At 70.4% G+C, this 57671-nt stretch carries 49 protein-coding genes and 1 pseudogene (2 of these 50 only partly in view); 21 read left to right on the top strand and 29 right to left on the bottom strand.

Features of this window, described 5'->3' with window-relative positions; all coding sequences use genetic code 11:
* Position 1, top strand: partial view of a 2-C-methyl-D-erythritol 4-phosphate cytidylyltransferase gene (ispD, locus tag E1285_RS06135; protein WP_132148949.1) — a 1-nt sliver only. Its footprint begins 701 nt before the window's first position; only 1 of the gene's 702 nt is visible here; the start codon falls outside the window, past its left edge; its stop codon straddles the left edge of the window (only 1 of its three bases is visible, at position 1).
* Positions 1–747: the 3' portion of a glycerophosphodiester phosphodiesterase gene (locus E1285_RS06130; protein WP_132148947.1), read on the top strand. It extends 3 nt beyond the left edge of the window; only the last 747 of its 750 coding nucleotides appear in the window; its start codon lies beyond the left edge, outside the window; it ends in the stop codon at positions 745–747. Before ispD ends, E1285_RS06130 begins: the two co-directional genes overlap by 4 nt.
* 32 nt (positions 748–779) lie before the next feature.
* Here the strand turns inward: E1285_RS06130 and E1285_RS06125 are convergent, their stop codons facing one another.
* Together E1285_RS06125 and E1285_RS06120 are read right to left on the bottom strand one after the other, a co-directional pair.
* On the bottom strand, positions 780–1553 hold the full coding sequence (locus E1285_RS06125; RefSeq protein ID WP_132148945.1) for a hypothetical protein: 774 nt from the start codon (positions 1551–1553) through the stop codon (positions 780–782).
* 104 nt (positions 1554–1657) lie between these two features.
* On the bottom strand, positions 1658–2710 hold the full coding sequence (locus E1285_RS06120) for a glycosyltransferase family 2 protein (protein ID WP_279509702.1): 1053 nt from the start codon (positions 2708–2710) through the stop codon (positions 1658–1660).
* Between the two features lie 268 nt (positions 2711–2978).
* On the opposite strand from E1285_RS06120, the gene E1285_RS06115 reads away from it, so the two are divergent.
* The 5 genes from E1285_RS06115 (at position 2979) to E1285_RS06095 (ending at position 8213) form a co-directional block, all read left to right on the top strand.
* On the top strand, positions 2979–4643 hold the full coding sequence (locus E1285_RS06115) for an LCP family protein (RefSeq protein ID WP_132148941.1): 1665 nt from the start codon (positions 2979–2981) through the stop codon (positions 4641–4643).
* A gap of 90 nt (positions 4644–4733) precedes the next feature.
* Complete coding sequence (locus E1285_RS06110; RefSeq protein WP_132148939.1) at positions 4734–5540, top strand: thioesterase family protein; 807 nt, start codon at positions 4734–4736, stop codon at positions 5538–5540.
* Positions 5541–5614: 74 nt separating this feature from the next.
* Positions 5615–6118 (top strand): hypothetical protein, encoded by a 504-nt coding sequence (locus E1285_RS06105; protein ID WP_132148937.1) that lies wholly within the window; start codon positions 5615–5617, stop codon positions 6116–6118.
* Positions 6119–6387: 269 nt separating this feature from the next.
* Positions 6388–7722: a UDP-glucose/GDP-mannose dehydrogenase family protein gene (locus E1285_RS06100; protein ID WP_132148935.1), complete on the top strand. Its 1335-nt coding sequence runs from the start codon at positions 6388–6390 to the stop codon at positions 7720–7722.
* Positions 7723–7787: 65 nt separating this feature from the next.
* On the top strand, positions 7788–8213 hold the full coding sequence (locus E1285_RS06095; RefSeq protein WP_132148933.1) for a CoA-binding protein: 426 nt from the start codon (positions 7788–7790) through the stop codon (positions 8211–8213).
* A 53-nt stretch (positions 8214–8266) separates the two neighbouring features.
* Here E1285_RS06095 and purE read toward each other — a convergent pair whose 3' ends face one another.
* On the bottom strand, positions 8267–8761 hold the full coding sequence (gene purE / locus E1285_RS06090; protein ID WP_132148931.1) for a 5-(carboxyamino)imidazole ribonucleotide mutase: 495 nt from the start codon (positions 8759–8761) through the stop codon (positions 8267–8269).
* 49 nt (positions 8762–8810) lie between these two features.
* Complete coding sequence (locus E1285_RS06085; protein ID WP_279509696.1) at positions 8811–10004, bottom strand: 5-(carboxyamino)imidazole ribonucleotide synthase; 1194 nt, start codon at positions 10002–10004, stop codon at positions 8811–8813.
* 224 nt (positions 10005–10228) lie between these two features.
* Here E1285_RS06085 and E1285_RS06080 point away from each other — a divergent pair, with 224 nt between their 5' ends.
* Positions 10229–10855, top strand: coding sequence for a GtrA family protein (locus tag E1285_RS06080; protein ID WP_243722594.1), 627 nt, complete (start codon positions 10229–10231; stop codon positions 10853–10855).
* A 58-nt stretch (positions 10856–10913) separates the two neighbouring features.
* On the opposite strand, the gene E1285_RS06075 is transcribed toward E1285_RS06080, so the two are convergent.
* From E1285_RS06075 to glgX, 5 genes are all read right to left on the bottom strand, one after another.
* On the bottom strand, positions 10914–12185 hold the full coding sequence (locus tag E1285_RS06075; RefSeq protein ID WP_132148927.1) for an ATP-binding protein: 1272 nt from the start codon (positions 12183–12185) through the stop codon (positions 10914–10916).
* Between the two features lie 99 nt (positions 12186–12284).
* Complete coding sequence (locus tag E1285_RS06070) at positions 12285–12956, bottom strand: response regulator transcription factor (RefSeq protein WP_131875529.1); 672 nt, start codon at positions 12954–12956, stop codon at positions 12285–12287.
* Between the two features lie 151 nt (positions 12957–13107).
* A complete protein-coding gene (treZ, locus tag E1285_RS06065) occupies positions 13108–14904 on the bottom strand; it encodes a malto-oligosyltrehalose trehalohydrolase (RefSeq protein ID WP_132148925.1) in 1797 nt (598 codons plus the stop codon).
* Complete coding sequence (treY, locus tag E1285_RS06060; RefSeq protein ID WP_243722593.1) at positions 14901–17228, bottom strand: malto-oligosyltrehalose synthase; 2328 nt, start codon at positions 17226–17228, stop codon at positions 14901–14903. The genes treZ and treY overlap by 4 nt, the downstream gene beginning before the upstream one ends.
* 73 nt (positions 17229–17301) lie before the next feature.
* A complete protein-coding gene (gene glgX, locus E1285_RS06055) occupies positions 17302–19575 on the bottom strand; it encodes a glycogen debranching protein GlgX (protein ID WP_132148923.1) in 2274 nt (757 codons plus the stop codon).
* A 248-nt stretch (positions 19576–19823) separates the two neighbouring features.
* Between glgX and E1285_RS46475 the strand changes: the two genes are divergently transcribed.
* Positions 19824–20222 (top strand): (2Fe-2S)-binding protein, encoded by a 399-nt coding sequence (locus tag E1285_RS46475; RefSeq protein WP_207946434.1) that lies wholly within the window; start codon positions 19824–19826, stop codon positions 20220–20222.
* 100 nt (positions 20223–20322) lie between these two features.
* Complete coding sequence (bfr, locus tag E1285_RS06045; RefSeq protein ID WP_132148921.1) at positions 20323–20820, top strand: bacterioferritin; 498 nt, start codon at positions 20323–20325, stop codon at positions 20818–20820.
* 77 nt (positions 20821–20897) lie between these two features.
* Here the strand turns inward: bfr and E1285_RS06040 are convergent, their stop codons facing one another.
* Both E1285_RS06040 and E1285_RS06035 read right to left on the bottom strand, forming a co-directional pair.
* Positions 20898–21923, bottom strand: coding sequence for an adenylate/guanylate cyclase domain-containing protein (locus E1285_RS06040; RefSeq protein WP_132148919.1), 1026 nt, complete (start codon positions 21921–21923; stop codon positions 20898–20900).
* 124 nt (positions 21924–22047) lie between these two features.
* Entirely contained in the window at positions 22048–22908 is an 861-nt protein-coding gene (locus tag E1285_RS06035; RefSeq protein WP_207946433.1) for a biotin--[acetyl-CoA-carboxylase] ligase, read from the bottom strand.
* An 82-nt stretch (positions 22909–22990) separates the two neighbouring features.
* Here E1285_RS06035 and E1285_RS06030 point away from each other — a divergent pair, with 82 nt between their 5' ends.
* Positions 22991–23764, top strand: coding sequence for an enoyl-CoA hydratase-related protein (locus E1285_RS06030; RefSeq protein WP_132148915.1), 774 nt, complete (start codon positions 22991–22993; stop codon positions 23762–23764).
* A 16-nt stretch (positions 23765–23780) separates the two neighbouring features.
* On the opposite strand, the gene E1285_RS06025 is transcribed toward E1285_RS06030, so the two are convergent.
* From E1285_RS06025 to E1285_RS06015, 3 genes are all read right to left on the bottom strand, one after another.
* Positions 23781–24518, bottom strand: coding sequence for a DUF899 family protein (locus E1285_RS06025; RefSeq protein ID WP_132148913.1), 738 nt, complete (start codon positions 24516–24518; stop codon positions 23781–23783).
* An 88-nt stretch (positions 24519–24606) separates the two neighbouring features.
* Positions 24607–25824: a sigma-70 family RNA polymerase sigma factor gene (locus tag E1285_RS06020; protein ID WP_132148911.1), complete on the bottom strand. Its 1218-nt coding sequence runs from the start codon at positions 25822–25824 to the stop codon at positions 24607–24609.
* Positions 25821–26156 carry a YciI family protein gene (locus tag E1285_RS06015; RefSeq protein WP_132148909.1) on the bottom strand — a complete coding sequence of 112 codons (336 nt, stop codon included), beginning with the start codon at positions 26154–26156 and terminating at the stop codon, positions 25821–25823. Before E1285_RS06015 ends, E1285_RS06020 begins: the two co-directional genes overlap by 4 nt.
* A gap of 321 nt (positions 26157–26477) precedes the next feature.
* Here E1285_RS06015 and E1285_RS06010 point away from each other — a divergent pair, with 321 nt between their 5' ends.
* Genes E1285_RS06010 through E1285_RS05990 form a run of 5 tightly spaced genes read left to right on the top strand, consistent with a single transcriptional unit; the run spans position 26478 to position 35057 of the window.
* The gene (locus E1285_RS06010; RefSeq protein WP_207946432.1) at positions 26478–30026 is read left to right on the top strand and encodes a DEAD/DEAH box helicase family protein; all 3549 of its coding nucleotides are present in this window, start codon (positions 26478–26480) and stop codon (positions 30024–30026) included.
* Positions 30023–31417: a restriction endonuclease subunit S gene (locus E1285_RS06005; protein WP_132148907.1), complete on the top strand. Its 1395-nt coding sequence runs from the start codon at positions 30023–30025 to the stop codon at positions 31415–31417. Before E1285_RS06010 ends, E1285_RS06005 begins: the two co-directional genes overlap by 4 nt.
* Positions 31414–32901 (top strand): class I SAM-dependent DNA methyltransferase, encoded by a 1488-nt coding sequence (locus tag E1285_RS06000; RefSeq protein WP_132148905.1) that lies wholly within the window; start codon positions 31414–31416, stop codon positions 32899–32901. The genes E1285_RS06005 and E1285_RS06000 overlap by 4 nt, the downstream gene beginning before the upstream one ends.
* Before the next feature lie 54 nt (positions 32902–32955).
* Positions 32956–34410: an N-6 DNA methylase gene (locus tag E1285_RS05995; protein WP_132148903.1), complete on the top strand. Its 1455-nt coding sequence runs from the start codon at positions 32956–32958 to the stop codon at positions 34408–34410.
* Entirely contained in the window at positions 34407–35057 is a 651-nt protein-coding gene (locus E1285_RS05990; RefSeq protein WP_132148901.1) for a hypothetical protein, read from the top strand. The genes E1285_RS05995 and E1285_RS05990 overlap by 4 nt, the downstream gene beginning before the upstream one ends.
* A 52-nt stretch (positions 35058–35109) precedes the next feature.
* Here E1285_RS05990 and E1285_RS05985 read toward each other — a convergent pair whose 3' ends face one another.
* The 3 genes from E1285_RS05985 to serS are packed head-to-tail and all read right to left on the bottom strand — an operon-like array spanning position 35110 to position 38374.
* On the bottom strand, positions 35110–36150 hold the full coding sequence (locus E1285_RS05985) for a hypothetical protein (RefSeq protein WP_132148899.1): 1041 nt from the start codon (positions 36148–36150) through the stop codon (positions 35110–35112).
* Positions 36078–37121 carry a glycosyltransferase gene (locus tag E1285_RS05980; protein ID WP_132148896.1) on the bottom strand — a complete coding sequence of 348 codons (1044 nt, stop codon included), beginning with the start codon at positions 37119–37121 and terminating at the stop codon, positions 36078–36080. Before E1285_RS05980 ends, E1285_RS05985 begins: the two co-directional genes overlap by 73 nt.
* On the bottom strand, positions 37121–38374 hold the full coding sequence (serS, locus tag E1285_RS05975; protein ID WP_207946430.1) for a serine--tRNA ligase: 1254 nt from the start codon (positions 38372–38374) through the stop codon (positions 37121–37123). The genes E1285_RS05980 and serS overlap by 1 nt, the downstream gene beginning before the upstream one ends.
* Positions 38375–39187: 813 nt before the next feature.
* Between serS and E1285_RS05965 the strand changes: the two genes are divergently transcribed.
* Positions 39188–39568, top strand: a complete 381-nt coding sequence (locus E1285_RS05965; protein ID WP_132148890.1) for a hypothetical protein — start codon at positions 39188–39190, stop codon at positions 39566–39568.
* Between the two features lie 343 nt (positions 39569–39911).
* Here the strand turns inward: E1285_RS05965 and E1285_RS05960 are convergent, their stop codons facing one another.
* Together E1285_RS05960 and E1285_RS05955 are read right to left on the bottom strand one after the other, a co-directional pair.
* Entirely contained in the window at positions 39912–40094 is a 183-nt protein-coding gene (locus tag E1285_RS05960; protein WP_132148888.1) for a hypothetical protein, read from the bottom strand.
* Positions 40095–40096: 2 nt separating this feature from the next.
* Entirely contained in the window at positions 40097–42712 is a 2616-nt protein-coding gene (locus E1285_RS05955) for a phosphoenolpyruvate carboxylase (RefSeq protein ID WP_132148886.1), read from the bottom strand.
* A 100-nt stretch (positions 42713–42812) separates the two neighbouring features.
* Between E1285_RS05955 and E1285_RS05950 the strand changes: the two genes are divergently transcribed.
* The 3 genes from E1285_RS05950 to E1285_RS05940 all read left to right on the top strand — a co-directional run bounded on the left by E1285_RS05950 (position 42813) and on the right by E1285_RS05940 (position 45823).
* Complete coding sequence (locus E1285_RS05950) at positions 42813–44405, top strand: acyl-CoA carboxylase subunit beta (protein WP_132148884.1); 1593 nt, start codon at positions 42813–42815, stop codon at positions 44403–44405.
* 30 nt (positions 44406–44435) lie between these two features.
* Positions 44436–44678: an acyl-CoA carboxylase subunit epsilon gene (locus tag E1285_RS05945; RefSeq protein ID WP_132148882.1), complete on the top strand. Its 243-nt coding sequence runs from the start codon at positions 44436–44438 to the stop codon at positions 44676–44678.
* Positions 44679–44770: 92 nt separating this feature from the next.
* Positions 44771–45823, top strand: coding sequence for an NYN domain-containing protein (locus E1285_RS05940; RefSeq protein ID WP_132148880.1), 1053 nt, complete (start codon positions 44771–44773; stop codon positions 45821–45823).
* Between the two features lie 119 nt (positions 45824–45942).
* On the opposite strand, the gene abc-f is transcribed toward E1285_RS05940, so the two are convergent.
* The gene (abc-f, locus tag E1285_RS05935; protein ID WP_132148878.1) at positions 45943–47607 is read right to left on the bottom strand and encodes a ribosomal protection-like ABC-F family protein; all 1665 of its coding nucleotides are present in this window, start codon (positions 47605–47607) and stop codon (positions 45943–45945) included.
* A 280-nt stretch (positions 47608–47887) separates the two neighbouring features.
* Here abc-f and E1285_RS05930 point away from each other — a divergent pair, with 280 nt between their 5' ends.
* Positions 47888–49111, top strand: coding sequence for a YncE family protein (locus tag E1285_RS05930; RefSeq protein ID WP_132148876.1), 1224 nt, complete (start codon positions 47888–47890; stop codon positions 49109–49111).
* Between the two features lie 97 nt (positions 49112–49208).
* Here E1285_RS05930 and E1285_RS05925 read toward each other — a convergent pair whose 3' ends face one another.
* The 9 genes and pseudogenes from E1285_RS05925 to E1285_RS46470 all read right to left on the bottom strand — a co-directional run.
* Positions 49209–52286: a BTAD domain-containing putative transcriptional regulator gene (locus tag E1285_RS05925; RefSeq protein ID WP_243722592.1), complete on the bottom strand. Its 3078-nt coding sequence runs from the start codon at positions 52284–52286 to the stop codon at positions 49209–49211.
* A gap of 100 nt (positions 52287–52386) precedes the next feature.
* Entirely contained in the window at positions 52387–52827 is a 441-nt protein-coding gene (locus E1285_RS05920; protein ID WP_243722591.1) for a TadE family protein, read from the bottom strand.
* Positions 52824–53273 carry a TadE family protein gene (locus E1285_RS05915; protein ID WP_243722590.1) on the bottom strand — a complete coding sequence of 150 codons (450 nt, stop codon included), beginning with the start codon at positions 53271–53273 and terminating at the stop codon, positions 52824–52826. The genes E1285_RS05920 and E1285_RS05915 overlap by 4 nt, the downstream gene beginning before the upstream one ends.
* Positions 53273–53662, bottom strand: a complete 390-nt coding sequence (locus E1285_RS05910; RefSeq protein WP_243722588.1) for a TadE/TadG family type IV pilus assembly protein — start codon at positions 53660–53662, stop codon at positions 53273–53275. The genes E1285_RS05915 and E1285_RS05910 overlap by 1 nt, the downstream gene beginning before the upstream one ends.
* A gap of 41 nt (positions 53663–53703) precedes the next feature.
* Positions 53704–53925: a hypothetical protein gene (locus E1285_RS05905; protein ID WP_132148870.1), complete on the bottom strand. Its 222-nt coding sequence runs from the start codon at positions 53923–53925 to the stop codon at positions 53704–53706.
* Between the two features lie 72 nt (positions 53926–53997).
* Positions 53998–54915: a type II secretion system F family protein gene (locus E1285_RS05900; protein ID WP_207946429.1), complete on the bottom strand. Its 918-nt coding sequence runs from the start codon at positions 54913–54915 to the stop codon at positions 53998–54000.
* Positions 54916–55005: 90 nt separating this feature from the next.
* Positions 55006–55998, bottom strand: a complete 993-nt coding sequence (locus tag E1285_RS05895) for a type II secretion system F family protein (protein WP_132148868.1) — start codon at positions 55996–55998, stop codon at positions 55006–55008.
* 46 nt (positions 55999–56044) lie between these two features.
* The gene (locus E1285_RS05890; RefSeq protein ID WP_132148866.1) at positions 56045–57343 is read right to left on the bottom strand and encodes an ATPase, T2SS/T4P/T4SS family; all 1299 of its coding nucleotides are present in this window, start codon (positions 57341–57343) and stop codon (positions 56045–56047) included.
* Positions 57344–57671 (bottom strand): annotated as a pseudogene (locus E1285_RS46470) (hypothetical protein); the annotation flags it as partial.

Genomic DNA, 57671 nt, shown 5'->3' with positions numbered 1-57671 from the left:
ATCTTCGAACGCACTCCCGCGGTCATCGGGCACCGCGGCTACGGCTCGGGCGACCCGACGCCGCCCGGCTCCGGCGGGCCCGTCGCCGAGAACACGCTGCCGTCGATGCTCGCGGCCGTCGACGCGGGCCTCTCGTGGGTCGAGATCGACGTGACGCGCACCGCCGACGACGACCTCGTCCTGCGGCACGACCCGACCGTCCCCGATGGCGGCTACGTGGTGGACCTCCCCGCCACGGCCGGGGGCCTGCCCCGGCTCACGGAGATCTTCGACGCGCTGCCACCGGACGTCGCCGTGGACGTGGACGTCAAGACCGTCCTGGAGGACGCGGCGGATGCCCCGTCCCGCCGCACCGGGGCGCTGCTCCTGCCGGTGCTGAGGCGCGAGGCCGAGCGGCGCCGCCTCCTGGTCACCTCGTTCGACCCGGCGCTGCTGCTCTTCCTGCGCGGCGAGCTGCCCGGCGTCCCGCTGGGCCTTCTGACGTGGCTCCGGTTCCCGCTGTGGCACGCCGTCCCCGCCGCGGCGGGGCTCGGCCTGGACGCGGTCGCCGTGCACACCGGCTCCTGCGGCCTCGACCACCCCGACACGCGGCTGCGCCCCTTGGAGCACTCCGTGGACGTCGCGCACAAGGCGGGCCTGGAGGTCATCGTCTGGTGCCCCACGGCGGAGACGGCTCCGGCCTATGCGGCCGCGGGCTTCGACGCGATGGTCGTCAACGACGTCCCCGGCGTCCTCGCGGCCCTCTAGAGCCTCACGTCCAGCGCCTCACGTCCAGGGCCTCACTGGGGGCGGTTGCCGCCGTACATCTGGGTCCATTCGCCCGGGTTGTCCTCGTCCGGCCCGCGCCGGGGGGAGGACTCGGGCCTGTCGTCGGCGGGCTGCGCCGGAGCGGGCGCCGCCGGAGCGGCGGGAGCCGCGGGAGGGCCGGAGGGCAGCGGAGGCGGGTTGGCGGCACCCGGCTGAGCGGGCGGCTGCCCGTACTGGGGCGCGCCCTGCCACGGCGGGCTCTGCCCCGGCCCGGGAGGCGCCTGCGGCGGCTGGTGCGCCCCCATGGGCTGCTGGGCGCCGTGCATGGGAGGCGGGCCCATCGGAGCGGGCGGCGGCCCCCCGAAGCGCGGCGCGGCCCCCGCGCCCCTGAGCGACCTCCACCGTGACGGCGCCAAGGACGCCAGGAGGAGCGCCACTCCGATCACCAGGAAGACGCCGTAGGGGCCGATGACCATGTAGCCCCGCGAGAGTTCCGAAGGGAGTTCGGACGCCGTGTTCTGGAAGGACCAGCGCGGCGACACGACCCAGAGGGCACCGCTGAGCGAATAGACGGCACCGGGGATGAGCGAGGCGAGCGGCGAGATCCGCGATCCCGCCACCAGGCCGATGAGAACCGCCGCGGCCAGCAGCGCCGCGGCGCCGAGCCAGCGGTCGGCCCCCTCGAACCGCAGGGTCGTCACACTCCTGCCGAGCCTGTACGTCCCGTACATCAGGCACGCGGCGATGATCGGCGTCACGACCACACCGATCAGCGCGCCGATGCCGTGGCGTGCTCCGCTGGACATGGCCACCTCCAAACCCGGGCTAGGGCGGCTCGGAATGCGCCCGCCCCAACCCTGACACATCATCCGGCGTCAGGGGTTCGCAGGTCGTTTCCCCGTTCCGCCCGTTAGTGGACGGATTCTCCGGGTTTGACCGGAGTGGGCTGGCCGAGCCGCGGGGGGCTGGTGAGGAAACCGACGCCCCAGGTCAGGTGCATGGTGGCGAACACGAGCGGGAGCCGCGCCCAGGCGGACAGGGGCAGCCCGCGTCCCTCCACCGCCGCGCCCGCGACCATCGCGGCCGCGTAGCCGCCGGGCAGCAGCCAGCCGGGCCAGAACCCGAACAGCCCCGCGACCGTACCCGCGGTGATCGCGACGACGGCGATCGGCGGCGCGAGATAGCGCAGGTTCAGGGTGCCCTGGTGCTCGCGGCCGACGACGCGCCGCCAGCGGCCGGTGTGGAAGTACTGCTTGGCGAGGGCGCGCAGGTTGGGGCGCGGGCGGTAGGTGACCCGCATCCGCGGGGTGAAGAAGACCCGGCCGCCGGTCTCGCGGATGCGGTGGTTCATCTCCCAGTCCTGCGCGCGGACGAACGTCTCGTCGTAGCCGCCGACGCGGTCGAGCGCGCTGCGCCGGAACGTCCCGAGGTAGACGGTCTCGACCTCGCCCGCCTGGCCGCCGGTGTGGAAGCGGGCGTTGCCGACGCCGAGCTTGGACGTCATCGCCCGCGCCACGGCCTTCTCGAACGGGGTGACGCCCTCGGCCGCCATGATCCCGCCGACGTTGTCGGCGCCGGTCTCCTCCATCGTCTCGACGGCGGCGCGGACGTAGTCCGCCGGCAGCAGCGAGTGCCCGTCCACCCGGACAATGATCGAGTACTGCGACGCCTTGATCGCGATGTTGAGGCCCTGCGGGGTGCGTCCCGTGGGGTTGGCGACCACCAGGACGCGCGGGTCCTCGGTGGTGAGCCGCTGGGCGATCTCCTCGGTGCGGTCACGGCACGGACCGACGGCGAGCACGAGTTCGAGTTCGCCCGGATAGTCCTGGGTCAGGATGCCGCGCACGGCCTCGGTCAGATGGCGCTGTTCGTTGAGGACCGGCATCACCACCGAGACGGCGGGCCAGGTGCGTTCACCGGAGTCGGAGCGGGGCTTCACGGCGTACTGGGTTTCCTGGTTCATGGCGCGCTGGACATGGGGAGACGGATTCATGTGGGCTCGTGGGCGCCCCCGGGCCGGAGACCGGAGTGAGCGCCCCATTCCTCTCTTGCTCGCTCGTCTGACGCAGCCCATGCCACCCAGTTCGCGTGCGGGCCGCCGGGGTGTGGTCGAGACCGGCGCCACGTTACTCCAAGGACACGAGGTCCAGGTAGCCGACGGACGGGTCTTCCCCACTTTAGAGTGGTGTGGACTCGCGTCAGAACGAGGTCTTCGGGAGGCGGCGGCCGGAATGGCAGACGGGCACGACTCAGGTCGCGGTGACGCCGGCTCACCGGGGGACGATCCGCTGGAGCGCTACTTCCGGCCCCGGCCGGGCTCCCACGCGGTCGGCGACGGCGGCGACGGCGACATCGAGGGCGTGACCATCGACGGGATGCCCGCGCCGCGGGTGCCGGTGGAGGGCCCGCGCGGCCCGCGCCGCCCCGGCCGGGGGCTCAGCCCGCGGGCGGCGGTGAGCGCGCGGCGGCAGAAGCGGTTCCTGACGCTGACCGCGACGATGTCGGCGTTCGTGCTGCTCACCTCCGGCGGCGCGTGGGCGTTCCAGAACTACGTGACCGGCATGATCGACAAGGTGTCGGTCGGCGGCCTCGGCGACGGCCCCTCGAAGGGCGAGATGACGATCCTGGTCGCGGGCGTCGACCGCCGCGACGGGCTGACGAAGGCGCAGCAGAAGGCGGCCAAGCTCGGGCACCACGAGGGCGAGCGGTCCGACACCATGCTGCTGCTGCACGTGTCCCGCGACCGTGAGCGCGTGTCGATCGTGAACCTGCCCCGCGACTCCCTCGTCACGATCCCGTCGCACGAGTCGAACGGCTCGGAGGGCGCGAAGGGGGCCAACGTCCCGTCCCGTCCGGGAAAGCTGACCTGGGCGTACCAGTTCGGCGGGCCCGACCTCGCGGTCAGCACCGTCAAGAAGGCGACGGGCGTGTCGATCGACCACTACGTCGAGGTGAACTTCTACGGGTTCGTGCACATGGTGGACGCGCTCGGCGGCGTGGACGTGTGCACCGAGGAGCCGGTCAACGACGTCAAGAGCGGGCTGAAGCTCCCCGCGGGCACGTCGCATGTGGACGGGATGAAGGCACTGGCGTTCGCCCGCGCCCGCTACACGCTGACGGGCGGCAGCGACCTCGGGCGCATCGACCGGCAGCAGCAGTTCATGTCGGCGATGCTGAAGCAGGCGCTGTCGACCAAGACGCTCGGCGACCCGGTCAAGTCGACGAAGTTCCTGAACGCGGCACTGAAGTCGGTGCGCGTCGACGACGAGCTCGCCGACGACCTGCCGGATCTCGCCGACCAGATGAAGGACCTGTCGACCGACGACCTGACGTTCGCGAAGATCCCCCTGGCCAACCCCGACCACCAGTCCGTCCTGTGGAACGCCGCGGCGCCGCAGTCGACCGTCCAGTGGGACCGGGGCAAGGCGCAGGACCTGTTCACCAAGATCCGGCGGGACGAGCCGCTGGCCGAGCCGGCCAAGACGCCGAGCGCGACGCCGACCCAGAAGCCCGAGAACGAGCTGACGGTGCCGCCGGAGGACATCTCCGTCCGCGTCCTGAACGCGATCGGCACGCCGGGCCTCGCGACGAAGGCGGGCGGGCAGCTGGAGGACGTCGGCTTCGACGTCACCGTTCCGCCGGGCGTGGCGCGCCGCGGCCTCCAGAAGACGCAGGTCCAGTACGGACCCGACCGCGAGGACTCCGCCAAGACCCTGGCCGCCGCGATCCCGGGCGCCAAGCTGAAGAAGGTCGGCTCCCTCGGGACGGGCGTGCAGGTCATGGTCGGCGCGAACTGGGACGGCGTGAAGAAGGTCAAGGTCGCGAGCCCCTCGCCGAGCGCGTCGCCGTCCGCCGGCCTGGAGACCGACAGCGCCACCCAGAAGCTCTGCGGTTGAGGAAGTCCCCTGGTCGGCTTCCCGTGGTCGCCCTTCCCGTGGTTGACTTCGCGGCTAGAATAATGTTCTAGAAACGAGGGGGAGAGCCGCATGACCGAGGACGCGCCCGCCGAGGCGTTCTACGAGCCGCTCGGCGGCGGACGCTTCGCCAGCACCCCCGCCACCGCCGGGCCCTGGGCGCCCGGCTTCCAGCACGGCGGTCCCGTCTCGGGCCTGATCGGGCGGGCCTTCGAACGGCACGAGCCCGTCCCCGGGACACGGATCGCGCGGGTCACGGTCGAACTCCTCGGCCCCGTCCCGGTGGGGGTGCTGGACATCGCCGTCCGCGTCGTCCGCCCCGGCAAGCGGATCACGCTCCTCGAAGCGGAGATGACCCACGAGGGCCGCACGATCGTCCGCGCCACCGCATGGCGGATCATGGAGGCCCCGTCCCACCTGGAGCCCGTCGTCCACGCGCCGGCTCCACCGCCCCTCCCCGCCACGACCGCCCCGTTCCCGGAGTGGCCGGGCGTCCACACCGGCGGCTACCTCTCCGCGATGGAGTGGCGCATCGTCCACGGCACCTTCGGTGAGCCGGGCCCCGGGACGGCCTGGGCGCGGCCCAGGATCCCGCTGATCCCCGGCGAATCCCCCACACCGCTGGTGCGCGCCCTGACGCTGGCCGACAGCGCCTCCGGCATCGGAAGCCAGCTCGACCTGTCCAAATGGCTGATCATCAACACGGACGTGACCGTCGCACTGCACCGCGACCCGGCCGGCGAATGGTTGTGCCTGGCCGCGTCGCTGGACGCGAGCCCTGGCGGCAGCGCCCTGTGCGAGGCGACGCTCGCCGACACGTCCGGCACGTTCGGCCGGGCATGGCAGACCCTCCTGGTGGACGAGCGCCCTTCCGCGTGACACCACGTTCTTGATCGAATGCTGTGGGTAACAACGAAGTGACCGAGAGTAGTCACTCGTCAGGAGTTCACAGGATGTCGACAAGGATCCTCGCCCTGCTCACCACGGCCGCCGCCGCGCTGGCCCTCGCCGGCGGCATCACCGCCGCGAACGCGTCGCCCGCCGCACCACCGCCGGAGCCGTCCGCCGGCGCGCCCGCCCCTGCCCCGGCCGCACCCGCACCGGCGGCACCGGCTCCGGACGCCTCACCGTCGGCGTCCCCGTCCAGCACGGAATCGCCCGAGAAGGAGGACGCCGGGAAGGAGGACGCCGCGCTGGAGGACTGCCGCGACGCCGACTGCGAGATCGAGATCAAGGACGGCCAGGAGATCAAGCTCGACGACGGGCTCGGGGCGGAATCGATCAAGGTCGAGGTCAAGGGCACCCGCGTGACCTTCACCGTCCGCAACAAGCACTCGCGAGCCGTCACCAGCATGGAGGCGCAAGGCCCCGGCACGACCGCGAACTTCAACGGCCTCACGCTCCGCCCGCACCGGGGCGAGGACGGCAAGCTGATGCTCGAACTCTCCCACGTCTGATCCGGGCCCACCGGGGACGGGCGGCACCGCCCGTCCCCGGGCCGGGTCACGGGAAGGGCTCTTCCTCGACCACGATCACCGTCGGCGGCCCATCCGCACCCGCCTCCCCGTACGATTCGGGCACGTGCACCACGTGCCCCAGACGCTACCGGCCAGTACAGTCGGGCGGCGTACGGAGCGGCCCGTAGCGGGCACCTTGGAGAAGCGGGCACCTTGTGAAGCGGGCACCTTGGGAAAGGGGCCGCGAGTCGGCGAGAGAGGAGCGGGCCTTGTCCAACCGGCTGACGGTCATCGGAACGGGTTATCTCGGCGCGACCCACGCGGCCTGCATGGCCGATCTCGGCTTCGAGGTGCTCGGTCTCGACGTCGACGAGGAGCGGATCGCCCGGCTCTCCGCCGGTGACCTGCCGTTCTTCGAGCCGGGCCTGGAGACGGTGCTGCGCCGCGGGCTGGAGAGCGGGCGGCTGCGGTTCACCTCGTCCTACAAGGAGGCCGCTGAGTTCGGCGAGGTGCACTTCCTGTGCGTCGGCACCCCGCAGAAGTCCGGGGAGTACGCCGCCGACCTCACCTACGTGGACGACGCGATCGCCACGCTGGCGCCGCTGCTGCACCGGCCGTGCCTGGTCGTCGGCAAGTCCACCGTGCCGGTCGGGACGGCCGCACGGCTGGCCGAGACGATGGCGCGGCTGGCGCCTGTGGGCGGCGACGCGCTGCTGGCGTGGAACCCCGAGTTCCTGCGCGAGGGCTTCGCCGTCCAGGACACCCTGCACCCCGACCGGATCGTGGCCGGGCTGCCCGCCGACCAGGGCGCGGCCGGGCACGCGGAGAAGGTGCTGCGGGAGATCTACCGGACGATGATCGCGGACGGCACCCCGTTCATCACCAGCGACTACGCGACCGCCGAGCTGGTCAAGGTGTCGGCGAACGCGTTCCTCGCCACCAAGATCTCCTTCATCAACGCGATGGCGGAGGTCTGCGAGGCGGCGCACGCCGACGTGACCAAGCTCTCGGAGGCGCTGTCCTACGACGACCGGATCGGCGGCAAGTTCCTCGGTCCGGGCCTCGGCTTCGGCGGCGGCTGCCTCCCGAAGGACATCCGCGCGTTCATGGCCCGCGCCGGGGAGCTGGGCGCCGACCAGGCGCTGACGTTCCTGCGCGAGGTCGACGAGATCAACATCCGGCGGCGGATCCGGATGGTCGACCTCGCCAGGCAGATGCTCGGCGGCTCGTTCGCCGGGCGCACGGTCGGGGTGCTCGGCGCGGCGTTCAAGCCGAACTCCGACGACGTCCGCGACTCCCCCGCGCTGGACGTGGCCGCGTCCATCCGCGCGCAGGGCGCCGCGGTGACGGTGTACGACCCGCAGGCCATGCGCAACGCCCGCCGCGCCCAGCCTTCCCTGGAGTACGGCGAGTCGGCGATGTCGGCCGCGCGCGGCGCCCACGTCGTGCTGCTGCTGACCGAGTGGGCGGAGTTCCGGGACATGGACCCGCTCGCGCTCGCCGAGGCCGTCGCCGAACCCAACATCGTGGACGGGCGCAACGCCCTGGACCCGGAGCAGTGGCGGGCGGCCGGCTGGACCTACCGGGCCCTCGGACGCCCCTGAACGGGGAACCCTCGGACGCCCCTGAACGGGGAACTAAAGGGGCTACGCGCGCTGTTGTCGTTGACATGTCTGATGTGTTCGCCGATCAGGGCGTGATCCGCCGGCTGCTGAACGAGTCCAGGACGTGGGTGTTCGTCGGGCTCGGCGACAACCCCGACCGCGAGGTCTACAGCCAGGCGAGGCTGATGCAGGAGCGCGGTAAGCGGATCGTCCCCGTCCATCCGGCGGCGCGGGAGGTCCTCGGCGAGAAGGCGTACGCGTCACTGGCCGACGTGCCGGACGCCTCCGCCGTGGACGTCGTGGGCGTCTACCGGCGCGCCGAGCACGCGGGGCAGGTGGTGGACGAGGCGATCGCGGCGGGCGCGAAGGCGGTCTGGCTGCCGCTCCAGGTGATCGACGAGGCGGCGGCCGGGCGCGCACGGGACGCCGGGCTCGACGTCGTCATGGACCGCTGCCCGGCGGTCGAATGCCGAGCGAAGCTCGTCCCTTGAATGGTGGCGGGTGGGGGCTGGAGGACGGCGGGCCCTGCGCCGCTGAGGGGCCGTCAGCGGCGCTCCCGGAGCCGCGCGCCCTTGGCCTTGGCCTGGCCGTAGAGGTCCTGCTGGAAGACCTTCATCTTGGCCCGCAGGTCGTCGTCGGACGCGGCCAGGATGCGGACGGCCAGCAGCCCGGCGTTGCGGGCGGCCCCGACCGCGACCGTGGCGACGGGGACCCCGGCGGGCATCTGCACGATCGACAGCAGCGAGTCCATCCCGTCCAGGTACTTCAGCGGGACGGGCACGCCGATCACCGGCAGCGGCGTCACCGAGGCCAGCATGCCGGGCAGGTGCGCGGCCCCGCCCGCACCCGCGATGATCACGCGGAGCCCGCGGGCCGCCGCGTCCTCGCCGTAGGCGATCATGTCGTGCGGCATCCGGTGCGCGGAGACGACGTCGGCCTCGTGGGGGACGCCGAACTCGGCGAGCGCCTGCGCTGCGCCCTCCATCACCGGCCAGTCCGAGTCGCTGCCCATCACCACGCCGACCACCGGCTCGCTCATGCGCGCCTCCGTGGGGGGACGACCCCCCACACCCCCCGGTTCGCTTCGCTCATGCTTTGTTCTCCTTCATCTCGGTTCCCCACCGCAGGTAGTCGGCGGCGTGGCGGGCGCGTTCGCGGGTCTCCGCGACGTCGTCGCCGAGCGCGGTCACATGGCCGATCTTGCGGCCCGGACGCGATTCCTTGCCGTACATGTGCACCTTGACGCCGGGGTCATGGGCCATCACGTGGAAGTAGCGGGAGTAGACGTCCGGGTCGTCGCCGCCGAGCACGTTGGCCATGACCGTGCACGGGGCGGTGGGCTCGGTGGAGCCGAGGGGCAGGTCGAGGACGGCGCGCAGGTGCTGCTCGAACTGCGACGTCCGGGCGCCCTCGATCGTCCAGTGCCCGGAGTTGTGCGGGCGCATGGCCAGCTCGTTCACCAGGAGGCCCTCGCCGGTCTCGAACAGCTCGACCGCGAGGAGGCCCACGACGCCGAGCTCGTCCGCGATGGTCAGGGCGAGGCGCTGCGCCTCGGCGGCCACGTCCCCCGGCAGGCCGGGCGCCGGTGAGATCACCTCCGTGCAGATGCCGCCCTCCTGGACGGTCTCCACGATCGGGTACGCGGCCCCCTGCCCGTACGGGGAGCGCGCGACGAGCGCCGCCAGCTCCCGCCTGAACGGGACGTGCCGCTCGGCCATCAGGTCGACGCCCTCCGACAGCAGCCGCTGGACGAGCGCGTAGGCCTCGCGGTCGAGGTTCTCGACGATCCAGACGCCCTTGCCGTCGTAGCCGCCGCGGGTCGCCTTGAGGACCACCGGCCAGCCGTGTTCCCGGGCGAACGCCTCCACGAACGCCAGCGGCGCCGACGGCGGCACGTGCGAGTAGGCCGGGCACGGGACGTCCAGCGCGCTGAGCCGGTCGCGCATGACGAGCTTGTCCTGCGCGTGCGCCAGCGCGGCCGAACCGGGACGGCACGGCACGCCCGAAGCCTCAAGCTCCTCGATGTGCGGCCCGGGGACGTGCTCGTGGTCGAACGTCACCACGTCACAGCCCTTGGCGAACGCCACGAGATCGCCGCGGGACCGGTCGTCGCCCACCCGGACGTCGGAGACGACCTTGGCCGCCGATTCGTCCGGCGCGCCGGCGAGCACGCGGAGCGACACGCCGAGCGCGATCGCGGCCTGCTGCGTCATGCGGGCCAGCTGTCCCCCGCCCGCCATCCCGACGACGGGGGCGCCCCGGCGCTGAGCTGGTTCTGTCACGTCAGAAGGCTATCGGGCGTTCCGGGCGAACGATTCACCCGTCCGCCGCGTCTGACCCGGGTGTGGGGCTTGCGACAATGGGCAGGGAACGCACGGACGAAACGAAACGTTCATGTTCCGACGTCCCTGCGGCCACGGGCGTCTATTCTCGTGATACCCCCGCCACAGCCGCCACGCCTCGCGTCGTGGCGAACAGCCGAAGTCCGGAAGGACGGTTCCCCTTCGTGAGCCTGGTCGCCAATCTCCACCGGCGGTTCGAGCATCTCGTGCGCGAGCTCGCCAAGTTCGGCAGCGTGGGCGCTATCGCGTTCGTCATCACCATCGTGATCGGCAACGCGCTCCACAGCGGCATGGGGGTGGGGCCGCTGACGTCCAACGGCGTCGCCACGCTGATCGCGACGACGTTCTCCTACCTGGCGAACCGCTACTGGACGTTCCGGCACCGCGACCGCACCGGCCTGGGCCGCGAGTACGTGCTGTTCTTCGCGCTGAACGGCGTCGGGCTCGTCATCACCGAGCTGTTCATCGGCTTCACCCACTACGTGCTGGGCCTCTCCGGTCCGCTGGCCTACAACGCCTCGCTGATCATCGGCACCGGCGTGGCGTCCCTGTTCCGCTTCTGGTCGTACAAGAAGTGGGTGTTCCTGCCGGCGAGCGCGCCGCGCGTCGACCCCGCGTCCGGGCTGCCGGAGGCGCCGGGCACGCCCGTCCCCGGGGGGACCGGCATCCACCAGGCGAACGGCCACGAGCCCCAGCCGAACAGCGAGCACCGGCCCGACCGCGAGGCCCCGTCCCCGCGCCTCGGCCACCCCCTCGACTCCCGCGCCGCCGGGGACTACGCCGAGATCTAGGGCGGGATGTAGGACCGGGATGCAGGGCGGGGTTCGCGCCCGGACCCGGGCGCGAACCTCAGGCGGGCCCCATCACGACCGGTTCCGCCGCGAGGCGCACCTCGGCGGCCTGCCGGAGCGTGACGCCGAACACCGCCGGACGCGACTGGAACAGCTCCAGCCGGCCTCCGTCCACCGTGGCCAGGGAACGGGCCAGGTACAGCCCGAGGCCGGTGCCGCGGCCGCCGCTGACGCTCCGCTCGAAGATCCGCGGGACGAGTTCGGGAGGTATCCCGGCGCCCTCGTCGCCGATCTCCACCACCACGTGGCTCACGGTCGGCTTGGTGCGGATCGTCACGGTTCCGGCCCCGTGCATCAGCGAGTTGTCCAGCAAGGTCGCGACGATCTGGGAGAGGCCCTCGGGGTTGGTCATGCCGACGAGGCCCCGCTCCCCGATGATCCGCACGTCCCGGCCGTCCCGCCGGAAGATGGGCCGCCACTCCTCGACCTGCTGGGCGATGATCTCGTCGATCGGCGAGGCGGCCGCGGTGCCCGTCCGGTCGTGCTTGGCGCGCGACAGCAGTTGCTCGACGACCGCGACGAGCCGTTCGGCCTGCGCGACGGCGGCGGCGCCCTCCTCCCGGACGACGTCCGGGTAGTCGGCCGCCTCGATCATCTCCTCCAGCCGCATGGACAGCGCGGTCAGCGGCGTGCGGAGCTGGTGGCTGGCGTCGGAGGCGAACTCGCGGCTGTTGGCCAGCAGGTCGGCGATGCGGACGGCGCTGCGGTCCAGGACCTCGGCGACCTGGTCGGCCTCCGGGATGCCGTAGCGGCGGCGGCGCGGCCTGGCGTTGCCGCTGCCGAGCCGGTCGGCGGTCTCGGCGAGGTCGATCAGCGGCACCGTCAGCTTGCGGGCCTGGACCATCGCCAGGCCGACGGTGACGGCGACGCCGAGCAGCGCGAGGCTGGCGATGAGCAGCAGCAGCCGCAGCGCGTCGGCGCGGACCGCCGCGCCGGGGCGCGATATCCGCACCCGTACCCCGTCTTGGGTCGCGGTGGCGGTGAGCGATCGTTCGGCTCGGGCGGGACCGGCGGTGAGCGTCCGGCCGTCCGGCATGGTGATGGAGATGTGCCGGTCCGGATACTCGCGCGCGATCACGTCGCCGGTGACCGGCCGGTGCCTCTCCAGGTCGAGGCCGACACCGCCGGCGATGGAGGACGCCTCACGGTCCAGGGACCGGGCGGCGCCGTCGTAGACGAGCTTGTGCGCGGTGTAGGCGAGGGGTATGCCGAGCAACAGGATCGCGACCACCGCCACCGCGAGCGTCGACAGGAGGAGTCGGCGCCTCATCAGGGCTCCTTCGAGGGTTGGGTCACGGGCCGTGCGGCACCGCGCCCGGGGCCCCTCGGGAAGGCCCCGGGTCGTGTCGCGCGGCCGTGGCGGCCGGAGCTAGTCGCCGCGTTCGAACCGGAAGCCGACGCCCCGCACGGTCGTGATGTAGCGGGGACTGCCGGCGTCGTCGCCGAGCTTGCGGCGCAGCCAGGAAATGTGCATGTCGAGCGTCTTTGTGGAACCCCACCAGTTGGTGTCCCACACCTCGCGCATGATCTGTTCGCGGGTCACGACCTTGCCCGCGTCCCTGACGAGGACGCGGAGCAGGTCGAACTCCTTGGTGGTCAGCTGGAGCTCGTGTTCGCCCATCCAGGCGCGGCGCGACTCGGCGTCGATCCGCACCCCCTGGACGATCGGCGTCTCGGTGCTGCCCCGGCGCAGCAGCGCCCGCACCCGGGCGAGCAGTTCGGCCAGCCGGAACGGCTTGGTCACGTAGTCGTCGGCGCCCGCGTCGAGCCCGACGACGGTGTCGACCTCGTCGGCCCTGGCGGTGAGGATCAGGATGGGAACGCCGTGCCCTTCGGCGCGTACCCGGCGGGCCACCTCAAGGCCGTCCAGTTCCGGAAGGCCGAGATCTAGGACGATCAGGTCAACCCCGCCGCCGAGCGCCCGTTCCAGGGCCTGCGGGCCGTCCAGGCTGACTTCGACGGTGTACCCCTCGCGACGCAGCGCGCGGGCGAGAGGCTCGGAGATGGACGTGTCGTCCTCGGCGAGCAGTACTGAGGTCATGAACCGATCGTATGACCATTCTTGAACATTACCCGGCATGCGCCGCGCTCTTGACCTGCGGTTTGCCACTCGTAGTACATCCGCGAATACGTCTAATCAATTTAAATCGGGATGCACCTCTCATTGCACCCAGCCGGCGGGGCGTGCGAGATCACGCGAACACGGCCACGGAGGCCGCCGGCAACCCCAGGGAACCCGATCCGGAATCGCCCATGATGTCTGCGTCCAGGCGTATTGCCGGGTCCGAGGCGAGCAGCAGCCGGGGGCGGGGCCTCCCGGGCGCGGCCACGGCCGGGAGCACCACCGGCAGCGCACCGAAATTCGCCGCGACGCACACCCCGCCGCGCCACATCATCAGCCAGCGCATCCTGCCCTCGTCCACCTCGACGGCCGTCTCGGTCAGGCGCGGGTCGTTCAACTCCGGCCGGGCTCGGCGCAACGCGATGAGGGCACGGTGCCATTCGAGCAGATCACGATGGTGCGGCCGGTCGGGCTCCGACCAGTCGAGGACCGAACGCCGGAAAGTGTCCACAGCCTGTGGATCGGGAATCGCGCCGCTCCAGCCGTGCCGTGCGAACTCCCGCCGGCGTCCCTCGCTGACCGCACGCGCCAGCTCGGGGTCCTGGTGGTCGGTGAAGTAGCACCACGGGGTGGACGCGCCCCATTCCTCGCCCATGAACAGCATGGGCGTGAAGGGCGCGAGCAGGAGCAGCGCCGCGCCGACCTTGAGCATCGACGGGGAGATCTCCGAGGACGCCAGGACTGTGCCGATCCTGTCACCCGCGGCGCGGTTGCCGACCTGGTCATGGTTCTGCAGGAAGCCGAGGAACCGGTGTGCGGGGGTCTCCTGCGTGTTGACCGGGCGTCCGTGGTGCCGTCCCCGGTAGGCGGACATGGTGCCGTTGTGCACGAAGACGTCCGTGAGTGCCTTCTTGAGCGTCCCCAGAGAGCCGAAGTCGCAGTAGTAGCCCTGGCGCTCGCCGGTGAGCGCGGCATGCAGAGCGTGGTGGAAGTCGTCGCTCCACTGCGCGTCCAGCCCGTATCCGCCCGCCTCCCTGGACGTCACCAGGCGCGGGTCGTTCAGGTCGGATTCCGCGATGAGGAACAGGTCCCGTCCAAGGTGCGCCGAGAGGCCCGCCACCGATCGCGCCAGCTCTTCGAGTACGTGCACGGCGCTGTGGTCGGTGATGGCGTGGACGGCGTCGATGCGGAGCCCGTCGAAGTGGTAGTCGCGCAGCCACATCAGCGCGTTCTGGACCACGAAAGCCCGGACCTCGTCCGCCCCCTCCTGGTCGAAGTTCACCGCGTCGCCCCATGGCGTGGTGTGGGCCCCGGTGAAGTACGGCCCGTAGTCGGCCAGGCGGTTCCCGTCCGGCCCGAGGTGGTTGTAGACGACGTCCAGGACGACGGCCAGACCGCGCTCATGGGCGGCGTCCACGAAGCGCTTCAGCCCGTCTGGACCGCCGTACGGCTCATGCGGCGCCCACAGGTGAACACCGTCATACCCCCAGCCGTGATGGCCGGGGAAGGCGGCGACGGGCAGAAGCTCCACCGCGTCGATGCCGAGCGCCACCAGATGGTCGAGATGCCCGGCCGCCGCGTCGAACGTCCCTTCGGGTGTGAACGTGCCCACGTGCATCTCATACAGGACGCTTCCGGGGAGCGGACGTCCGTGCCAGTGCTGGTCCGTCCATGCGAACCGGTCGTGGTCGTAGACGCGGCTCAAGCCGTGGACGCCGTTCGGCTGCCACGGGGAGCGCGGGTCGGGCAGGACCTCGTCCGCGCCGTCCAGGGCGAAGCCGTAGTCGGTCCCGTGCGCGGCGCCCGGTACTTCGGCCCCCCACCAGCCTGAACGTCCGTCCAGCCGCTCCATGGGGTGCCGGGCGCCTCCCACCACGACGTCCGCGCGGCGGGTGGCGGGTGCCCAGACCTCGAACCCGATGGTCACCGATCGATTTCCCTTGGGACGAGCAACGCGACGGGCAGATGCTCGAAGAGGCGTGCGGCGTCCAGGATGGGACCCATGTGCGTGCAGCCGGTCAGCACGTCCCGCCAGCCCTGGTGGACGACGTCGACCCTGGTCCGCTCCCAGCCGCCGCGGCGTTCCAGCCCCACCGGCAGCCGGGTGGCCAGCGCCACCGCGTCGCCGCGGGCGAACCCGATCACGTGCTCGGCGGCCGGACCGCGGGCGGCGACCGGCTCGTGCCGGGACCCCGGGCCGAACCACTCCGGATGCGCCCGGCGCAGCCGCAGCGCCCGCGAGGTGACCAGCAGCTTCTCGTCGTCGGCCTCCTTCGGCAGCCGGCCGGTGTCCAGCCGCTGGAGATGCTCCCGGCGGCGCCCGTAGTCGACCGGCCGCCGGTTGTCGGGGTCGACCAGCGTCAGGCCGGTCATCTCGCAGCCCTGGTAGACGTCCGGGACGCCCGGCATGGCCAGCTGGACGAGCTTCTGCCCGAGCGAGTTCACGCGCGCGTACGGAGCCAGCTTCGACACGAACGCGGCCAGGTCGGTGACGAGGTCCGGGTCCGCCAGGACGCCGCGCGCGTACGCGAGGACCGCCTCCTCGTAGGCGGGGTCCTGGTCGGTCCACGAGGTGCGGGTCTTGGCCTCGCGCATCGCCTTGGTGAGGAACTCCTCCAGGCGGCCGGTGGTGATCGGCCACGCGCCGACGAGCGTCTGCCACAGCAGGTATTCGAGGTCCGGTTCCAGGGGCGACTCGCCCGGGCTCCCCTGTTCACCGGGACCACCCTGTTCACCGGGACCCCAGTGCCGCCAGCGGTCCACGGCCTCCGCCCACTCGCCCGGCAGCTCCGACAGGACGGACAGCCAGGCGCGCACGTCCTCCTCGCGCTTGGTGTCGTGCGTGGACAGCGTCGTCATCGTGGACGGCCAGTCGCGGGCGAGCCTGATGCAGTGCGAGTGGAAGTCCTGGGGGCTCACCGAGAACCGGCTGGGATCGCCGCCGACCTCGTTCAGGACGGCCATGCGGTTCCACCTGTAGAAGGCCGTGTCCTCCACGCCCTTGGCCGCGAGCGGAGCCGACGTCTGCTGGAACCGCACGATGAACTCGGCGGCGGTCTGCTCCCCGCGTCCGAGGGCCAGTTCCACGACGGTCTCCAGGTCGCCGTGGAGTTCCTCTGGCAGATGCGCTCGTGCACGGCGAGCGGCCTCCTCCAGGACGTCCACGGCCGTCTGAGGCGGGTCCTCCCCTGGCACGACGTAAGCGCGGTAGACGGGCATGGCGACGAGCAACTCCACCAAAGCCCGTTCCAAGCCGGGGCGGCGTTCGCCCACGACCCGGTGGAGGACGCGCAGAAGGCGGTCGATCTCGGGCTTCAGGCTGTGGGTCGCCGCGTGGAGGCGGGCCTCGCGCTCCACCTCCCCGAAGTCGCGCGGGCCGCCGGTGACCGCCACGTAAAGGTCGGTGAGCGGCTTCTCCCCGGCCGGGTCGATGAACAGCCCGCCGACCATGCCGAGCGAGTCGTAGCCGGTGGTGCCCGCGCACGGCCAGTCCGGCGGGAGCCGCTCCTCCCCCTCGGTGATCTTCTCGACCGGCAGCCAGGCGTCCGGGGCCGCGTCCGACAGCCGCCGCAGGTACCCGCGCGGGTCGGCGAGCCCGTCCGGATGGTCGACGCGCAGGCCGTGCACCATGCCCTCCTCGACCAGGCCCAGCAGCAGGGCGTGCGTGCGCTCGAAGACCTCGGGGTCCTCCTGCCGCACCCCGGCCAGGCCGGAGATGTCGAAGAAGCGGCGGTAGTTGGGCTCGCCCTTGCCGGGCAGGACGACGCGGCCGCCGCCCGCCTCCCAGTCGATGTCGAACCACTTCGCGTACGGCGATCCCCGCCCCTCCGCGACGACGGAGGCGAACGGCATGTTCGCCTCCACCGGCTCCGGGATCGCCATGTGGTTCGGGACGACGTCGACCAGCAGCCGCAGCCCGTGCGCGCGGAACCGGGCAGCCATGGCCCCGAACGCCTCGGCGCCGCCCAGCTCGTCCGCCAGGCGGGAGTGGTCGACCACGTCGTAGCCGTGCGTGGACCCGGGTGCGGCTTGCAGGATCGGCGACAGGTAGACGTGGGACACGCCCAGGGACGCCAGGTAGGGGGCCAGCGCGGCCGCCTCGGCGAACCCGAAGTGCTCGTCCGGCGTTCCGCGGAGCTGGAGCCGGTAGGTGCCGGTCGGGGGCGCGCCGAAGCCGTCCCCGGCGGGGAGGGGCTGTTCGGACGGGTTCTCTTCGGCCACGTTCTCTTCGGACAGGTGATCCTCGGACACGGTCTCCTCATCAGGGGGGTGGTCGGGGAGCGGTTCCTCAGACACGGCGCAGGACTCCAACACGGCGCAGGACTCAGACACGGCGCAGGACCTGGATCGAGCGGTCGGCGACCTGGACGGTCTCGCGCGCCTTCACGACGGGCGACTCCTCCTCCGCCAGCAGCGGGTCCGCGGTGTCGAGCATCTTTATCCACATTTGCCCGTATGCGGCGGGCGGAAGCGTGAACGCCAGATCCCCGTCGTGCCCGTTGATCAGCAGGAGGAACGAGTCGTCCCTGACCTGCCTTCCCCTGGAGTCGGGCTCACCGATCGCGTCGCCGTTCAGGAACACGTTCAGCGACTTGCTGAAGCCGGCGGACCAGTCGCGGTCGCCCATGTCCGTGCCGTCGGGCGTGAACCAGACGAGGTCGGGCAGATCCTCGGGTCGCGCCCTCCCCCCGGGCTTGGCGTTCGCCGAGCGGCGGGCCTTCTTCGTCCGCTGGTCGCCGAGGAAGAAGCGCCGCCTCCGGAACACCGGATGCTCCGTGCGCAGCGTCGACAGGTGCCGGACGAAATCGAGCATGAAGCCGCGCTCGTCATAGCCGCGCTCGTCATAGCCGCGCTCGTCACGGCCGCGCTCAGCGAGGCCGCGGTCCGAGCGGTCCGAGCGGTCGGACGGCCGGGGCGAGCGCAGGTCCTCGCTCAAGCCCGTCCAGTCGACCCAGGAGAGTTCGTTGTCCTGGCAGTAGGCGTTGTTGTTGCCGTCCTGCGTCCGGCCGATCTCGTCGCCGTGCAGCAGCATCGGCACCCCCTGCGACAGGAACAGCGTGGTCAGGAAGTTGCGTTTCTGCCGCTCGCGTAGGGAGACGACGTCCAGGTCATCGGTCGGCCCCTCGGTACCGCAGTTCCACGACCGGTTGTCGTCGGTGCCGTCCCGGTTGCCCTCCCCGTTGGCCTCGTTGTGCTTCCTGTCGTAGGAGACCAGGTCGTTCAGCGTGAACCCGTCATGGCACGTCACGAAGTTGATCGAGGCGATCGGGCGGCGGCCGTCGTCGGCGTACAGGTCTGACGAGCCCGTCAGCCGGGACGCGAAGTCGGGCAGCGCGCCCGGCTCCCCGCGCCAGAAGTCCCGGATCGTGTCGCGGTACTGCCCGTTCCACTCCGTCCACAGCGGCGGGAAGTTGCCGACCTGGTAGCCGCCCTCGCCGACGTCCCACGGCTCGGCGATCAGCTTCACCTGCGAGACGACCGGGTCCTGCTGCACGAGGTCGAAGAACGCCGACAGCCGGTCGACCGCGTGCAGCTCGCGGGCCAGCGTCGCCGCGAGGTCGAAGCGGAACCCGTCCACGTGCATCTCGGTCACCCAGAACCGCAGCGAGTCCATGATCAGCTGCAGGACGTGCGGGCTGCGCATCAGCAGGCTGTTCCCGGTGCCCGTCGTGTCCATGTAGTAACGGGGGTCGTCCTCGGTGAGCCGGTAGTACGAGGGGTTGTCGATGCCGCGGAAGGACAGCGTCGGCCCCAGGTGGTTGCCCTCGGCGGTGTGGTTGTAGACGACGTCGAGGATCACCTCGATGCCCGCCGCGTGCAGCGCCTTCACCATCGCCTTGAACTCCAGGACCTGCTCGCCCCGCCGCCCCGACGAGGAGTACTCGTTGTGCGGCGCGAAGAAGCCGATGGTGTTGTAGCCCCAGTAATTGCGCAGTCCGCGGCTCGTCAGCGCGTCGTCGTGGACGAACTGGTGGACGGGCATCAGCTCCACCGCCGTCACCCCGATCGAGCGCAGATGATCGATGATCACCGGGTGGGCGAGGCCGGCGTACGTGCCGCGCAGCGCCGCCGGGATGTCCGGATGCCTCGCGGTGAGGCCCTTGACGTGCGCCTCGTAGATCACGGTCTCGTGGTAGGGGATGCGCGGCGGCCGGTCGTCCCCCCAGTCGAAGTACGGGCTGACGACCACCGACCGCATCGTGTGCCCCGCCGAGTCGGCGTCGTTCATCGAGCAGGGGTCGCCGAAGTTGTAGCCGAAGCAGGACTCGTCCCAGTCGACGGCCCCCTCGACCGCCTGCGCGTACGGGTCGAGGAGCAGCTTCGCGGGGTTGCACCGCAGGCCCCGGCGCGGCTCGTAGGGCCCGTGCACCCGGAACCCGTACCGCCGGCCCGGCATGACGCCCGGCAGGTATCCGTGCCACACGAAGGCGTCCACCTCCGGGAGCGCGAGCCGTGTCTCCTCGCCGTCGCCCGCCGGCCCGTCGAACAGGCACAGCTCGACCCGCTCGGCCACCTCGGAGAACACGGCGAAGTTCGTTCCCGCGCCGTCGAACCGGGCCCCGAGGGGGTAGGCGTCGCCCGGCCAGATCTGAGCCACTGTCCCGACCCTCCCGTCCGCGGCGCCGCCGTCTCCGGCACACGCGATCCGGTGTGCGGGCGCGGCGACGCACGGGACATGCCTTCCCCGTGAGGTTTAGATCACACCGGCACCGATTGGGAGGCCTCTGGCCAGATCGGACATTCCTGAGCTACTTTAGGGGAGCCTAACCTTAATGAGGGTGCCCTAAGCTCCCCTGGTCAGGTGCGTGGAGCCCGGCAAGCCGCACGGAAGGTCTACCCAGCCGCATGTACGTGTGCATCTGCAACGCCGTCACCGAAGGCGACGTCAACGGCTGCATGGCGGACGGTTGCACGACCGCCAAAGAGGTCAAGGCCGCCTGCGGCTTCAAGCCGGGATGCGGCATGTGCACCAAGCGCATCCACACGATGGTCAGCGAGTACCGCACGGCGAGCGAACTCGCGGACGCCCTCACCGGCGGCCCGGCGACGCTGACCCCCGTCCCCGAGGCTCCCCGTGCTCCGCGCGTCCCCGGACCCGGCGTCCACGTGCCCGGACCGGCCGTTCCCGAACAGCCCTTCACCGAACAGGCCGTTCCCGAACGACCCGGCCCCGCACCGGACGTCCTCGCACAGACCGCCGCAGAGAACACCGAAGGGGGAGCCGCTCCGCAGACCGCCGCCTGATCCGATCCCGGATACCCGCATGGTCCCGCCCACCAGGGCGGAAGCGCCATAGCGGGGGTTAGTGCTGTCCTAAACAGGACGGCCGTGCAAGCATGGGACCATGGAAGGCGACAAGGACATCATCGCGCTGCTGAACGACCAGCTCACCGCGGAGCTCACTGCGATCAACCAGTACTTCCTGCACTCGAAGATGCAGCAGAACTGGGGTTTCACCCGCATCGCCAAGCACACCCGCGACGAGTCGTTCGACGAGATGCGGCACGCGGAGCGGCTGACCGACCGGATCCTGTTCCTGGAGGGACTGCCGAACTACCAGAAGCTCGGCACCCTGCGGATCGGGCAGACCATCGTCGAGCAACTCGAGGCGGACCTCGCCATCGAGCATGAGGCGGTCGCCAGGCTGCGCCCCGGCATCGACCTGATGCGCTCGCGCGGGGACGTCACCTCCGCCCGGATCTTCGAGGACATCCTCGCCGACGAGGAAGAGCACATCGACTACCTGGAGACCGAGCTGAGCCTCGTCCAGGAACTCGGCGAGCAGAACTACAAGCAGCGGCTCACCAGCGCACCCGGCGAAGACGTCATCGAACCCGTCTGAGCCGCTACGGCGAACCCGTCTGAGCCGCGCTACGGCCTCTCTCGGTCCGCGGGCCTCGGCCTCGTGTTGCGGCGACGCTACGGCCTCTCCTGGTCCGCGGGCCTCGGCCTCGGGTAACGGCGCAGCACATAAGGCTGGATGATGCCGAGGCCCCGGACCGGACGCCGCACGATACGCGTCACCTCGTAGTCCGGCCGTCCCTCCAGCCGCGCCGCCAGCTCACTGTCGATCACGACCGCGCCGGGCCGCGCCAGCGACGTCAGCCGGGCGGCGAGGTTGACGGTCGTGCCGAACACGTCCCCCATCAGCGGCAGCACCGGCCCGTAGGCGGCGCCGACCCGCACGTCCGGGAACTCGGTCTCGTCCTGGATGGCCGACGCCACCGTCAGCGCGATCTCCGCCCCGATCTCCGGCGTCTCCGCGCTGAACAGCACCTCGTCGCCGAGCGTCTTCACCAGCCGCCCGCCGAGCGAGGCGACGATGTCGGCGGCGGTCTCCTCGAACCACTCCACCACCCGGGCCAGCTCGATCTCCTCGAGCTCCCGGCTGACCTGCGTGAACGACACCATGTCCGCGAACCCGACCGTGGTCATCGGGCGCCCGGCCGGGTCGCCGTTCTCCCGCGTCGCCGCCGCGCCCAGCGCCCGCGTCCCCGCCGCCGCCAGCTGCCGCCGCCAGGCGTGCACGACCAGCGGCTCGAACTCGCCGATGTGCTTCTGGGCGATGTCCACGATCGTCTCCACCGCCTCCGCGGACGGCGCATCGTTCATGTCCTGCGGCAGCATGCTCCGCAGCAGGCTGACCTGCCACTCGGCGAGCCGCGTCATCGTCTGCCCGAACGCCCGGACCAGGCGGATCACGCCGTCCTCGTCGAGGATCCCGTCGTCCACCAGCCGCCGGAGACGGTCCAGGGCCGCGACGTCCCCCTCGGTGTAGGCGACGGTCTCGTCCGGCATCGACGGGTAGCCGAACGCCCGCCAGATCCTGCCGGAGAACTCCCGCGACACCCCCGACAGCCGGACCGCGTCGACACGGGTGTAGCGCAGCTCGCCTCCGAGCAGGAGCTCTTCGATCTCCTTCGGATCCGGCAATCCGGCCGCCATCATCCGCCCCTCAGTCCGCCGCCGTCCCCGGCCAGGGATGCCGGCGCCATGGATCGGTATCGGGACATATCGTTGCAGATCAGCAACACGATCAACGTCCGGACCACAGGTCCACGTTCCCCGTTCACCGGACGTGCACCACGTCTCCCGCGCTGACCACGCGGTCCCCGTCCGTCCCGGTGACCACCAGGCGCCCCGACCCGTCCACGTCCCGCGCCGTACCGGTCAGCCTCTCCTCCCCGGGCAGTTCGACCCTCACCTGGCGGCCGAGCGTGGCGCACAGGTCCTTGTACGCGGTACGCAGGCCGCTGCTCTCCGGATCACCGCCGAGCTCCGTCCATTCCCGGTACCAGGTCGCGAACTCGCGCAGGATCGCGCGCAGCAGCGGCGCCCGGTCGCTCAGCGGCGCGCCCTCGATGGCCAGCGAGGTCGCGGTGTCCACCGGCAGCTCCGGCTCGCGCAGCCCGACGTTCAGCCCCACCCCCACGACGAGCCCGCCGTCGATCTTCTCCGCGAGGATTCCCGCCAGTTTCCGCTGCCCGACCAGCAGGTCGTTCGGCCACTTGAGCCGCACGTCCACGGCCACGTCGCCGCCGTCGCCGAGGAACCGCTCCCCCTCCTGCGACCAGGCGGTCATACGCCGGACGGCGGTGGCGACGGCCACGCCCGTCAGCAACGGCGCCCACCCCAGCATCGGCACCGGCACCTGGGGCCGCAGCAGCATCGAGAACATCAGCCCCGACCGCGGCGGCGCCGTCCAGGTCCGCCCCAGCCGCCCGCGCCCGGCCGTCTGCAGCTCGGTGACCAGTACGGTGCCCTCCGGGGCGCCCTCCCCGGCCAGCACCGCGAGGTCGGCGTTGGTGGACCCCGTCTCCCCCACGACACGGACGTTCCGCCAGAACCCGCCCTCCCGGACGAGCGCCCGACGCAGCGCCGTCTCGTGCAACGGCGGCCGATCAAGATCTCCGTACGGTGACTCACTCACCCGACCATCAAACCTCAGAAGGACTCGATCTTGGGGGGGCACCCGCCCGTCAACCCGTCGCGCGGTCGTTAGGGTGCCGTCCATGGATGGTGTGACGCTGCGGCGTGATGGGCATGTTGCGGAGATCGTGCTGGACCGGGCAGAGGCTCTGAACGCCCTGTCGACGGCCATGGCGCGGCGCCTCACGAGCGTCTGCGCCGAGGTGGCGGCGGACGCGTCCGTCCGCTCGGTGGTGCTCAGCGCGGCCGGGGAGAAGGCCTTCTGCGTCGGCGCCGACCTCAAGGAACGCAACTCGATGTCCGACGAGGACTTCATGGCGCAGCGCCCGATCTTCCGGGCCGCGTTCGGCGGCATCCTGAACATGCCGCAACCGGTCGTCGCCGCCGTGCACGGCTACGCGCTCGGCGGCGGCTGCGAGTTCGCCCTGTCCGCCGACCTGATCGTCGCGGACGAGACCGCGGTGTTCGGCCTGCCCGAGGTGAGCGTCGGCCTCGTCCCCGGCAGCGGCGGCACCCAGCTCGCCCTGCGCCGCCTCGGCGCCGGCAAGGCCGCCGACCTGGTCCTCACCGGCCGCCGCGTCGGGATCGAGGAGGCCCTCGAACTCGGCCTCGCCGACCGCGGGGTCCCCGCCGGCGCCGCCCGCGACGAGGCCCTGACCCTCGCCGGCGTGATCGCGCAGAACTCTCCGGTCGCCGTCCGCGCCGCCAAGCGCGCCCTCCGCCAGGGCGACGGCGTGGGCCTGCAGGCCGGCCTCGACCTGGAGGAGAACGCCTGGCGCACCGCGGCCTTCTCCCCCGACCGCCGCGAGGGCATCGCCGCGTTCAACGAGAAGCGCAAGCCCGACTGGCCGTCCTGAGCGAACGGCCGGCCGGTCAGCCGGCGTTGCCGAGGTCGTCCGAGCAGCCCGCCTCCAGGCGGGACCACTGGGCCGTGGGACGTCCGCCGGTGCGGAAGACCCAGCTGGCCTCCCCTTCCCGGGGCCATCCGGCGGGCGAGTCCTCCCAGTCCTCCTGGCGGCCGTACACGGTCAGGTCCATCAGCGCGTAGGCGATGTCGAGCGCCTCGTCGCCGCGGCCGCTCGTCCAGTAGGTCTCGAACACCCGGTCGCCGACCCGCAGGTAGCACACGATGTGGAACATGCCGACCGTGCGCCCGGTCAGCAGCGTCTCGACGGAATCCTGGGCGGAGTACCAGGGCATGTCCCAGCCCATGAAGTCGCGGTACCGGACGCTCTCCTCGTACGGGCCCTGGCAGAGCGTCGCGTAGGTGATGTCCGCGGCGTGCAGGGCGGACAGCTCGCGGACCTGCCCGTTGAAGTACGTGCAGCCCTCGCACTGCTCGGCGGCGGGACGGCCGGTGTACCACATCATGTAGTAGGCGACCAGCCGGCGGCGGCCCTCGAACGCCTCCAGCAGCGTCACCGGCCCGTCCGGGCCGATCAGCGGCGTGGCGGCGTCCACCTCGACCATCGGCAGCCGCCGGCGGGCCGCGGCGATCGCGTCGCCTTCGCGCGTGTGCGCCTTCTCCCGGACCCGCAGCTCGTCCAGCCGGGCCTGGAAGGCGGCCCGGTCGACCACGTCGGGCATCGGCTGAGTCGTGTCGGTGTTCATGGGATCTTCCCTTCCTCCTGATGGACTTTCACCCCACCGACGAAGGGCACCCTCCCGGGATCGACATCACCGCGTAAATTTCGCTGGATCAGAGTTCGTCCAGGCGTCCGGCCAGGTAGCGGCGGTCAGCCTCGGTCGGCGCCAGCTTCAACGCCTCCTCGTACGCGGCTCTGGCCTCGGCGGCGCGGCCGTCGCGGCGGAGCAGGTCGGCGCGGGTCGCGGGCAGGAGGTGATACCCGTCGAGCCGCCCGGACGCCGTGATCTCGTCCACCAGCGCCAGACCGGCCGGGACTCCGTCCGCCATCGCCACCGCCACGGCGCGGTTGAGCTCCACGACCGGGGACGGCGCGAGCCGTCCCAGCTCGGCGTACAGGACGGCGATCTGCGGCCAGTCCGTGCTCGCGGCGTCGGCCGCGGTGGCGTGGCAGGCGGCGATGGCGGCCTGCACCTGGTAGGGCCCGGCGCGCCGCAGGGCCAGCGCCTCGTCAAGGGTCGCCACCCCCTCGGCGATCAGCTCCCGGTCCCACCGTGACCGGTCCTGGTTCTCCAGCGTGACCAGCACGCCGTCTGCCGTGCGCGTCGCGCGCCGGGCCTCGTGCAGCAGCATCAGCGCGAGCAGCCCGCGCGGCTCGGGCTCGCCGGGCATCAGCCGGACGAGGACCCGGCTCAGGCGGATGGCCTCGGCCGTCAGGGCCCGGTCCGGGTCCTCCTCGCCGTAGCCCTGGTTGAAGATCAGGTAGAGCACCGCGAGGACGGCGGCGAGCCGCCGCGGTAGCAGTTCGGCGGGCGGGACCCGGTACGGGATACCGGCCTCGTGGATCTTGCGCTTCGCGCGGACCAGCCGTTGCGCCATGGCGGGCTCGGCGGTCAGGAACGCCCTGGCGATCTCGGCGGTGCTCATGCCCGCCAGCGTGCGCAGGGTGAGCGCGACCCGGGCCGGGAACGGCAGCGCCGGATGGCAGCAGGTGAAGATCAGACGCAGCCGCTCGTCCGGAATGTCCGCCACCGGCGGCTCGCCGGGGTCGCGGGCCAGCACGGCGACCTGCCGCAGCTTGGCCGCCCCCGCCGCGTCCCGGCGCAGCCGGTCGATCGCGCGGTTGCGGGCGGCCGTCGTCAGCCAGGCGCCCGGACGCCGCGGAACGCCGTCACGCGGCCATTTCTCCAGCGCGGCGGCGAACGCGTCCTGCGTGCAGTCCTCGGCCAGGTCCCAGTCCCCCGTCATTCCGATAAGGGTGGCGACGACCTGGCCCCACTCGTCCCGGTACGCCGCGTCGACCGCCGCTCGAATCCGGTCGGACTCGGTCATTCCCAGACGGGACGGATCTCGACCCCGCCCTGGCGCGCGTAGGGATGGCCGGCAGCGATCTCGATCGCCTCGTCCAGGTTCTCGCACTCGACGATCACGACACCACCGACGACGTCCTTCGTCTCGGCGTAGGGCCCGTCCGTCACCAGCGTCTCGTCGTCGCGGACCCGGACCGTGGTCGCGTCCACCACCGGACGCAGCCGCTCGCCCATGACCTCGGCACCGCGCCGTTCGAGATCCGCCTGCCACGCCTGGTGCACCGGATCGTCCGCGAGCTCCTCATTGCTCGGCGAGACCACCTCGTCATCACAGATCAGCAGCACGTACTTCATACGCCCGATTCTCCTACGCGAGAGGCTTAGCCATGCAGACGACGTTGCGGCGGCCCTCCGGGCGGCCGCAACAGGGACCACGAGGGGACGCCCTGTCCGTCGAGCAACGGGGTGGTCCATCTCGCGGGTACCGTCGCGAACGGCTAGACAAGCTCAAGGCTCTCGGGTTGCCTGGCATGAGCGGAGCTGACCTGCATGGATCGCTAACGCGGTTCACGTGGACATTCGGTTCAAAGTGGATCTATCGCTCTAGACTGTCGTTCCTGTGGCCGATACTGGGCTCGGCATCGCACGGGATGGCTACACAGGTCGGATGGGCGGATGAACGATCGGATCGAGGCACTGGCCGCGCGGTCGCCGAACTTCGGGTTCCTGCTGCCACACGAGCCGCTGCTGGTGTTGTACGGCGTGGGGGCGGAAGCGGCGATCTTCACCGATCCCAACGTAGCTTTGTTCAAGGCCCGCCAGTTCGGCGAGGTCCTGGCCACCGACCTGGTTCGCCGTGGCCAGGTTCGGGTCGACGGCGACCGGCAGGTCGACCGGCTGCGCGCGCTAAACCGGGAAGGCTATCTCCATGGGAAGGTCGCCCAAGCCTTCGACCACATCCGGGGAGTCGGCAACCAGGCGGTTCACGCCAATCTAGCCGTGGACAACGGCCCCGCGGCCCAGCGCTCGGCGTTCGAGTCCGTTCAGACGTGTTTCCGGCTGGCCGTGTGGTTCCACCGGCTGCTGACCGGATCCCGAGAACAGGTTCCGTTCGTACCGCCGCAACCGCCAACAGCGGACAAGTCCCCAACAGCCGTCGAAGCGGCCGAGATCGAAGCCCTACGCAAGGACGTCGAACGCGCTCAGGATGCGCTTGCCCAGGCCCGGCTGACCTATGAGGCCAAGACCTCCAGGCTCCAGGCCGAAGAGGATGCCCGCCGTGCGGCGGAGGAGGAACTGAAGCAAGCCCGTTCCGCACAAAGCGAGCTGACCGCGCTGGTCAACGCGATGCGTGACGAACTAGCGGCCATCCGCCGCGAGTTCGATAAGAGTAGGCCAGTTACAACTCTGGAGCAGCGCGAGAAGCTGCTTGCCAATGCCGAGAGCGCCGCCCGCGAGCCTCTCACCGAGGCGCAGGTCCGCGAGCAGCTCGATCGGATGCTGGCAGAGACGGGCTGGTCGGTACAGAACTCGGGTGTCGGGATGGATCTGTTCACACGCCAAGGGGTCGCGGTACGCGAGGTCACCATGAAGGCTGGCCGGGCCGACTACCTGCTGTACGTGGACCGCAAGCTCGCGGGTGTGATCGAGGCCAAGCGGGAGGGCGCCGACCTGGCCGCCGCCAGTGAGCAGGCTGACCGGTACGCAGCCAGCCTGACGGCTGGTCAAAAGAGGGCGGCCTGGCGTCCCGAGCTTCAATTCCGCTACGCCAGCGATGGAGGGATGACCTGGTTCCGCAACACTCTGGACCCCGACTCGCGCTCGCGAGAGGTGTCGTTCTTCCATCGGCCCGAGACGCTGGCCCGCTGGATGCACGACGCCGACAACGACCCGCAGGCGCCCACCTACCGGGCCAAACTTCGGCTCCGCCTACCTGAGCTGATCACTGCTGGACTTCGTCCCGCCCAGATCGAGGCGATCCATGGGCTGGAGCGGTCACTTGCGGCGGGCCGCGAGCGCGCCCTGATCCAAATGGCCACCGGGGCCGGCAAGACATTCACCGCCGCCACGTTCTCCTACCGGCTGCTGAAGTTCGCCAAGGCGGAGCGAATCCTATTTTTGGTCGACCGCAACAACCTCGGTACCCAGGCGCGAACCGAATTCGAGAACTACGCCACCCCCGACGACGGCCGGAAGTTCACCGAACTGTATAACGTGCAGCAGCTCACCGGCAGCGACATGCTGGCCTCCTCCAAAGTGGTAGTGTCCACCATCCAGCGTCTCTATCTGGGGCTTTCCGGTAGAGCCATCCCACAGGGCGACGACCCGGATCTGGACTCCTACGAAGTGGATGACGAACTCGACATCGCATACAATCCGCGGTTCCCGCCGGAGACCTTCGATCTGATCATCGTGGATGAGTGTCATCGCTCCATCTACGGCAAATGGCGGACAGTCCTGGAGTACTTCGACGCGCCGCTCGTCGGACTGACCGCAACACCAGTGGCCCAGACCTTCGGGTTCTTCCATCAAAACCTGGTCAGCGAGTACACCTACGAGCAGGCGGTCGCCGACAACGTCAACGTCGACTTCGACGTCTACCGGATCGAGACGGAGATCTCCGAGTCAGGGGCGCTGATCGAGGCAGGTACACGGGTGCCGGTTAGGGACCGCCGCACCCGCGTTCAGCGCTACCAGGATCTGGACGACGATTTCCAGTACGCCGGGCGCGACGTTGGTTCCCGCGTGATCAGCAAGGGTCAACTCAAGACGGTCATCGAGACGTTCCGCGACCGGCTCAACACGGAGATCTTCCCCGAGCGGTCTAAGGTCTCATCTGACCGTCGCATGGTACCCAAAACGCTCATCTTCGCAAAGAACGACGACCATGCTGAGGAAATTGTTACCGCAGTAAGAGACGCCTTCGGCCGCGGCAACGACTTCTGCACGAAAATCACCCACAAGGCGCGCAAGCCGCACGAGTTGCTGGCGGCATTCCGCAACTCCGCACAACTGCGGATCGCCGTCACCGTGGACATGATCGCAACAGGGACCGATGTGAAGGCCCTGGAATGCTTGATCTTCCTCCGGGATGTGCGCAGCTGGGCCTACTTCGAGCAGATGAAGGGGCGCGGTGCCCGTACCATCCCGCTGACCGAGTTTCAGGCTGTCACCCCCGACATCGGAGAGAAGACCCGATTCGTCATCGTCGATGCGATCGGCGTCACCAAGAACCCCAAGGTGGACGCCGCCCCTCTGGACCGCGATGAGACCAAACGAGAGAGCCTAGAGAAACTACTGGCCAAGGTCGCGGCCGGTGCCTATACCGACGATGAGGTCTCCACTCTGGCCTCCCGGCTGTCCCGCCTGGACAAGCAGTTGGCCGACAGGCCCACCGACCGGGCGGAGATCGAGCAAGTCGCCGGCCAGCCTCTGCACACGATCGTGCGCGGCATGGTGGACTCCGTCTCCGTCGACGCCCAGGAAAAAGCCAAGCTCTCCGGCGGAGAGCAGGCCGTCCGGGAGTTGGTCGCGCAGGCTGTGGAACCGCTTGCCCGCAATACCGAGCTACGCAAAAGGCTTCTAGAGATCCGCCGGGCGATCGACCTACTCTACGATGAGGTCAACGCCGACCGGGTGGTCCACGCCGGGGCGGTCGTGGACGCCACAGAGGCCAAGTCGACCATCACGAGCTGGCGCGAGTACCTCGACGACAATCGCGACGAGATTGTCGCCTGGCACGCTGCCTTCACCCAACGGTCCAAGCCGCCACGCGAGGTCTTCGAACAGCTTAGGGCGATCGCAGAACGCATCGCTCGGCCGCCGCGAAGATGGACCCCCGAGCGCCTGTGGAAGGCCTACGAACGGGCCGGGATCGCCGTCGCTCGCAAGGGCGCCCGGCACGGCGTGGCGGATCTGGTCTCGCTAGTCCGCTTCGAGCTCGGCCTGGAGAACGAGCCGCGCCCCTACGCCTCGGTGGTGGAAGAACGCTTCGCCAACTGGCTGGCCAGACAGGAACAGTCCGGGGCGCGTTTCACCGCCGATCAGCTCTGGTGGTTGGATAACATCGCTCGAACGACCGCCATGACGGTGCGCTTCGACACAGCTGACCTAGATCACGTGCCGTTCAGCAGTCATGGTGGCACTGACGGCTTCCTAACCGCCTTCGGCGACGACCGCGCTGTGACCATCCTCGACGAACTAGACCGGGACCTGACCGCATGACCGAGCTGCCGCCAGGCTGGGCGCGAGCAACTCTAGGAGAACTCGCGCACTATCAGAATGGACGAGGCTTCAAGAAGGCCGAATGGTCTGACACCGGGCGCCCCATCATCCGCATCCAAAATCTCACCGGGTCGGGCGATAATTTTAACTACTATCAAGGAGACGTTGAAGATCGCCATATAGTACGACCTGGAGATTTGCTAATTTCATGGGCCGCCACACTTGGGGCATATATTTGGCAAGGACCAGAGGGTGTACTAAATCAGCACATATTTAAAGTCACCCCCTTTATTGACAAGGATTTTCTTTTTTATTTGGTTCAGCATGTAATTGAGGACCTTTATCGCCAAGCACATGGCTCTGGGATGGTTCACATCACCAAAGGCAGATTCGATGCTATGCCTGTAATGGTTCCACCTCTTGCAGAGCAGCAGCGCATCGTCACTGCCCTAGAAGAGCAGACCTCTCGCTTGGATGCGACGCTGTCCGGACTTAGTGCTTCGCTTGAACGTCTTCAGCTTTTTCGGGAATGTCTGACAACACAGGCGGCTACGGGTGGGTTGGTTCCAGATACTCAACGTCACGATTCGCATTTGGAGGGCGTGGGCCTTAACGATGGCTCGCTTCCCAAGATCCCCGCGGATTGGAAGTGGCGGCGATTGGGCGATGTAGCCGAAGTTGTCGGCGGGGTAACTAAAGACAGCAAGAAGCAATCTGATCCAACATACGTTGAGGCCCCTTTCCTCCGTGTGGCTAATGTGCAGAGGGGGCGCCTGGTCCTTGACGAAGTCACGCGGATTCGGGTTCCGAAGGCAAAGTTGGATCAACTGCGGCTACAACCTGGTGATGTGCTACTAAACGAGGGCGGTGATCGTGACAAACTCGGACGAGGATGGATTTGGGAAGGTCAAATTGATGACTGCATCCATCAGAACCATGTTTTCCGGGCACGGGTCCGCGGAACGATAGTTCACCCAAAGATACTTGCTTGGCATCTGAACGGGTTCGGCAAATATTGGTGCGATCGAAACGCAAGGCAGACGGTTAATCTGGCTTCGATCAGCTTGAAGAAGATCAAGATGTTGCCAGTCGCCGTTCCTCCGGAGTTTGTCCCGCAGGAAGCTTTGGTGGAAGAAATTGAGTCCAGGATAATGGCCGCGAATCGGAGCGAGAAAAGTCTCCAGCTCGCCATTGACCGGGGCCTCAGACTACGTTCTCTAATTTTGAAGGTTGCTTTTAAAGCGCATCTCGCACCTCAAGACCCAGGAGATGAGCCTGCGTCAACCTTGTTGATGCGAATTCGGTCGGAGAGAGCGGCTACGCCAAGGATCAGTGGGGGGCGCCGCACCTCAATAGAGAGCGTTACAACTCAGGAAGAGAAACTGCATTGAATGCCGCTGAAACTGTTGATCCGCGGGGGCTGGTAAATCGACTTTGGAGTTATTGTGAGCTTTTGCGGCACAGCGGAGTTTCCACGCTCGACTATGTGGAGCAACTCACCTATCTGCTCTTCCTAAAGATGGCCGATGAGCGCGCCAAGCGGCCACTCAATCCTGAACGGATCGTGCCCGAAGGGCTTGACTGGCCAAGTCTCGTCAATAAGTCTGGCGATGATCTATACGATCAGTACGAGCATGTTCTCAACCAACTTGGCTACGAGCGGGGCATGTTGGGCGCGATCTTCAAGGGCGCCATGAACAAGATCCAGGAATCGGCCGTGCTGGAGCGACTTGTTAAGGACTTGATCAACCCGTACCACTGGTCGAGTGAGAGCGCCGATACCAAGGGCGACGCCTACGAAGGGCTCTTGCAGCGGGGGGCGGAGGATCGCAAAACGGGGGCCGGGCAGTACTTCACCCCAAGGCCGGTGATCGATGCCATGGTTGAGTGCGTTCAACCAGGTCCCAGAGACACGGTCTTCGATCCTGCCTGCGGCACCGGCGGGTTCCTTATCGCCGCGCATGCCTACATCGTCGATCGATACGGCGCAGAGTTGGACGGCGATCGGCGTCGCGCGCTGGACTCCGGGGCGATACGCGGGGTCGAACTGGTGCATGAGACCGCACGGCTAGCTTCTATGAACATGCTGCTGCACGGTATCGGCCAGGCGAACGGCCGGGAGTTGATCGAGGTCAGGGATTCACTAGCCAGATCCCCCTTGGCCCATGCGGATGTAGTGCTGGCTAATCCGCCGTTCGGCGTGGGCTCGGTCACCGGAGAGAACTACGCCAAGTCACGTCAGGACCTGTGGGCCGAGACCACCAACAAGCAACTCAACTTCGTCCAGCACATCTATACCCTGCTGAAACTACACGGCAGGGCGGCGGCCGTCGTGCCCGACAACGTGCTGTTCGAAGGTGGGGCGGGTGAGACGGTCCGGCGTGCACTGTTGCAACGGTGCGACGTGCACACCCTGCTGCGGCTGCCGACCGGCATCTTTTACGCCGGCGGGGTCAAGGCCAACGTACTGTTCTTCGACAAAAAGCCACCGCGTCCCGACGCAACACCGGCCACCAAACGACTCTGGGTATACGACTTCAGAACCGACCAGCACTTCACGATGAAGCAAAAGCCACTCCGCCGGGAGCACTTGGACGACTTCATTAAGTGCTATCGCCCCGGTGAACGCGGCGACCGGATCGAGAGCGAGCGATTCAAGGCTTACGAGTACGCCGAACTGGTCGCCCGGGACAAGGTGAACCTCGATCTGACCTTCATGGAGGACGGAGCCGAGACGCAGGCACTGGAGGAACCGGACGTCATCGCCCAGGAGATCGTGGACGAACTCGAGGCGGCACTGACCGAGTTCTCGGCGATCACCGAGTCGCTGCGCACGCTAAGATCTTCCCGTGAGGATCCCGACATGTCGGATTAATGGCTTCTGCTGCGAAGAGCCTAGAAGGTACCCTGTTCGGTCAGGGGTTCACGCATGACCGACGCACGACAGACCTTCGACTCGCTCTGGTCCTTCTACGGCCGCAGGCTCAGCGCCGAGAGCGTCTCCGGCTTCGAGTTCGTCGAGCAGATCACCTACCTGCTGTTCCTGAAGATCGATCATGAGCGGGCTTCCCGCCAGGTCAACCCCGTCCGGGTGGTGCCGAGGGGGCTGGACTGGCCCTCGCTGACTTCCAAGTCCGGAAGAGATCTGGAACAACAATACGCCCGCATCCTCAGCCAATGCGGTATTCCTGATCCCGCTGCCCCGCCGAGCGAGCTGACCATGCGGACGGTGTTCCGCAAGGCCGTCTCGTCCATCCGGAACCCGGCCGCGCTGGCGGCGCTCATTCAAGACGAGATCGGCAGTCGTTCTTGGAGCGGCCTGATCCCAGCCGTCACCGGCGAGCTGTACGACCTGCTCTTGTACGAGGCCAGCGCCCAGTTCAACATTGAGGCGGGTCAGACGCTCACTCCTCCTCCGTTCGTCTCCGCGGTGGTCGATTGCATACGCCCCAGCGCGGCGGACCGGGTGTTCGATCCCGCCTGCGGTACCGGATCCCTACTGGTCCGGACGCATGCGGCGATGGCTTCAGAGCAGACGAGGCTCGCCGATGATTCGATCATCGGGGTCGATCTGGACGAGCGCATGTGCCGTCTGGCGACCATGAGCCTGCTGTTGCACACCGGCCTGCCGTTCAGCGATCCACCATCGATTTGGGTGGCAGACTCACTCGCTGCTCCAGCGAGCGTGGAACCAACAGTAGTCATCTGCAACCCGCCGTTCCGCAGCACCGCGCCTGCTCCGCGGGGACGCATCGACCTGATCGCATCGACCAGAAATATTCAGCTCAACTTCCTGCAGCACATCGCCAAGATGCTGCCGACCGGCGCCCGCGCCGCAGTCTTCGTCCCCGACAACGTGCTGTTCGCCAGCGGCTCCGCGAAGACGGTCCGCTCCTGGCTGTTCTACCACTGCAACCTGCACACGCTGCTACGCCTGCCCACGGGGGTCTTTGAACGTGGTGGGGTCAAGACCAACGTGCTTTTCTTCGACATGGTTGGCCCGAAGAACGATGGCTCCCCCACGACCGGGCGCCTGGACGTCTACGATTTCCGGACCGGAAAGCACTTCCAGGCCAAGCATGCCCCGCTAACCCGCCGCGACCTCGATCCCTTCGTCGAGTGGTACGAATCGGACCGCAAGCAGCCGACAGATGGGCAAGGCGAGAAGCGTTACCGTTCCTTCACATATGCCGAGCTAGCGGCCAGGGACCTGAACATCGACATCACCTGGCTCCGCGAGGAGGCGGTAGAGGAGGAGTTCCTCTCTCCCCGGCTGATCGCCCGCGAGATCGCCGATGAACTCACTTCCGCCGCCCAGGAGTTCACCGCGCTCGCTGAGGCCCTTCCTGACGCCCCGACTCAGGCGGAAGGCGGTGGGGCGTGACCACACCCCGGCACGAGACCCCGTTCCAGCAGTTCGAAGAAAACATCCGATACGCCGAAGGGCTGGTCATAGGCGGCCGGGCCCTCGAAGGCATTCGGGGCATCCCCAACATGAACTTTGGGGCGCTGTCTGCCGCCCACCCTGAAGATCTCTATCGGGCAGCCTGGAACCAGGCGGTTTCCGCCCTGGACCACTGGCTGCACCGCGAAATCATCGACCGGGCCGTCATCTTGACCAACGACATGGGCAGGGAACGGCCCGCAGCTCTACAGCGACTCCCGATGCCATTCGCAATGGTAGAACGGATGCACACCGAATCCATGCGCGACGTCTTCCGGGAGTACCTGGAAGACGAACTCAGCAGGATCACCTACCAGAGAAGCCAGCGGATCACCGAGGGTCTGCGGCTGATCCTCACTGACAAGCCGTCTGAGATCTGGGCCAAGGTCGGCGCGAACCTAGCCATGACACCCGAGGCGGTGAAGGCCTACCAGGACGCCATCGTCATACGCAGGAATCGCATCGCGCACGAGGCCGACCTCGACGCCCAAGGCAACCGAACTCCGATGACCGGCGACGAAGCCGAGGTCACCGTAGAATGGATCCGTAAGCTTGCAGCGGCTCTTGCTCAGATCTTGGGATCTTGATTCAAAAAGCTAGGGTCACAATCGTCGTAGTTCATGCGATGTCGGCCTGCCTTCACCATCTCTTATGGGCGACATAGTCGATCACAGCTTCCTCGATAATTTGGCTCGTCACGGGCCAGGGGGCACGCAGCCGGGCAACGTCGCCCCAGTAGACGTATGCATTACGAACGAGGCGGCCGAGGCCAGCGGTGGCGATCTGGCAAGGAATCTGGTCGAGCACCCTGTTCAGGGCGCTGGAATTGTCTCGAGCTCCGGGACGGATGCCACCGTCGACGAGCAGGGTGGCGGTCCGCACAGCATCCAGCAGTTCCAGAGGCCAGTCGCCAGCGTGGTCGCCGAACGTCGCCTCAGGCCAGCTGCGACCGGTCTGGACCCAGCGGAGGCGCTCCAGGCCAGACCCGATATCGCTCGCCATGTGCCAGGGCCGCTCAGTGTTCCAGAGCAGGACGGCGTCGCCGATAGCGGTGTCCGCGTAGGCGAAGTGCAGGGTGATCCCACGGACGTTTCCGCGTGCCCAGATGTCGACCGTTCCGTGGATGTGCAGGTGCCGCGCATGCAGGCCGAGCCGAGACAGGGCGCCGATCCATGTGTCGATGAGACGGACATGCTCGTCGACCTCTTGGATCGGCATTACGCAGGAGATGTTGACGAACGAGGTCAGGAATCCTGGTTCCAGGTGGCCGGCGTCGTTGCGTTTACCGGTGAAGCGGACGACTGGCTGGGGGATGAGTCCCTGGCTGTAGGTGAATGGTCGGCCGTCCTTGAGGTAGGGATCGAGGGCCTGGACGGCGGAGATGGTCAGGTCGGTGTCGCGGTTCCATCGGATGGGGAGGACCCGGCCGCGGGCGATGCCGCGCTCAGCGAACGCTTCCTCGATGCGGGCGAGGATCTCGCTGCTTCTTAGCGGGCGGCGTGCGGGGCGTCGCGGGCTGGGCGGCCCGCGCCAGGTGATGCTCAGCCGAGTGCCTGCCTGATCATCGGTGACGTGCCAGAGACCGGTGAAGTACTCGTAGATCTCGGTCAGGAAGGCGTGGCGGATGTGATCGTCGTGTGCGCCAGGGTGCGGAAGTGCTGGGCCGGGTCGAAGCGGCATAGGCCGATCTCCTGGACGGTGGGACGATCCAATCGCATGGCCTGTTCGATGGCGCTCGCCAGGATGGCGGCGACGCCGTCGTCACTCATCGCGGGGTCAGCAGTGGCGATTGCGCCAGTGTCGGAGCAGAGGGCGGCTTGGGCGCAAGTGCTCGGCCGCCAAGTCAGAGCCGCCACTGGCACACCTGCCCGGAGCGCTTCGCCGAACACGGCGGCTCCGGCTTCGATGTAGCCGGACGCGCAGGTGTAGGCGAACACGGCCGCGTCTCGAAGGAGAGCGTTCTTGGCTTCCCCGGACAGTTCACCGGCCCAGGTGACGTGCGGGGCGTAAAGGGCGGCGGCATGCTCGGCCACGTAGGTCTCGTCGAGCACGGGACCGACCAGCGTGAGAGGCAAACCGAGCCGGGCGGTGGCGAGGGCGGCGAGGTGTGGGGCTTTGTCGGCGTCAATGCGGCCAAGCCAGATGACGTCCCGGCCGCGCCCAGGCTGCGCCGGCATCTGCTCGTCCAGCCCGAACTGCACTGACAACGTCTGGATCGCCGCGCACGAGGCGTACCGTTCCACCATCTCCCCTGAGTAGCAGAACAGCCGGGACCGGGTCCCGTCGAAGGCCTGCGGCTCGTGCCGAAAGGCGGGATCGTGCTGGAAGGTCACCACATCGCAGTCGAGCTGTTCCCACATCCGCCGCCATGCCGGCAGCGATGGGTATTCGTGACCGACAACGAGCAGGTCGAGGCCCACACGGCTCAGCTTGGTGGCGTCGGTTGAGCCGGGTAGCAGGTCCTCAAGCCGCAACGGCGTGGCCGGAAACCGGGCTACGGCTTCGGGGCGCCAGGCTGGTCCGATCAGGTGAACGTCTGCCCCGGCTTCGGCGGCGCCGATGGCGGTGGCCCACAGCCATCGTTCAATCCCGCCGTAGCCGTGCGGGGGAAATGCGTACTGAGAGGGAAAGTCACATATCCCGACCAGCATCACTCGACCTTGCCACCGGGAAGGATCTTGCCGAAGCCCAGGTACGGGACGAGCGCGTCGGGCATGACTACCGATCCGTCGGCCTGCTGGCTCTGTTCAAGGATCGCGATCATGGTGCGACCCACCGCCAAGCCGGACCCGTTGAGGGTCGCCGCGAAGGTCTTCTTGCCGTCGGCTCCCTTGACACGGATCCTGGCGCGGCGGGCTTGGAAGGTGGTGCAGTCCGAGCAGCTGGACACCTCGCGGTAGCGGCCCTGGCTGGGCACCCACACCTCCAGGTCGTAGGTGAAGTGGGCGGAGAAGCCGATGTCACCTGTGGCGAGCGCGACGACGCGGTAGGCCAAGCCGAGTTCTCGCAGGCAGCGTTCAGCGTGGCCGGTAAGCTTCTCCAACTCGGCGGCAGAATCTTCGGCGCGGCAGATCCGGACCAGTTCGACCTTGGAGAACTGGTGCTGGCGGAGCATGCCGCGGGTGTCCTTGCCGTACGACCCCGCCTCGCTGCGGAAGCACGGGGTGTAGGAGGTGAGGGCGATCGGCAGGTCGCGTTCGTTGAGCATCTCGCCGGCATACAGGTTGGTGAGTGGCACCTCAGCGGTGGGCACCAGGTACAGAGTGCGGTCACCGACGTCGGTCCTGAACAGATCCTCTTCGAACTTGGGTAGCTGCCCGGTACCCGTCATCGTCTCAGGGGTGACCAGATAGGGCACGTAGTGCTCGTCGTAGCCGTGCTGGCCCGTGTGCAGGTCGAGGAAGAACTGGGCGAGCGCGCGTTCCAGCCGCGCACCGGCCGCCCGCATCACTGCGAAGCGGGGGCCGGACAGCTTGGTGGCCCGTTTGAAGTCCAGTATCCCCAGTGCCTCGCCTAGGTCGACGTGATCCTTGGGCTCGAACTCGAAGGTACGGGGCTCGCCCCAGCGGCGCACCTCCTCGGCGAACTCTTCGGAGTCACCGTCGGGAGCGCGGTCTGCGGGTAGGTTCGGTACGGTCAGCAGGAAGGCGCGCAACTCCTCATCCAGCGTGGCCGCCGCCTCGTCGCTGACCTGAATCTCGTCCTTGAGTCTGCGGGCCTGTTCCCTGGCTGCCTCCACATCCCCGCCCTCACGGGCGATCTTCTGGATGTTCTTGGCGGCCTGGTTAGCCTCCGCGCGCAGTTCATTGGTGTGCTCGATGGCCTTGCTGCGGCGCGAGACCAGATCCTGCAGCCAGTCCAGATCCAGCTCGAAGCCTCGGCGAGCGAGTCGGCGTACGGCCACGGGCATATCCGGCGATCTGGAGCAGGCCGGGCACGACCTGGCAGACGAATGAGCGGACGGACAGGGCACGTTCCTCCAGTTTGAGGAACGCCGGAAAGCCAGGGAGCATGACGGTCTGCTTGCCTGCCCGCTCGATCTCTTCGGCCATCTTCTTGAATGTCCCCTCCGGGATGCCGAAGAACGTGTCCAAGTCGATGGCCGTCTCCACAGACGGTTTGGTGCCTGTCTCGAGTTTCTCTATCCACTGGTAGGTACAGCCGAGCGCTTCAGCGAGCTGAGGGCGTGAGAGCTTGGCGGCTTCACGATACGAGCGCAGGACGGCTCCGAACGCACGGACTAGTGGGTCGCGCGTCAGATCACCTGGGGGCATTTGGGGGTCCCTGGTAGGTCTCGGCCGGAGCTTGGGGGGCGTCAGCACCGGGGCGGTAGGTGTCTGCGTGTTGACGTTATGTAGCAGAGCGTAGCGCCACCGGCCACGCTGGAACTCCTGTTTCCGGCACGGACAATTCCCGCGAGGCCACCATGACAAGCGACACAAAGCCGCACCCCAGCTCCACCGCTGGCGCAGACGACGAACAGCTCTTGGAGCGGCTCCGCGCCGACTTCCCCGGGCACCGGATCTGGCGCGGCGTCCGCCGCAACGGGCAGCCCGGGGGTTGCAACGTTGCACGACCGGGCGGCCGGCGTTGACCCCACCGTCATCTGCTCCGACGCCGCCGAGCTGCGCCAGTCCCTGACCAGGGAGGCGGAGAGGGCCAGGCACCACACGCGCAGTGCGTGGAGCTGGACATGACCTCCCGGCGTAGGACCGCGATGCTCGCCGAGGTGACCTCTCCCCTCATGGCCGCGTCGGCTCTGGTCGGCGCGACGGTGAGGGGGGAGGAGACGGCGCGGCCGGTGAACCTTCCGGCAGCCACGGCCGCGCCGTCTCCAGACGCCCGGCCGAGCGGCGACCCGACCACGGCCGACGAGTTGGCCCTGACGATGCGCCGCGCCATCGTGGCGGATCTGCATCGCGGCTTCCCGCACGCGATGTGCTGGTGGGGTGAAACAACGCAGCAGTGGTGGGCGTACCTGGTCCTCAACACCGATCGCGCGCTGATCAGTGCCAACTCGCCGTACCGGCTGGCCGACCGAATCAGCGAGATTACGACGAAAGCGCCGTATCGGGCACAACCCCCGACCGTCTGTTGAGAAAAAGCCGAACCTGACGGCGGTGCAGCCGATCGTCCCCCGGCCGCACTGTCGTCTTCTGGAGGCCGTCACCCGCAGGACGGTGGGGGTCTCTCCGAGACGGCGCGGCACCGCGCTCCCCCCAATGACCGCGATGCCGCGCCGTCTCCCTGCCGCTCCCCCTAGAACGGGCGTAGTGGCCAACGCCAATCAGCGCGGCGTAGTCGGCGTCCATCGACCGGCCGACCGACCGCCAAGGAACTGGCAGGATGACCAGGCGAATCAGCGACTCAAGCCGAGCAGGGTGAGCAGCGCGTCACCTACCGCTCAAAGCTCGTCGAAGGACAGGGCGCCGTCATTTGACTCACCACGCACGCAGGCTCTCCATGTCCTTCAGGACGGCTGCAGCATCGGCACGGTCGGCCGAGTCGGCTGCCAGCGCTTCCGCTTCGGCCCGAAGTTCGTCGGCACGGCGGCGCCGCGCGGCCTCGTCCTCATTGAGGTCGTCGGTGGCTCGCGGACGTCCGGTCGGTGTGCTTTCGGTCATGGTCAGCCGGTGTTCTGGAGGCCGGCGGCTACGCCGTTCACTGACAGGAGGAGGAGTTCCTCCAAGTGGGTGCGTTCTTCTTCGTTGTCCACGCCTGCGCGGAGGGCCGCCAGGGCTCGTAGTTGCAGGTGGGAGAGGGCGTCCACGTAGGGGTTGCGTAGTTCTACGGCTCTGGAGAGGACCTTGCGGTTCTCCAGGAGGCGGTCGTGGTCCGTTACCGCCAGGACCAGGCGGTGGGTGCGGTCGTACTCGGCCAGGACGGTTTCGGAGAGTTCGGGACGGTCGCCCAGGGCCAGGTAGCGTTCGGCGATCGCGCGGTCGGACTTGGCCAGGCTCATCTCGGCGTTGTCCAGGAGGGTGTTGAACAAAGGCCAGGACTCGTAGGCGTCGCGGAGTTCCGTGAGGTCGCGGCCGTCGTCGGAGACTGCGGCCAGGCCGCTGCCCAGGCCGTACCAGCCGGGGAGGTTGACGCGGGTCTGCGTCCAGGCGAACACCCAGGGGATGGCTCGCAGGTCCTCCAGGCCGCGGGCGGCCTTGCGGCGGGCCGGGCGGGAGCCGATGCGGAGTTCGGAGATCTCCTCCAGGGGGCTGACCTGGGCGAACCAGGCGGCGAAGTCCTCGGTTTCGATGAGGCCGCGGAAGGCCGCCTGCGCAGCCTCGCTGATCTTGTCGGCGAGGGGGCGGAAGCGGGCGGCGGCCTGGCGGGCGCGGTCCTGGACGGCGTCGGTGGAGGCCAGGAGGACGGCGCTGGTGACCTGCTCGACGTGGCGGCGCGCGATCTCGCGCTGGCCGTAGCGGGCGAAGATGACCTCGCCCTGCTCGGTGACCTTGAAGCGGCCCGCGACCGAGCCCGGCGCCTGCGCGAGGATCGCCCGGTTGGCGGGGCCGCCGCCGCGGCCGAGGGATCCGCCGCGCCCGTGGAACAGGGTCAGCTTGACGTCGTTGCGGGCCGCCCAGGCGGTGAGGGCCTCCTGGGTGTCGTAGAGGCGGAGCGTCGCGGTGGTCGGGCCGAGCTGCTTGGCCGAGTCGGAGTAGCCGAGCATGACCTCCAGGCGGCGTCCGGTGTCGTCCAGGCGGCGGCGGACGGCGGGGATCCTCAGCATCCCGTCGAGGACGCCCGGGGCCCGTTCGAGGTCCTCGCCGGTTTCGAAGAGGGGGATGACGTCCAGGGTGGGTGCCCCGTCGCCGAGTGAGGCGGCGAGTTCGTGGACGTTCGCGATGTCCTCGGCGGAACGGGTGAACGAGACGACGTAGCGGTGGCAGGCGCGGACGCCGAAGCGGCCCTGGATCCAGGCGATGACGCGGAGGGTTTCGAGGATCTCCTCCGTCATCTCCGAGCGCTCGCCCTGGAGCTCCGCGAGGGCCTTCTCGTGGAGTTCGGAGTGCTGGCGGATCTCCAGTTCGGCCAGGTGGAAGCCGAACGTCTCGACCTGCCAGATGAGCTGCTGGACGCGTCCGTACGCCTGCCGGGCGGCGCCCGCGGCGGCCAGGGAGTCCTGGACGGTGCGCAGGTCGGCGAGCAGTTCGTCCGGGGAGGCGTAGGCGAGGTCGGCGTCGCGTTCGCGGGTCGCGGCGATGCGGTCCGCGGCGTGCAGGAGGACCTGGCGGTGCGGCTCGCCGGGCGAGCGCTTGGCGACCTCGGCGATCAGCCTGGGATGCGCGGTGCGGGCGGCGGCGAGGACGTCGCGGAGCTCGGCCGAGGCGGGCGTGGTGATCTCGTGGACGGTCAGCTCCCGCCCGATCCGCGCGCAGGCGTTCTCCAGGGCGCGCAGGATATGGTCGGCCTGGATCGTGACGGCGTCCCGGGTGACCTGCGCGGTCACGTAGGGGTTGCCGTCGCGGTCGCCGCCGATCCAGCTGCCGAAGCGCAGGTACGGGCGGGCCTCCGGCGGGCGCGTGCCGGTGCGTTCGCCTTCGAGGGCGTGGTCGAGGGCCCGGTAGATGTGCGGGACGACGCGGAAGATCGTCTCGTCGAACGCGGCCATCGCGGTGCGGACCTCGTCGAGGGGGTCAAGCTGGGTGCCGCGGCGCAGCGACGTCCGCCACAGCAGGTCGATCTCCTCGCGGAGGCTCCGCTCGATCTCCTCGCGCTCGCTCGCGCCGGGGCCGTCGTTCAGCCGGGTCATCAGGTCGCTGATCCGCTGGATGGCGGTGACGACGGCGCGGCGGCGGGCCTCGGTCGGGTGGGCGGTGAACACCGGGCGGAACTCCAGGCCGTCGATGAGCCCGCCGAGGTCGCCGCCGGAGTCGTGGACGTGCTGGACGGTCGCCGCGACCGAGCCGGGGACGGTGTCGCCGGTGTCGCGTTCGCGCAGCGTCCGGATGCGGTGGTGCTCCTCCGCGAGGTTCGTCAGGTGGAAGTACACGGTGAACGCGCGGGCGACCTGCTCGGCGCGTTCCAGCGTCCAGCCGTCGACGATGGCGGCGACCTCCGCGCCGGGCGTCTCGCCGCGGCGGGCCGCGATCACCGCGTGGCGGAGCCGTTCGACGTCGTCCAGGAGCCCCTGGCCGCCGTATTCCACGAGGCCGTCGCCGAGCATCGCGCCGAGCAGCCGCACGTCGCGGCGGAGCGGTTCGGGCAGGTCCTGCCGGAAAGTCTCACGCGTCTTCGTAGCCACCCGCCCCAGCGTAACGAGACGCCGGGCACGGCGTTCGTCCCGGTGAGAGCGGGCACCCCGGCCGCCGGAGCGGTATCAGCGGCCGGTTACTCTGGCCCGCATGGCGACGGAAGCCCCTGAACCCCCGGTGGAATACGACATCCACACGACGGCGGGAAAGATCGCGGACCTGGAGCGGCGCAGGTACGAGGCGGTGAACGCCGGCTCGGCGCGTGCCGTGGAGAAGCAGCACGCCAAGGGCAAGATGACGGCCCGGGAGCGGATCGACGCGCTGCTCGACCCCGGCTCGTTCGTCGAGTTCGACGAGATGGCGCGGCACCGCTCCACGAACTTCGGGATGGAGAAGAACCGTCCCTACGGCGACGGCGTCGTCACCGGCCACGGCACGGTGGACGGACGGCCGGTCGCCGTGTTCAGCCAGGACTTCACGGTGTCCGGCGGCTCCCTCGGCGAGGTCTTCGGCGAGAAGATCTGCAAGGTCATGGACCACGCGATCAAGACCGGCTGCCCGGTGATCGGCATCAACGACTCCGGCGGCGCGCGGATCCAGGAGGGCGTGGTCGCGCTCGGCCTGTACGCCGAGATCTTCCGGCGCAACGTGCACGCGTCCGGGGTGATCCCGCAGATCTCGCTGGTCATGGGGCCGTGCGCGGGCGGCGCCGTGTACTCCCCGGCGATCACCGACTTCGTCGTCATGGTCGACCAGACGTCCCACATGTTCATCACCGGGCCGGACGTGATCAAGACGGTCACCGGCGAGGAGGTGACGATGGAGGAGCTGGGCGGCGCGCACTCGCACAACTCCAAGTCCGGCGTCGCCCACTACCAGGGGTCGGACGAGGACGACGCGGTCGAGTACGTCAAGGCGCTGCTGTCGTACCTGCCGTCCAACAACCTGGCCGACGCGCCGGCGTACGACGTCCCCGTCGACCCGGCGGACCTCGTCGAGGAGCTCGACACACTCGTCCCCGACTCGCCGAACCAGCCGTACGACATGAAGACCGTCATCGAGCACGTGCTGGACGACGGCGAGTTCCTGGAGGTGCAGGAGCTCTACGCGCCGAACATCGTCACCGGGTTCGGGCGTGTCGAGGGCCACTCGGTCGGCGTCGTCGCCAACCAGCCGATGCAGCTCGCCGGGACGCTCGACATCGACGCGTCGGAGAAGGCCGCCCGGTTCGTGCGGACCTGTGACGCGTTCAACGTGCCGGTGCTGACGTTCGTGGACGTCCCCGGCTTCCTGCCCGGCACCGACCAGGAGTGGAACGGGATCATCCGGCGCGGCGCGAAGCTGCTGTACGCCTACGCCGAGGCGACCGTCCCGCTCGTGACGATCATCACGCGCAAGGCGTACGGCGGCGCCTACGACGTCATGGGGTCCAAGCACCTCGGCGCCGACATCAACCTGGCGTGGCCGACCGCGCAGATCGCGGTGATGGGCGCGCAGGGCGCGGTCAACATCCTGTACCGGCGCGACCTGGCCGCCGCGGACGACCCGGACGCCCGCCGCGCCGAGCTGATCACCGACTACGAGGACACGCTCGCCAACCCCTACGTCGCGGCCGAGCGCGGCTACGTCGACAACGTGATCAAGCCGTCGGAGACGCGCGGGCAGGTCGTGCGGGCGCTGCGGACGCTGCGGGAGAAGCGCCAGACGCTACCGCCCAAGAAGCATGGGAACATCCCACTCTGACCCGACTCTCCCAGGAGGTCAGGAGTATCCGTGACCGCTGACAGCAAGCCCTTCCTCCAGATCGTCCGCGGCGATCCGGGCCCGGAGGAGATCGCGGCGCTCGTCGCCGTGCTGACCGCCCGCGCCCAGGCGGCCGCCGCCGCCCGGGACGGCGGGGGTCCCGCCAGGCCATCGCGCTGGGCGGACCGCTCCAGGCTCGTGCGCAGCACGTTCGCGGGTGAGCTGAGGCCGCGCGGCGCGGGCGCGTGGCGGGCCAGCGGCCTGCCGCGCTGACCCCCGCCGCCGGGCGTCCGTCCCGATCGCCCAACGATGTGTAACGGTGGTTCACGCCCAGCGGACGCCCGGCACGAATAAGGTGGAAGGCCATGGCCACCTCGGAGTTCGTTCCACAGCCCGCGCGATACGCCGTCTTCGTCGACGCGGGGTACCTATACGCGGCCTCCGGTGCCCTGCTGCTCAGTTGCGGGTCCAGGCGGGAGTACCGGGTCGCCGCCGAGAAGCTGATCAAGGCGTTGACCAGCCATGCCGACGAGAAGCTGCTGGGCGAGCTGCTCCGGGTGTACTGGTTCGACGCCGCGCCGAAGAAGCAGCCGACGGTCGACCAGCGCGTCATCGCGAACCTGCCGCTGGTGAAGCTGCGGCTCGGGAACCTGAACGCGCAGGGCCAGCAGAAAGGCGTGGACGCCCAGCTCCGCGCCGACCTGGAGGCCCTCGCCCGGCACCGCGCGATCACCGACGCGGTGCTGCTGGCCGGCGACGAGGACATGCTGCCCGCCGTCGAGGCGGCACAGCGCTACGGCATCCGCGTCCACCTGTGGGGGGTCGAGCCCACGCACGGCTCGAACCAGGCCGAGTGGCTGGTGTGGGAGTCCGACACGGTCGAGGTGCTTCCCGCCGACTTCCTGCGCCCCTACTTCACCAAGGCCAAGGTGCTGCCGGTGCCCGCGCCCGGCACCGCCGCCGCCGTCCGGGAGGCCGCGGACGCCGCGCAGCGCACGAGCCCCGTCCCGTCGCCGTCGCAGGTGTTCGCCGGACGCGCCCCGGCGGTCAAGCCGTCGCCCGCGGCCGCTCGCGCCGGGGTCCCCGTCCCCGGCGGCGTGACGCCCGCGACGGTGGCCGCGTCGATGAACTCCACCGCCGCGACCGACGGCAAGCTCGGCCCCGACCGCGACCACATGCTGGAGATAGGCGAGCACGTGGCCCAGAAGTGGATCTTCGAGCGGGGCCGGGACAACATCCGCGACCTGCTCCCGGGCCCGATCCTGCCGCCCGTCATCGACAAGGAGCTGCTGATCGAGGCGGAGAAGGAGCTCGGCGGCTCCCTGCGCCCCTACCAGGAGGCCCGCACCTGGCTGCGGGACGGCTTCTGGGAGCGCGTCTACCGCGAGTTCGGCATCGGCATCGGCAAGTCCGACTGACGTTCTCCCGCGCCTCCGGCTGAGGTTCTCCCGCGCCACCGACTGACCATCGCCCGCGCCTCGGGCGTGCCTCGGGGGCGCGCCCGGCCGTGCCTCGCGCACGCCCTGGCCGGGGTCCGTCACGCCGCCACCGGTTCCCGGGCGGCGCCGTCCCTCAGTTCGAGACGGCGGCCCTCGAAGGACGCGCGCATCCGGCGGTCATGCGTCACGATCACGAGCGCACCCGTGTAGCCGGCGAGGGCCTCCTCCAGTTCGTCCACCAGGAGCGGTGAGAGGTGGTTGGTGGGCTCGTCCAGCAGGACCAGGTCCGCCTGCCCGGAGACGAGGTGGGCCAGATCCAGCCTGCGGCGCTGCCCGGCCGACAGTGCCCGGACGCTCTTGAGCAGGTCCCCGGCCTTGAAGAGCCCCAGCGACAGCAGCGCGTCCGCGTGCTCTTCGGGCTCACCGGGGCGGCCCTCACCGAACGCGCGCAGCAGCGACCGCTCGTCGCCGGTGGCCGCGCCTCCGTCCTGCCGCAGGTACCCGACCCGCGGCGGGCGCCGGACGCTGCCCGCCGCCGGGGCCAGCTCGCCGGCCAGCACCCGCAGGAGCGTCGTCTTGCCGGCGCCGTTCGGCCCGGTGACGAGGACCCTCCGGCCCGCGTCGATCCGCAGCGACTCCACGTGCAGGCGGCCCGGGACGTGGACGCCGGTGAGTTCGGCCACCGGCCCGTCCCCCCGCGTGGCCCCGGCGCCCGAGGTGGACGGGCGCGCCGCGAACCGGAGCGGCTCGGGCGGCACCGGGACCGGATCGTCTTGGAGCTCCCGGAGGCGCTGCCGCGCGGCCCGGATCCGGCTCATCGCGCCGTGCGAGCGCGACCTCGCCCGGAACGCGCCCGCGCCGCTGAACGCGCTCGGGGCCTTGCGCGGGATCGCCGACAGCCGGTCGATGTTGGTGTCGGCGAGCGCCTCGTGCCGGCGGACGTCCTCGCGCCACGCCTCGTACTCGTGCCGGTGCCGCTGCCGGGCGGCGGCCTTGGCGGCCAGGTAACCGGCGTAGCCGTTGCCGTAGCGGCGGACCGTGCGGGCGTCATGGTCGACCTCGATGACCGCCGAGGTCACCCGGTTGAGGAACGCGCGGTCGTGCGTGACCGCCACGACGGTGCCGCGGTGGCGGCGCAGATGCTCCTCCAGCCAGTGTGCGGCCTCGTCGTCGAGGTCGTTGGTGGGTTCGTCCAGCAGGAGCAGTTCGGGGGACGCGGCCAGCGTCGCGGCGAGCGTCAGCCGCGACCTCTCGCCGCCGGACAGGGTGCCGAGGGCCCGGTCGCGGGCGAGGTCCGGCACGCCGAGCGCCCGACGCGCGACCTCGACGCGGGTGTCGGCCTCGTAGCCGCCGCGCGCCTCGAACCGCTCGACGAGTTCGCCGTACTCGGCGATCTCGGCGGGCGTGGCGGTGCCGAGCGCGGCCTCGGCGCGGGCCATCCGCGCCCGCAGGTCCCGCAGATCGGCCAGCGCCAGGTCGATCGCGTCCTGGACGGTCGCGGCCGGCGGCAGGTCGAGCGTCTGGGGCAGGTATCCGGTGCCGCCGGGCGCGACGACGGTGACGGCGCCGTTGCCGGGCGTCTCCGTCCCGGCGATGAGCCGCAGCAGCGTGGACTTGCCCGAGCCGTTCTCCCCGATCACCCCGACCTTCTCACCGGGCCGGATCGAGACGGAGGTCCTGTCGAGGACGACGTGGTCGCCGTAGCGCTTGGTGACCTCAGAAAGGACGAACTGGGACTTCGAAGATGGATGCGCGGTGCGCAAGGCAGACTCCTGGAAACTCAGAGAACGTGCGTTGACGGTGCGTGACGGAACACGGCGAGCCGCCCGGCCGCGGAGCATCGCTCAACGCAGGCGGACGGTGTCGAACGCACGAATCACAGAGTTCCCATGTCACCTACAAGTAGCACCAGAGCCTTCGCCGCCACAACCCGGACACCATCGCTCGTGTTCCCACCTCCGTCAATGAACACGTTTCGCGATTGAGCGGACACTGGGAGTCGTTTCTCGGTAGGGTCCCCGCCGTGTAAAGGGGAGACCGTGCATGGGACGTCGAGGAGGAAGATCACGGGCCGCCGCGCTTCCGGTCGCCGCGGCCACGGCGCTGACCTGCGTCGTCCTGGTCGGATGCGAGTCGCCCGTGCCGTTCTACCGGCCCGGGGAGGGGGCCCCGGACGGCCCCGTCGTCGGGCTCGGCGGGCCGGCGCCGTACCTGAGCGCGCGTCCCCGCGGCGACGCGTCCGAGCCGCCCGGCGGGGGTGAGGGCGGCGAGGTGCCGCTGGCTCCGGCCGGCGGGCACGTCTACGCCGCGACCGGGCCCGGGATGATCGCGCCCAACGCGCGGGGGGTCCCGGCGCGGCTGTACGTCGCGAACGGGCGGGCCATCGACGTCATCGACCCGGACACGCTCCGGGTCGTCGGCCGCCTGCGGACCGGGGCGGCGGTCTCGGGGGTCGTGCCGTCCTGGGACCTGCGGCGGCTGTGGGCGACGGACCGCGAGCACGGCAGACTCGTCCCGGTCGGGCCGCGCGGCGGCGAGCGCGGCCGGCCCGTGAAGGTCGCCGGCGCCACCCGGCTCTACTTCACGCCGGACGGGGGGAGCGCGCTGCTCCTGGCCCGGCGGCCACGCCGCGTCGACGTCCGCGACCCGGAGACGATGCGGCGGAGGGCGTCGGTTCCGATGCCGTGCGCGGCCGGGCACGCCGACTTCACGCTGGACGGGTCGTCGCTGGTGGCGACCTGCTCGTCCGCCGGCGCGCTCGCCCGCGTGGACCTCGCGAGCGGCCGCGTCTCCGGGACGATCCGGCTGCCGGAGGGGGCACGTCCCGGGGATCTGCGGCTGTCACCCGACGGGTCCCTTTTCTACGTCGCCGACTCCGTCAAGGGCGGGGTGTGGCTCGTGGACGCCGAGCGGTTCGCCGTGCACGGGTTCGTCCGCACCGCGCCGGGAGCGCGCGGCCTGTCGATCAGCCGGGGCGCGCGGCGCCTGTTCGTGGTGGGCGGCGGCACCCTCACCGCCGTCGAGTTCGGGACCCGCAGGGCCACGTCCCGCTGGCCGCTGCCGGGCGGCGGCTCACCGGTCCCCGGCGGGGTGTCGTCGGACGGGACGGCGCTGTGGCTCGCCGACCCGCGCGGCCTCGTCTACGCCGTGTCCACCCGGACGGGACGGGTCGTGCGGAAGGTCCGGGTCGGGGGGCGTCCGGCGGGGCTGTGCGTGCACCCGCAGCCGGGCCGCTACTCGCTGGGCGGCACCGGCCTCTACCGCTGACGCACCGGATGCGTTGAGTCGCGGCGTGTTGCCCTTACGGATGCGCCGATGAGGGCAACATGCCGCGAGTCAACGAAGCGATCTCGGCGTCGACCGCCTAGCGCATGCCGACGCGGTGCCAGTCGGGGATGAGTTCCTCCATCAGCGCCTCCGTCTCGGGCTGGAGCTGGTCGAGCAGCGGGTCGCGGCCGATGCGGCCGCGCAACTCGTCGACGACGACCTGGACCTGCGCGACGTCGCCGGTGGCGTGGGTCGCGCGGAGCAGGTCCCGCCACAGGCCCTCGTCCTCGGGCGCGAGCCGCAGCCCGGCACGCGCCGCGCTCACCGCGCCGCGCGCGTCGCCCTCGTCCAGCCGCAGCACCACGAGCCGGTGCGCGACGTCGATGACCCGCGCGGACGCCTCGTACGGCAGGTCGTGGTCGGCGAGCCACGTGTAGCGGCCGCGCGGGCGGTCGGCGAGGACGGGGCCGCGGACGAGGTCCAGCGCGTACGCCATGTAGGCCGTCTCGGACGCGGGCTCGGCCGCCGACCGCCACACCAGCCAGCGGAACACGTTGAGGTCGACCCGCACCTCCGAGCCGAGCCTGAGCCGGCCGCGCTCGTCGGTGTACAGGTTCGGGCGGCCCCGCGCGTCCCGGCCGAGCCAGTCCGACACGCGCGCCACGCAGGCGTCGCGGACGCCGGCGCTCGCCCCGCGCGGCCAGATCGCGCCGGACAGCACCGTCGGGTGGACGCCCTCCGGATGCGCCGCCAGGTACACCAGCAGCTCGGTGCAGAGCGCGCGGCGGCCGTCGTCCATCGGCCCCGGCGCCTCGACCTCGATCGGGCCGAGCAGCCGGATGTCGACCGACGACTCCTGCGCGGTCGGCGGCTCCGGCCCGCCGGCGAGGCCGGGAAGCTCCACGGAGTCGAGCCGCTCCGCGGTACGGAACAGCGCGAACACGCCGCGGTAGTCGTCGTCGGGGACGAGCTGCGCGTCGACGTCGAAGCCGAGCACCCCGGCGTGGAGGCGCCCGGACTCGTCGAGCTCCCACGTCCAGGTGGCGCCCTGCACGTCGCCGGGGACGAGGTAGCCGGCGGCCATCCGGGTCCCGGTGCGGGCGAGCGCGACGAGGCGGTCCGCCTCCCGCTCCGACGGCTGGTCGGCCATGATCAGGTAGTGCGGCATCCACGCCTCGCCGAACACGCCGCGGCAGCGTCCGGTGAGCACCGAGTCGACGCCGGACGCGGCGAGCGCCTGCCGGACCTCCTCGCTGCGTCCCTCCAGCTCGGGCAGCGCGTCCGCGAGCGTCGGCACGGACCGGACCCGGTCCGGCGCGATCTCCGACAGGCCCTCGCCCAGTTCCCCGTCGAACCCGACGAGCGTGATCCGCATGTGGTCGGACCAGCGGTTCGTCGCCAGCTCCATCGCGATCGCCGACAGCGCCGCGCGGCGGGTGGAGTCGGGGCCGCGCAGCGCGATGAGCCCGTGCGCGGCCTCCAGGTCGACGAGGATCCGGCCGTTCTCGTTCGTCCCGATCGACACCAGGCCCGGGTACGGGGCGAGGACGTCGCCGAGGTCGGCGGCCTCCAGCGCGGCCAGCGCGTCGCTGTGCAGCCGCCACACCTGGCCGTCGTCGAACGCCTGCCACGGCGCGGGCGGGTTCCGGTCGGCGGGCGCGATCCACAGGTCGAGGCTGCCCTCCGCCTGCCCGTCCCGTTCCACGTCGCCCGGTGGGTGGCCGAGGTGGACTCCGTACACGGTCGGCAGGGCGCGGCCGCCCGCCGCCATCGACTTCGACAGGTGCCGCAGCCCCAGGTCGAGCAGCCGGGCGGACTCGTCGTCGGAGCCGAGGCGCAGCGCCCGCTCCGCCTGCGCGGCCCGCCCCTCCGGCCGGACGATCATCTTCCCGGACGCGCGGTGCCACAGCTGGACGCGGCGGCGCCTGGCGAGCACGGTGAGCAGCCCGGCGGCGAGCAGCGAGGCGGCGGCGAGGCCGTGCGGCCAGCCCAGGCCGAACGGCGCGCCCGTCTCCTCCTGCTGGTCCGCGCCCTTTCCGGGCACCGCCGCGCCGCTGATCTCCCCGGACGGGCCGCCGCCGTGCACGGGCGGCTGCGCGGGCTCCGGCTTCTGCGAGGGTTGCGGCGCGGTCGGCGGGGCCTGCGACACCGGCGGCTGCGACGCGGTGGGCGGGGCCTGCGACGCGGGCGGCTGCGAGGGCGGAGGCTGTGACGCCGGCGGCTGCGTCCCGGCCGGCGGGGCCTGCGACGCGGGCGGCTGCGAGGGGGCCGTCGGCGGGGCGGGCTGCTCGGGTCTCGGATCCGGGGCCGATGTGGGCGGCGCGGGCTGCTGCGGCTGCTCCTGTTCAGGCCTCTCGGGCTTGTCCGGCCGCTCTGGCTTGTCCGGGACGGGGTGGCCGTAGCGGTAGTACTCGTCGAGGTCCTTGGCGGGGATGACCTTCGCGCCCTTGGCGTCCGCCGGCATCTCCAGGACCCAGCCCGGCCGGATCAGGCTGGCGATCGTCAGCCGCGTCCCGTCCGGCTGGACGTGGCCCTTGTTGAGGGCGAAGATCTCCTTGTAGCGGCGTCCCTCGCCCAGGCACTTCTCGGCGATCTCCCACAGGCTCTCGTGGTGGCGTCCCTCCGGCGGCTGAACGCGGTAGATCTTGGTGGTGGCGCCCTCGGCCAGCGGTTCCGCGACGCGGTCGCCGTCGCCGGCCCGGTCGGCGACGGCCGGGCGCTCCGGCGTGGTCGCCGACACCGGCTGGAACTCCAGCGACTGCGTCTGCGCCGGCGGCCGCTGCGACAGCCCGCCGCCCGAGAACGCCGGCATGATCGCGGTGGTCGCGGTGAACAGCAGCAGCGCGGCCACGACGAGCCGGTGCACCAGCGACTGCGTCCCGCCGCCGAGCGGCACCCGCGCGGGGACGCCGACGCCGCGGATCCCCGCGTACACCTCGACGACCACGCACACCGCGAGCTGGATCCAGGCGAGCCACACGAGCGCGACGAGGATGCCGACGAGCGAGTCGGGCCCGATCCGCCGCGTGAGGTCGGACAGGGACGGCACCTCGTCCGGCAGCGGCGAGCCGAAGAGCGCGAGCAGCGCGACGGGGACGCCGACCATCAGCGCGGTCAGTGCCAGGATCGCGCCGATCCCGGCCAGCACGTCGCCGGCGCTGCGGCGCCTGCTCACCTGGACTGGGGTTCTCTGCCCTTGCCGCATCACCATCGCGCCCCTGCCGTTCTCCGGTCCCCGGACGTCGCAGACATCGTAAGCCGGTTTCGCCTGGGGTTCACGGGCCGATTCCTCCGGTGACGGGCCGGGCGGTCGCGCCCGAGGTCATCTGGAACTCGCCGAGGCCCGGGATGATCCCGAGGATCTGCGGCCGGACGCTGATCTGGACGGTGACCGCCACCCCCTCCTCGTCGGCGTCGCACTGGGACGCGGTGACCTGCTCGCGGTAGTCGGCGAGCAGGCCGCAGGCGGCCGCGCGTGCCCGGCCCGGGTCCAGGACGGGCTCGCCGGTCTCCCGGAGCGCGTCGGTGTCGATCTGGTTCGCGCCGGCGCGGGCGGCCTGCTCGGCCATGTCCGCCGCGCGCTGCCTCGCGTGGATGGCGAGGCCGCCGTCGACGAGCAGCCCGGCCAGCAGGAGGACGATGGGGGTGAACAGCACCGTGTACAGCGCGATCGTGCCCCGGTCCCCGCCCGCGGCCATGGCGCGGAACCTGGTCATGGGGCGCCTCCGGGGTCTTCGGCGCCGCCCGCGTCCGTCCCGCGGTAGGTGAAGGTGTCGATGGGGGCGATCGCGTCGCCCTGGAGGCGCTTGGTGCCGGGCAGGCCGATGAACGACAGGTCGCCGAGGTCGACGTCGCAGGTGATCGTCACGCCGACGCGGCCGCCGGGCCGCCAGTCGGACACGTCGGTCCGCACGATGGGCCCGCCCGAGCACCACTCGGTGCCGGTGAGGCCGGCCGCGGCGGTGTCGGCGGCGAGCCGCTGCGCGGACGGGGCGCTGCGGGCGATGGACGCCGCGCGCACCGCGTCCCGGGCCGCGCCGTCCACCTGGCCCTTGGCGTCCACCATCCGGCCGGCGCCGGCGAGGAACAGCAGGAACGCCACGAACAGCGGCGTGACCAGCACCATCTCCAGCGACATCGATCCGCGGTCGAGGGCTCTCATCACCCGCCTCCCGGTTCGCAGGCGAGGCCCTCGCCGACGTCGGGCCGGAAGCATTCGATCGGTCCCTGGGACCGCTGCGACACGCGGAACTTCATGAACGGGACGACGGTCACCGCGTGCCCGCTGACCTCGACCCACCGCTGGTCGCCGGACTCCCCCGCCCGGACGGTGAGGTCGCTCAGCAGTTCCGGGCCGATCTCGCGGACGTCCCGGGTGGCCTTCGCGGTCGCCTCGCCCTCCCAGCCGCCTCCGACGGGCGCGGTCCGCGCGACGCGGGCGCCCGACTGCGCCGCCGCGAGCGCGACGTGGCGGGCGTGGAACACCATCGTGAACTGCACGACGACGAGCATCAGGAGGATGAGGACGGGCGTGAGCAGCGCCCACTCCATCGACGACACCCCCGCGTCCGACCTCGGCCGCGGGCGCCGGGTCAGCCGGTGTTGATCGTGTTGGCCTTGTCGGTGACCTTCTTCGTGATGACGGCGCCGATCGTGATCGCGAGGAGCGCCAGGATCGCGGTGATGATCGCCCATTCGATCGCGGACGCGCCACGGTCGCGTTCCCCGTCCTCGCGGAGCTTCGCGAGCCGGGCGCCGATCACGGCGCGCAGGTAGACGACGTTCGGATCGTTCAGCGGGTTGTGCGGGCTCATCGCGGTTCCTCCAGTGGGACGTCAGGGCGTTTGCGGTGGGGACGGGGACCCTGTCGCGGGCGGCGCCGGGCCTCATGAGGCGAGCACCCGCATCAGGGCCGGGTAGGCCAGGAAGACCAGGAACCCGGCGCACAGGAACAGCTGCGCGACGAGCATCGACTGGGAGCGCTCGCCCGCCTTGCCCTCCAGCTCCGACAGCTCGCGGCTGCGCATCGACGCGGCGCGGGCGGACAGGGACTTGCGGACCTGCGCGCCGTCGTCGGCGACGAGGGCGAGCGCCCCGGCGAGGTCGCGCAGCTCGGCGATGTCGAGTTCCTCGCCGAGCCGGCCGAGCGACTGCCAGGGCGTCTGCCCGGTGATGCGCGCGTTGGACAGCGCGTCGCGGATGCGGTGCATGGCCCATCCCTCGCCGACGTTCGAGGCGGTCATCAGCGCCTCCGGCACGCCGCGTCCGCCGGCGAGGTTCATCGAGACCAGGTCGAGGAACGCGCCGACGACGTGCCGGAAGTCCGTCCTGCGGGCCTGCGCCTCCTGGCGCAGCTGCATGTCGGGGAAGAAGAAGAACACGGCGGCGAACAGGATGCAGATCCACACCGGGACGGCGACGGACGAGCCGAGCCCGAGCAGCGCGAAGTACGCGGCGATCAGCGGGATGAACAGCAGCGCGGCGGCGGGGAGCAGGAACTTGGTCGCCAGGAACGCCTCCAGCGACCGCTCCGTGATCGCGAGGTCGGCGCGGACCGAGCGCAGCCTCCAGCCGCGCGACTCGCAGAACCGCGCCAGCTCCCGCCCGAGCCTGGCGCGCAGCCCGCCGACCCGTTCCAGCGTCGGAGACATCCGCCCGGCCTGCTGCTCTTCGAGGTCGCGGCGGCGGGCGGCGTCGAGCGCGGCCATCCGGGCGGCGAGGCCGGGCCGCGGCGGGAACAGCGCCCGGACGAGGACGTACAGGCCGAAGCCGACGACGGCCCCCGCGATCATCGCGCCGTTCACGGGGCGCCACCCCCTCCCGCGTCCATGGTGGACAACGCGCCGTTCACGGGGCGCCACCCCCTCCCGCGTCCATGGTGGACAACGCGCCGTTCACGGGGCGCCACCCCCTCCCGCGTCCATGGTGTGCCGTCCGCGCAGCGGAAGCTCCTGCGGGCCGTCCGCGCCGGGCCCGTCGCCCTGCCAGCCCGCCACGGTGCTCGGCACCTCGCCGGGCACGCCGGGCTGGGCCGTCTTGCGCGGCTCGCTGAGGAACCGTCCCGGCAGCTCGTACTTCGCCAGCCGGCGCAGCCACAGGAACGCAGCCCCGTACAGCGCGACGACGACGCACAGGACGAGCTGGCCGAGGAGGTCGTCGTACGGCTCGACGTAGGAGTGGTTGAACACCGCGAGGGCGAGGGCCGTCCCGACGGAGACGGCGACGACGATCCGGACGCTGCGCCGGGTGGAGCGCCGGTCGGCCTCCACGCGCCGCCGCATGTCCAGCTCGGCGCGGGCGGAGTTCGCGAGCGCGCTGAGCATGTCGCGCAGGCCGGGCCCACGGAGCTTGGCGTTCAGGATCAGCGCGGCGATCACCAGGTCGGCGGACGGGTCGTCCAGGTCGTCGGCGAAGCGGCGCAGCGCCTCCGGCATCGGCACGCGGGTGTGCAGCCGGTCGACCAGGCCCCGGAGCGGCTGCTGCAGGGCGGGCGCGGCGGCGCGCTGCGACGCGGGGATCGCCTGTTCGAGGCCGACGGCGCCCGCGATGGTGTCGCGCAGCGACTCCGTCCAGCCGGCGAGGGCCTCCAGCCGCGCCATCCCCTTGCGTTCCTCGGCGGCGCCGCCCGCCAGGCCGTTCCAGGTGAGCACGAGCGCGCCGGTCCCGGCGGCGGCGATCGGCCAGCGCGTCACGACCAGCACGAGGACGCCGACGATGACGGCCACGGCGGTGCGGGTCGTGAACGTCCTGACCAGCTCCTCGCGGCTGCGGCCCCGCACCGGCTTGGACCGCGGCGGCAGCCCGCGCAGCGCGACCAGGAGGAGAAGCAGCCCGCCCCCCGCGACCGCGCCCGCGGCGATCGCGAGGAGCACGTCCGGCGCGTACATCAGCGCCCTCCCCTCTCCACCGGTCCCCCGTTCATCAGGGCCCCGTTCACCAGGCGCCCGCGGACGGGTCGTAGCCGTGGTCGGCGAGTTCGGCGGCGCACGCGATCGGGGCGGCCGGCACCGCGAACCCGCCGGGACCGAGCGCGAACACCTCCGACGACATGACCCGCCCGTCCACTCCGGTGACCTCCCGGACGCTGGCGACGTAGCGCCGCAGCCGCCCCCCGGACGCGTACTCGTTGCGCTTCTGGATGAACACGACGAAGTCGATCGCGCCCGCGATCAGCATGTGGGTCGCCTCGACCGGCAGCCGCTCGTCCGACTGGATCGCGTACGTCGCGATGCGGTTGAAGACCTCCACCGACGAGTTCGCGTGGATCGTCGACAGCGACCCGTCGTTGCCCTGCGTCATCGCGTTCAGCATCGTGACGATCTCGTCGCCGAGCACCTCGCCGACGATCACGCGGGACGGGTTCATCCGCAGCGACCGGCGGACCAGCTCCGCCATCGTGATCGCGCCCTGCCCCTCGGAGTTCGGCAGCCGCTGCTCGAACGCGATGCAGTTGGGGTGCAGCTCGGGGAACGCGTCCAGGCCGAGTTCGAGGGCGCGCTCGACGGTGATGAGCCGCTCGTCCGCCGGGATCTCGTTCGCGATGGCGCGCAGCATTGTCGTCTTCCCCGCGTTCGTCGCCCCGGCGATCATGATGTTCTTGCGGGCCTGCACGGCGGCGCGGAGGAAGTGCCCGATCTCCTGGGTGAACGTGCCGTTCCCGACGAGGTCGGCCAGGAAGACCTTGCCGAGCCGGGCCCGCCGGATCGACAGCGCCGGCCGGACCGTCACGTCCATCACGGCCGACAGCCGCGACCCGTCCGGCAGCCGCAGGTCGAGCTGCGGGTTCGCGGTGTCGAACGGGCGCGACGACAGCCCGCTGTAGGCGGCGAGGATCTGGATCAGCTCGACCAGCTCCTCGTCGCTCTCGGCGACCGGCTCGCCCATCACCTCGCGCCCGTCGGCGTAGCCGATGAACACGCGGTCGCAGCCGTTGACGTCGATGTTCTCGATCTCGGGGTCCTCCAGCAGCGGCTGGAGCCGGCCCACCCCGAACAGCGCCGCGTGCACCCCGGCCGCGAGCGCCTCCTCCTCTTCGGCGTTCGGCGGGCGGCGCCCGGACGTGATCTCGCCGCGTGCGAACTCTTCGAGGACCTGGCCGATGAGCGCGCGGGCGAACTGCCGCTCGTCCTCCCCGGACATGGGCGGCAGCCCGTTCGCGGCGTCCAGCCGGCGCTGCTGCGCCAGCCGGTCCCCGACCTCCTGGCGGAGGCGTTTGACGAGCCCGTGGTCCATCTAGCGCCTCCCCTCCTCGTGCCGCCCGCCCGCCGGCACCTGCCCGCTTCCCGCCGGCCGCTCGCTGGCCGGCACCTGCCCGTCCACCGAAAGCCCGTCCTCGCCCGGCGAAGCGGCCTGTTCGCCGAGGGGAGCCCGTCCACCGGGTGAAGGCTGCACGGGGGGCGGAGGTCCGGTGGCGGACGGCGGCTGCGGCGGAGGCTGCGGGCCGGGCACCCGGTGTTCGGGCACCTGCTGTTCGGGGGCCTGCTGTTCGGGTGCCCGGTGTTCGGGTGGCCCTTGCTGGGAGGGCCGGTGTTCGGGTGGCCGGTGTTCGGGTGGCCGGTGC

The organism is Actinomadura sp. 7K507, from assembly GCF_004348425.1.
In the GTDB taxonomy this organism is placed as follows: domain Bacteria; phylum Actinomycetota; class Actinomycetes; order Streptosporangiales; family Streptosporangiaceae; genus Spirillospora.
The sequence above is the reverse complement of the archived record's forward strand: the minus strand, read 5'-3'. Positions and strand labels throughout refer to the sequence as shown.

What these genes read in the sequence shown, in the direction of transcription:
- E1285_RS06125 (WP_132148945.1), bottom strand. Translation starts at nt 1,553, where the DNA reads ATGTCCAGCGGAGCACGCCACGGCATCGGCGCGCTGATCGGTGTGGTC.
- E1285_RS06120 (WP_279509702.1), bottom strand. Translation starts at nt 2,710, where the DNA reads ATGAACCAGGAAACCCAGTACGCCGTGAAGCCCCGCTCCGACTCCGGT.
- E1285_RS06115 (WP_132148941.1), top strand. Translation starts at nt 2,979, where the DNA reads ATGGCAGACGGGCACGACTCAGGTCGCGGTGACGCCGGCTCACCGGGG.
- E1285_RS06110 (WP_132148939.1), top strand. Translation starts at nt 4,734, where the DNA reads ATGACCGAGGACGCGCCCGCCGAGGCGTTCTACGAGCCGCTCGGCGGC.
- E1285_RS06105 (WP_132148937.1), top strand. Translation starts at nt 5,615, where the DNA reads ATGTCGACAAGGATCCTCGCCCTGCTCACCACGGCCGCCGCCGCGCTG.
- E1285_RS06095 (WP_132148933.1), top strand. Translation starts at nt 7,788, where the DNA reads ATGTCTGATGTGTTCGCCGATCAGGGCGTGATCCGCCGGCTGCTGAAC.
- purE (WP_132148931.1), bottom strand. Translation starts at nt 8,761, where the DNA reads ATGAGCGAGCCGGTGGTCGGCGTGGTGATGGGCAGCGACTCGGACTGG.
- E1285_RS06075 (WP_132148927.1), bottom strand. Translation starts at nt 12,185, where the DNA reads ATGAGGCGCCGACTCCTCCTGTCGACGCTCGCGGTGGCGGTGGTCGCG.
- E1285_RS06070 (WP_131875529.1), bottom strand. Translation starts at nt 12,956, where the DNA reads ATGACCTCAGTACTGCTCGCCGAGGACGACACGTCCATCTCCGAGCCT.
- E1285_RS46475 (WP_207946434.1), top strand. Translation starts at nt 19,824, where the DNA reads ATGTACGTGTGCATCTGCAACGCCGTCACCGAAGGCGACGTCAACGGC.
- bfr (WP_132148921.1), top strand. Translation starts at nt 20,323, where the DNA reads ATGGAAGGCGACAAGGACATCATCGCGCTGCTGAACGACCAGCTCACC.
- E1285_RS06040 (WP_132148919.1), bottom strand. Translation starts at nt 21,923, where the DNA reads ATGGCGGCCGGATTGCCGGATCCGAAGGAGATCGAAGAGCTCCTGCTC.
- E1285_RS06030 (WP_132148915.1), top strand. Translation starts at nt 22,991, where the DNA reads ATGGATGGTGTGACGCTGCGGCGTGATGGGCATGTTGCGGAGATCGTG.
- E1285_RS06025 (WP_132148913.1), bottom strand. Translation starts at nt 24,518, where the DNA reads ATGAACACCGACACGACTCAGCCGATGCCCGACGTGGTCGACCGGGCC.
- E1285_RS06020 (WP_132148911.1), bottom strand. Translation starts at nt 25,824, where the DNA reads ATGACCGAGTCCGACCGGATTCGAGCGGCGGTCGACGCGGCGTACCGG.
- E1285_RS06015 (WP_132148909.1), bottom strand. Translation starts at nt 26,156, where the DNA reads ATGAAGTACGTGCTGCTGATCTGTGATGACGAGGTGGTCTCGCCGAGC.
- E1285_RS06010 (WP_207946432.1), top strand. Translation starts at nt 26,478, where the DNA reads ATGAACGATCGGATCGAGGCACTGGCCGCGCGGTCGCCGAACTTCGGG.
- E1285_RS06005 (WP_132148907.1), top strand. Translation starts at nt 30,023, where the DNA reads ATGACCGAGCTGCCGCCAGGCTGGGCGCGAGCAACTCTAGGAGAACTC.
- E1285_RS05995 (WP_132148903.1), top strand. Translation starts at nt 32,956, where the DNA reads ATGACCGACGCACGACAGACCTTCGACTCGCTCTGGTCCTTCTACGGC.
- E1285_RS05985 (WP_132148899.1), bottom strand. Translation starts at nt 36,150, where the DNA reads ATGCCGCTTCGACCCGGCCCAGCACTTCCGCACCCTGGCGCACACGAC.
- E1285_RS05980 (WP_132148896.1), bottom strand. Translation starts at nt 37,121, where the DNA reads ATGCTGGTCGGGATATGTGACTTTCCCTCTCAGTACGCATTTCCCCCG.
- E1285_RS05965 (WP_132148890.1), top strand. Translation starts at nt 39,188, where the DNA reads ATGCTCGCCGAGGTGACCTCTCCCCTCATGGCCGCGTCGGCTCTGGTC.
- E1285_RS05960 (WP_132148888.1), bottom strand. Translation starts at nt 40,094, where the DNA reads ATGACCGAAAGCACACCGACCGGACGTCCGCGAGCCACCGACGACCTC.
- E1285_RS05950 (WP_132148884.1), top strand. Translation starts at nt 42,813, where the DNA reads ATGGCGACGGAAGCCCCTGAACCCCCGGTGGAATACGACATCCACACG.
- E1285_RS05940 (WP_132148880.1), top strand. Translation starts at nt 44,771, where the DNA reads ATGGCCACCTCGGAGTTCGTTCCACAGCCCGCGCGATACGCCGTCTTC.
- E1285_RS05930 (WP_132148876.1), top strand. Translation starts at nt 47,888, where the DNA reads ATGGGACGTCGAGGAGGAAGATCACGGGCCGCCGCGCTTCCGGTCGCC.
- E1285_RS05920 (WP_243722591.1), bottom strand. Translation starts at nt 52,827, where the DNA reads ATGACCAGGTTCCGCGCCATGGCCGCGGGCGGGGACCGGGGCACGATC.
- E1285_RS05915 (WP_243722590.1), bottom strand. Translation starts at nt 53,273, where the DNA reads ATGAGAGCCCTCGACCGCGGATCGATGTCGCTGGAGATGGTGCTGGTC.
- E1285_RS05910 (WP_243722588.1), bottom strand. Translation starts at nt 53,662, where the DNA reads ATGGAGTGGGCGCTGCTCACGCCCGTCCTCATCCTCCTGATGCTCGTC.
- E1285_RS05905 (WP_132148870.1), bottom strand. Translation starts at nt 53,925, where the DNA reads ATGAGCCCGCACAACCCGCTGAACGATCCGAACGTCGTCTACCTGCGC.
- E1285_RS05895 (WP_132148868.1), bottom strand. Translation starts at nt 55,998, where the DNA reads ATGTACGCGCCGGACGTGCTCCTCGCGATCGCCGCGGGCGCGGTCGCG.
- E1285_RS05890 (WP_132148866.1), bottom strand. Translation starts at nt 57,343, where the DNA reads ATGGACCACGGGCTCGTCAAACGCCTCCGCCAGGAGGTCGGGGACCGG.